This is a genomic window from Streptomyces sp. NPDC003456 (assembly GCF_042878735.1).
In the GTDB taxonomy this organism is placed as follows: domain Bacteria; phylum Actinomycetota; class Actinomycetes; order Streptomycetales; family Streptomycetaceae; genus Streptomyces.
This window is the reverse complement of the sequence record NZ_JBIAOK010000002.1, coordinates 553540-609058: the sequence shown is the minus strand read 5'-3', so window position 1 is coordinate 609058 and position 55519 is coordinate 553540. Positions and strand designations below refer to the sequence as shown.

Below are 55519 nucleotides of genomic sequence, written 5' to 3'. Positions count from 1 at the left end.
GGTGGGCGTGCTGGTCGTGCTGCGGTCGGCGGCCGGCGCGTCCCTGGACCCGGCGGGGGTGGCCGCGGCGCTGGAGCCCGCCCGCCGGGCCGTGGAGGACGGCCTCGAGCGCCTGGCGGCCGCGCGCGGCGCCCCCGCCGCGTCCCCCGTCGAGTACGACGACGAGCCGGTCGGGGTCCGGATGCCGACCTCCTCCGTCCATCCCGTGCGCGTCGGGCTGCTGGACTGGTACCTGGACACCGGCCGGTGCACGGCGGACGACGAGGCGCTGGCCCTGCTCGGCATCTCCCGGGCGGGCTTCGGCGAGACCATCGCCGAGGTCGCGGCCCGGGTCAACCCGGACGACCTGCACGAGCTGCGGGCGAGCCGGAACGACGCCCTGACGTCGGGACGGGTCAGGAACCGGCGCTTCCGGGTGCGGGACGCCTCGCTCGGCGGGGCGGAGACCGGCTACCGGCCCGTCGAGCTGTGGGGTCACGCGGTCGAGGGCGGTTCCGGCGGGATGCTGGTGGGGGCCCTGGTCGACGCGGTGGGCGGACTGACCGCCGCCGAGGCCGCCGAGCGGCTGCCCGACGGGCTGTTCTCCCTGGACCAGGAGGGCCGGCTCACCTACGCCAACCGCCGCTGCGAGGAACTGCTCGGCTGCGGCCGGGAGGAGCTGCTGGGCCGCCACCCGTGGGAGGTCATCACCTGGCTGCGGGACCCGGCCTACGAGGACCGCTACCGGGCGGCCATGTTCTCCCAGGAGCAGGTGTCGTTCCTGGTGCGCCCGCCCGACGGCGGGTGGCTGAGTTTCGTGCTGTACCCGGACGTGCACGGCCTCACCGGCCGGATCCATCCCACGGACGCGCCCACGGGCGGCGGGCCGGCCGGGGCGCCGGCCGGGGCGGACCGCGAGGCGGGCGCGGCGCCGCCGCCGGAGCCCGCGGCCGGGGCCCGTGCCGGAGCGCTGTACCACGTGGTGCAGATGGCCAGCGTCCTCACCGAGGCGGTGACCGTGCGGGACGTGTGCCGGGCCGTGGCCGAGCAGCTGCTGCCCGCCTTCGGGGTGCGCGAGCTGGCCCTGTACGCGGTGCACGAGGGCCGCATGTACCTGCTGTGGGAGTCCGGCTACCCGGAGGGCTTCCTCACCCCGTTCGAGGGCGTCACCCTCGACACGCACCTGCCCGGTGTGCACGCCCTGACCACACGCCTGCCCCTCTTCTTCGAGTCGCCGCAGGACCTGTCCCTGGCCTACCCGGGCATCGCCCTGGACCGGATGCACGCCTGGTCGTTCCTGCCGCTGATCGCCTCCGGGCACCCGGTGGGCTCCTGCATCCTCGGCTGGGACGCCCCGCACCGCTTCACTCCGGACGAACGGTCCGCGCTCACCGCCCTCGGCGGCCTCACCGCCCAGGCGATGGAGCGGGCGCGGCTCTACGACGCCGAGTCGGCCGTCGCCCGCGGCCTCCAGGAGGGGCTGCTGCCGCACCGGCTGCCCGCCGTGGAGGGGCTGCGCACCGCGGGCCGGTACCTGCCGGGCACCCAGGGCATGGCCATCGGCGGCGACTGGTACGACGTGATCACCACCGAGCGCGGGGTGGCCCTGGTCATCGGGGACGTCGAGGGGCACAGCGTCGGGGCCGCCGCGGTGATGGGGCAGCTGCGCAGCGCGGTGCACGCCTTCGCGGCGAGCGGGCGGCCCCCGCAGGAGGTCATCACCCACACCAACCGGCTGCTGGCCGAGCTGGAGGCGGACGCGTTCGCCACCTGCTGCTACATCGAGCTCGACCCCCGTACCGGACGCGCCCTGGCCGTACGGGCCGGCCACCCGCCGCCGTTGCTGCGCCACCCCGGCGGCCGGAGCGAGATGCTGCACCTGGAGGGCGGTGTCATGCTCGGCGTCCAGCCCGACGCGGTGTACCCGGTCACCGAGGTGGTCCTCACCCCGGGCAGTGTGCTGGCGCTGTACACCGACGGGCTGGTGGAGCGCCCCGGCAGCGACATCGAGACGGGCATCGACACGGTCCGCCGCTGCCTGTCCGAGACCCCGGCGGACTCGGTGGAGCACCTGGCCGACCGGCTCATGAGCACGGCGCGCCGCGCCCGCGAGCGGCCCGACGACGTGGCACTGCTGCTGACGGCGTACCGCTGAGAAGCCGCGGCGCATTTCGTACGGCCGTACGCAGAGGGGCGGAGTAGCGTGGGGCTCCAGGGCGGGCACACCGTGGGCGGCGGGGCGGACGAGGCGGCAATGACGGTGGACTGGCAGCGGTACGCGGAACAGATGGCGCAGCTGGCGCGGGACCTGCTGGCGCAGGACTCGGTGCAGGCGACCCTGGACCGGATCGCCGCCTCGGCGGTGAAGCTGATCGAGGGCTGCGACGCGGCCGGCATCCTCGCGGTGTCCGGGGGCAGGGCCGTGACGCTCGCCGTGACCGGCGACCTGGTCGCGGAGTCGGACCGGTTGCAGGGCGAGTTGCGCGAAGGGCCCTGCTTCGACGCGGCGCGGCGGATGGACGGGCAGCGGCTGTTCCGCATCGCCGACATGACCCGGCCGCAGCCGGCCTGGCCGGCGTTCTCCGAGGCGGCCCGCGGCCTCGGCATCGGCAGCATGACCGGCGTCCTGCTGTACACGGACGAGGAGGATTTCGGCGCGCTGAACCTCTACTCCCGCCGCCCGGGCGCCTTCGGCGAGGACATCGAGGGCGCGGGCTGGCTGCTGGCCTCCCACGCCGCGGTGGCGCTGTCCGCCGCACGAACCGTCGACCGGCTGGAGAACGCGCTGGAGACCCGGCACGCCGTCGGGGAGGCCATCGGCATCCTCATGGAACGCCACGGTCTCGGCCGGGAGCAGGCGTTCGACGCGCTGCGGCGCCTGTCCCGGCAGCACGACATCGAGCTGCACCAGGTGGCCGGACGGGTGCGCGGGGGTCCGGCGGGCCCGCGCTGAGGGGCGGGTGCGCGACGGCCTGCCCGGTCATGGCGAGGTGGTGCCGGTGTCGGGGTGCGTGGCGCGCAGCAGGAGCACGGTGACGTCGTCGGTGTGCTGCCCGGCGGAAGCGCTGCGGCCGACGAGCCGGTCCGCCGTGTCCTCCAGGTCGTGACCGCCGCCGGCGTCCAGGCGGCCGGCCAGGTCGGCGGTGGCCCGGGTGGTGTCGGTGCCGGGCAGTTCCACGAGGCCGTCGGTGTACAGGACGAGGGTCGTGCCGGGGTGCAGGGGCGCCTGGGTGACCGGGTAGCGGACACCGGTGTCGATGCCGAGCAGCGGTCCCGGTTCGACGTGGAGGACGGCGGCGGGTCCGGCGGCGTGGCGCAGCAGCGGGGGTACGTGGCCCGCGCTGGCGAAGGACACCTGGTGGCGGGCCAGGTCGAGATGGGCGTAGAGGCAGGAGACGAGCAGTTCGGAGTCGAGGTCGGCCAGGAGCCGGTTGGTGCGGGCGAGGACCTCGTCGGGGCTGGCGCCGGCCGTGGCGTGGGCGTGGACGGCGGTGCGGACCTGGCCCATCAGGGCCGCGGCGGCCATGCTGTGGCCCTCCACGTCGCCGATGACGGCGGCCGCGGTCGTCTCGTTCAGGCGCAGCACGTCGAAGAAGTCGCCGCCGACCTCGAGGCCGTGCCCGGCGGGCAGGTAGCGGGCGGCGACGTCGAGGTACCGCAGCCGGGGCAGCGCGCGGGGCAGCAGGGCGCGTTGGAGTTCGCCGACGAGCCGGTGTTTGGCGTCGTAGAGGCGGGCCCGGTCGAGGGCCTGGGCGATGAGACCGGACAGGGAGGTCAGGACGGCCCGTTCCTCGGCGGTGAAGGCGTGCGGGTGGTCGTAGGACAGGATGCAGCAGCCGACCGGGCGCCCGGAGACGACCAGCGGGAGGAAGGCCCAGGCCTGTTTGCCGCTGATGCGGGGCGCGCCGGGGAAGCGGGCCGCCATCTCGGACGGGTGGGCGAAGAAGGCGGGGGTGCCGCTGGCGAGGACCTGGCCGGCGGGGGTGAGGTCGGTGTCCAGCGCCAGGGCGTCCAGTCGTTCCACGACCTCGGCCGGGTAGCCGTGGTAGCCGGTGATCTTCAGCCGGCCGGCGTCGGCGGCGGACAGCACCAGGCCCTGGGCTCCGAAGGCGGGCAGGATCTGGTGCGCGATCAGCGCGACGAGGTCGCGCACGGTGACGGCCTCGGTGAGCGCGGCGGCGAGGTGCACGAGTTGGTGCAGGCGTCCCGGCGGGCTCGGGGTGGTGGGCCGGGCGGCGGGCTGCCGGGCGGTGGAGGGCGAGGCGGCGTCGGCCGGTTCGCCGCCCGGGACGAGACGGACGCTGATGCCGCTGTTGTCCGGGTAGAGCTGGAAGGTCAGCGGCTGGTCGGGTGGGCGCAGCGCGGTGAAGGTGACGGGCATGCGGCTGACGACCGCCGTGCGGTAGTGGTCCTCGTGGACGGGTTCGTCCAGCCAGGGCAGCGAGTGCCAGGGCCGGGTGCCCAGGAGCCGGTCCACGGAGCGGCCGAGCAGGCGGGCGGCGGTCTCGGTGGCGAAGGTGATGCGGCCCTCCAGGTCCAGGGAGAGGGCGCCCTCGGGGAGGCGTTCGAGGTAGTCGGCCGCGGCCAGGCCGGTCTGCACCGGGTGGTGGGCGGCGTCGACGGGGACGATGCGCGGCAGGTCGGGGAGGCCGGGCTGCTCGGTGGCGTCGTCGAGCAGGCGGGCCGTGCGGCGGGCGCTGGAGACGATGTGGCCGTGCTCGCGGGGGGTGACCCGGCGCGGGCGCCCGGCGGGCCACATGAGCACGATGCCGCCCCAGCGTCGCCTGACGCCGGACAGCGGGGCCGCGGCCAGGGCGAACGGGTAGGGCAGCGCGGCGGCGGCCCTGGGGTAGCGGCGGGCCATCTCGGCCTGGCTCTCGATCCACACGAGGCGGTCGTCGTGGATCGCGTCGGCGACCGGAACGGGCGCGGACAGCGGCAGCCGCTGCCAGGGTGCGCTGAACTCCAGCGGGAGGCCGCACAGCGCCACCAGGCGCAGAACGGGTTCACCGTCCTCGATCAGGTACAGGCCGCCCATCGACGCGCCGGTGCCGCGCACGGTGTCGGCCAGGGCCGCCCCGAGGGCCTCGTCCAGCGACCCGGCACCTCTGGGCGGCTCGTTGCTCCCGGGCATGGTGTCCTCCCGCTCCTACCCGGACGCTACGCCTCACAGGGCTCATGAGCACGTCCTCGGCGAAGAGGCGGAAGCGGCCCTGCCCGGGCGGTTCGTCCCCGGGCGGGCCGGGCGGACGGAGCCGCCGTCCGCCCGGCCGAACCCGGCGTCCGCCCGGTCCCCTCACAGGCAGTAGCGCACGAGCCATTCGTCCTGGTTGTAGGCGGTGCGGTCCGGGTCCGGCGCGACGGCCGCGCGCTCCTCGACCATGTCCTCCACGCGCACCGGGTCCGGCAGGGCCCCGAACCGGGCCTTCCGGGCGGCGGCCTCCGCCTCGCTCCCCTGCTGCGACGTCGCCTCGTCCACGGCGATTCCCCTCTCCCGCGATCGGCCCGCTCCGGGCACAGAGTTGACGCACGGGAGGGGCGGATGGTTCCCACTCCCGGCCGGGCGCCCACCGGGGCGCGGGTGGTCCGCGGGCCACGCCCTTGTTGGACCGTACGAACTTTCGCCCCGGCCGTTCCGTCGGCGGGCGGAAGAGTGATAGGAAACCTTCCTGTCAGTCGCACGTCGCACGGCCCCGCTCCTCCCACCCCCCACCCTGGAGGCCCCGTGACCCACGCCTCGACCCCGGCGACGCGCCGGACCGTGCTGGCCCTGTTCGGGGCGGCTCTCGCCGCCGCCCCGTTCCTGCGGCCGGACCACGCCTCGGCATCGGTGAGCGCCACCGGACTCGACGACCCGGCGAAGAAGGAGATCGCCATGCAGCTCGTGTCGAGCGCGGAGAACTCCTCGCTCGACTGGCGGGCGCAGTACCGCTACATCGAGGACATCGGAGACGGCCGCGGGTACACGGCCGGCATCATCGGCTTCTGCTCCGGCACCGGCGACATGCTCGACCTCGTCGAGCTCTACACCGCCCGCAAGCCCGGCAACGTCCTCGCCCGCTACCTCCCGGCGCTGCGCGAGGTCGACGGCTCCGACTCGCACGACGGCCTCGACCCCGGATTCCCCGGCGACTGGCGCCGCGCGGCCGGGGACACCGCCTTCCAGCGGGCGCAGGACGACGAGCGCGACCGGGTCTACTTCGGCCCGGCGGTCCGCCAGGGCAAGGCCGACGGACTGCGCGTGCTGGGCCAGTTCGCGTACTACGACGCCCTCGTGATGCACGGCGAGGGGGGTCCCCTCGGCTTCCGCAGCATCCGCAACCGTGCGCTGCGCACCGCCGGGCCCCCGGCGCGGGGCGGCGACGAGGTGACGTACCTCCACGCGTTCCTCGACGCCCGGGTGTGGGCGATGAGGCAGGAGGAGGCCCACAGCGACACCAGCCGCGTCGACACCGCCCAGCGCGTGTTCCTGCGCCGGGGCAACCTCGACCTGAACACCCCGCTGGACTGGAAGGTATACGGCGACAGCTACCACATCGGCTGAGGCCCCCCAGCCTCCGGCCACGGCGGCCCGGGAACGGATTGGTCCACGGAACGAGCACCGAAGTGGACCTCCTCCCGGGCCGCGCCGCTGCCTAGCGTCGCCCCCATGAACGCCATCGTCCCCAGGAACACCACCAGCACCCGGGGGGCTCTCCTCGCCGCGCTGGCCTGCGTCCTCGTCGGAGGGTCCTTCACCGCCAACAGCCTTCTGGGCGACTACCCCTACGCGGGCGGCCAGTTCCTGCGGTACGCACTGGCCTGCGCACTGCTCCTCCCTCTGGCCGGGCGGGGCGCGGCCGGCCGGCTGGCGGCGCTGACGCCGCGTCAGTGGCTGCGTCTCGCCCTGCTCGCGGCGGTCGGCATGGTGGGCTTCAACCTGGCGGTCCTCGCAGCGGAACGCACCGCCGAACCGGCCGTGCCCGGGGTCTTCGTGGGCTGCGCGCCGGTGATCGTCGCCGTGCTCGTGCCGCTCCTGGACGGACGCCGGCCCCGACGGGGCGTGCTGTGCGGGGCGTTGCTGGTGGCCGCCGGCGCCTCCGCCGTCCAGGGCTGGGGACGGTCGGACGGCACCGGCATCGCCTTCTCCGTGTGCGCCCTGGCCGGGGAGGTCGGGTTCGCGGTGCTCGCCGTGCCCGTGCTCCGGCCCCTCGGCCCGCGGCTGCTGTCCGCCGCTGTGTGCGGTGTCGCGGCGCTGCAGTCGGCGGTGCTCGGTCTGCTGCTCGACGGCGGCGCGTGGCTGCGGCGCCCGGACGGCACGGAGACGGCCGCGCTGCTGTGGCAGGCGGTGGTGGTGACCGTCGTCGGCTTCGTGTGCTGGTACATGGGCCTGCAGCGGATCGGCGCGGAACGGGCCACCCTCTTCTCCGGGCTCATCCCCGTCGCCGCGGCCTGCACGGCCCCGCTCGCCGGCACGGGCACCTACGGTGCCGCGCAAGCGGCGGGCAGCGCCCTGGTGGGGCTCGGTGTCGCTCTCGGCTCGGGGGCCGCGCGGCGGACGGCACGCCCCCGGACGGGCCCCGGACCGGGCCTTTCGGGGGAACCACGGCCCCCGGTCCCCCACCGTCCGCGTGCCTGAGACGGGGGACCGATCTCCCGCCCCTCTAATGGACGGCATTCAGGTCCGGCCGACACGGGAGATGACGTCCATGCCGCACACGCGCACGGCTGACGACGACGAAAAGACTGCGCGCGGCGGTGTGCTGCGGCGGCTCGGCGAGTGGTGCGCACGGCACTTCGGGATCGTCATCGGGCTCTGGCTGGTGGCGCTGGTCGGCCTCCAGGTCGCCAATCACCTCGCCGGGGGCACGTACTCGGACAACTTCTCGCTGCCCCAGGCCCAGTCCCAGAAGGGCCTTGACGTGCTCAAGGAGCACGACCCGCAGGCCGGCGGCTACAGCAGCCAGATCGTGCTGCACGACGACCAGGAGCCGCTGACCTCGCTGGGCTCCCAGATGTCCGGCACGATCACCGCTCTGGAGAAGCTGCCACACGTGCTGTCGGCGCAGAATCCGCTGACCGCGCAGGGCCAGCCCTCGGGACAGTCGCAGCAGAACGTCGGGCCGCTGTCCGACGACCGCAAGACCGCGTACATCACCGTCCGCTTCGACCAGCAGCCCTCGACCCTCGGCGACGGCTATCTCGACGGGGTCGACAGCGCCGTCCAGCCCCTGCGGTCGGCCGGGGCGGAGGTCGAGTACGGCGGGCCACTCGGTGAGCTCGCCCGGCCGAACCCCGACGACCGGGTGAGCGAACTCATCGGCTTCGGTGTGGCGATCGTCGTGCTGCTGATCGGGTTCGGCAGCGTCATCGCCGCCGGCATCCCGCTGCTCACCGCGCTGATCAGCGTGGTGGGCGGTCTCGCCGTCCTCGGGCTGCTCGCGGTCGCCTTCACCTTCGCGACGGTCTCACCGACGCTCGCCACCATGATCGGGCTCGGCGTCGGCATCGACTACGCCCTGTTCCTGATCACGCGTCACCGGCAGAACCTCATCGACGGCATGGACCCCGTGCGGGCCGCCGGGCAGGCCGCGAGCACCAGCGGGCACGCCGTGCTCGTCTCGGGCTGCACGGTGATCATCGCGCTCGCGGGCCTGTCGGCGTCCGGGGTCTCCTTCATCTCGCTGCTGGGCCTGGCGGCCGCCGTCACCGTCGTCTCCGCCGTGATCGGTGCGCTCACCCTCGTCCCGGCGCTGCTGGGCCTGCTCGGGCGGCACATCGACCGCTGGACCGTGCGCCGCCCGGTGGCCGAGACCGACGCCGAGGCGGGTGGGACACCGCACGGGACCTGGCACCGGTACGCCCAGCGGGTGGAGCGCAGGCCGCTGTGGTTCCTCACGGCCGGCGTCGCGGTGATCGTCGTGCTCGCCATCCCGGTGCTGTCGATCCAGCTCGGGCACATCGGGGACGGGGCCGACCCGAAGTCCTTCACCGACCGGCGGGCCTACGACCTGATGACCGACGCCTTCGGGCCCGGGTCGAACGGCCCGCTCACCGTCGTCGTCGACCAGACGGACGTGCCGCAGTCGCAGCGCTCCGCCCTGGCCTCCACGGCGCAGCAGACGCTGTCGTCGGTGCAGGGCGCGGCGGTCGTCACCCCGCTGACGGCCACCCAGGACGGGGACGTCCTGATCGGCACCGTGTACTCGCAGCAGTCCCCGCAGAGCAGCACGACCACCGACCTCGCCAACCGGCTGGTCGACGACACCCTGCCCGCGGCGGTCCAGGGGACCGACGCCAAGGGCTACGTCACCGGGACGACGGCGGCCCAGGTCGACTTCCGGGACATCGTCGCCTCCCGGCTGCCCGTGATCATCGCGGTCGTCGTCGCCCTGGCGTTCCTGATCATCCTGGCCGTGTTCCGGGGCCTGCTCGTCGCCGTCAAGGCGGCCGTCCTGAACGTCCTGTCCATCACGGCCTCCTACGGCGTGGTCGTCGCGGTCTTCCAGTGGGGCTGGGGCGGTCCGGCGCTCGGGGTCAACGGCACGGTGCCGATCGAGAGTTACGTGCCGATGATGATGTTCGCGATCATCTTCGGCCTCAGCATGGACTACGAGATCTTCCTGCTGTCCCGCGTGCACGAGGCGTGGGTGCGCACCGGTGACGCCAAGGCGTCGGTGGCGCACGCCCTGGAGATCACGGCCCGCGTCATCACGTGCGCCGCGCTGATCATGGTGAGTGTGTTCGCCGCGTTCATCGTCAGCGACAACATCGTGGTGAAGATGCTCGGGCTGGGTCTGGCCGTCAGCGTCCTCATCGACGCGACGGTCGTGCGCCTGCTGATGGTGCCGGCCGTCATGACCCTGCTGGGCCGCCACGCCTGGTGGACCCCGCGCTGGCTGGACCGGATCCTGCCGCACATCGACGCCGAGGGCGGCGGGTCCGAGGCCCGTACGGCGCGGTGAGCGTCAGCGCAGCCCAGCGCCGAGCCGGCCGCCCAGGGCCGGGCCGGGTGAGGTTCACGGGGTCACGCTGGACGGCGGGCGTTGCGGCGGCTGCCGAAGGGTGCCCGCCGCACCCGGTCCGCGTGCACGCCAACGGCGGTGGGATCCGGCCTTGCCGGAATCCCACCGCCGTTCGCCTCACCGGCGCGCGACTGCCGTCCGGCCGCTAGGTGCGCCGCACCCGGCGCAGGACGACGAAGCCCGCGATCACCAGGACGGCACCCGCCGCCGCCGGCCACAACTGGGCGCCGGTGTCGGCCAGGCCGCCACCGCCGACCGCCTGCGGCTCGGTCTGCGACGGAGCCGTCGGGGTCGCCGGGGCGCTGGTGGCCGTGCCGACGGCCTGGGCGTCACCGAGGCCGTCCGCGTCCTCGTCGCTGCCGTTGCCGTTGCCGTTGCCCTTGCCGTCGGCCTTGCCGCCCTGCTCGCCGGCGTCGGTCGCCTTCACCTCGGGCTTGGCCTTGCCGGGGGCCGTGGAGGCGTCACCGGGCTCCTGACCGGCAGCCGGCTCGTCCGCCGGGGCTCCGGTGGCGTCGCCCTTGCCGCCGTCGTCACCCTTGCCGCCGTCGCCCTTGTCGCCGGGCTCGTCGGCGGGCTTGCCGCCGCCGTCGCCGCCCTGCGGAGCGTCGGGGGTCTTCGTGGGCTGCTCCTGCGGCGCCTCGGGCGCCTTCGTCGGCTCCTGCGGGGCCTGCGGCGACTCGCTCGGCTCCTGCGGCTCGCCGGGCTCGTCCGTCGGCTCCTCGCCCGGGGCCGGTTCCTGGCCGCCGCCCGCGCCGGCGCCGCACGTGCGGCCCTCGTTGATGCAGTCGACCATCTCCCCCATCAGCTTCTCGTCGAAGACGTTGATGAAGTCGCCGTGGTCGGTGACCGGCTTGTGCAGCTGCTCCGGGAAGGAGTCCACCGCGAACAGCGGGGTCGTGCGGCCGCCGTCCTGCAGGCTGGGCGCGTCGACGTCGTAGACGATGCGCTGGACCAGCTGCGGGATCGGGCGGAAGCCGGACGGGCAGTTGCCCGCGGCGTCCGCGAACGCCACGTGGGTGCGGTGGTTGGCGCTGTCGATGTTGCGGCCGTCCCAGCAGCTCTGGAACTTGAACGTGCGCACCACGTCACTGCCCTGCGGGCACAGCGGGTACTTGTCCTTCAGCTGCCGGTCCTCGAAGCCCGTGCAGCTCCAGGACGCGTTGGCGTTCGCGGGGCCGTTGACGAACGACTTGGCGTCGCCGGTGATGATGCGCAGCAGCCGCGGCATGGCCGTGACCTTCTCGCGCGGGTTGCCGACGAAGTTCAGCGTGACCTGCTTCGGCGTCACGATCTCGCCGGTGTTGCCCTCGATGCCACCGCCCGGCTTCTGCGCGTCCTGCTCCTGGGTGCCGTTCTGCAGGCGCAGCACGGGCCAGTAGTAGGAGGACTTGTCGCCCTGGTCGTCGCAGCTGGTCTCGGCGTTCGCCAGGTCCTGGTCGCTGGCGAAGGCGTCGTTGGCCTGGTTGCCCACGTAGTCGTGGAAGTGGTGGGCACCGTTGGTGACCCCCGGCGCGACGATGACGTTGTCCGAGTTGAACAGGCCGTTCTCGTTCACGCCGCAGCTGGTCGCGAAGGAGCCGCGGGAGGCGTCGCCCTCCGGGCGAGGGTCGCTGACGTTGGGCTGGACGTTCTTGATGTCCGCGAAGTCGGCCGCGACGGGTCCGTTGCCGCCCTGACCGCCGTTGGCGCCCTGCCCGTTGCCCTGCTGCTGGCCGTCCTGGTTCTGGTCCTGGCCGTCCTGCTGCTCGCCGCCGTCCTGGCCCTCGCCCTGTGCCGGGGCCTGGTTGCCGGACGCGCGCACGGTGCAGGCGGCCAGGTCCGCGAGGCCTTCGGGGCGGTCCCCGACACGGTCGATCGCGATGGCGATGCGCTCCAGGGTGGCGCTTCGCTTCTCCTTGAGCGGGTTCATGATCGCGTTGTCGGCGAAGCCGGCGTCCTGCTGGACCTGCTGGGCCGATTCGCTCAACTGCTGGTAGGCCTTGGCGATCTGCTGGTCCAGCGCCGCCAGTTCCTTGTCCACCTCCTCGCGGGCCTGCTCGGGCACCGAGGTCAGCTTGGTGCCGACGTCCGGGCAGTCGATGGTGGCGCCCCCGGTGATCCCTGCGGCGGACCGCGTCCGGGCGGGGTCATCGCCCGAGAAGCCGTCCGTGGCGGAGGCGTAGACGTTCGCGGCCATCAGGCCGCCTCCGCCCAGGATCAGTGCGAATGCGGCGAAGGTCGCGCGTCGTGGGCCGGTAGGGCGTCTTCGCGTGTTGCGTGCCAAGGGTGCTCTCCTGCGCTCGTGGCTGCCGGACATGAAATTCCCCTCGCCCCATACGTACGGGAGCACGGGTGCGTTCACCCGTCTCGCGGATTTTCGGGGAACTCTCAGGAAGCGCGGGGCACTCGGGCCCCGCCCGGCACCTCGCGCGGCAGGAGAAGCGCAGGCCGGCGGGCTCGGGCCGGTGCTCGCCTGGGTCCGTCAGAGCCGGTCGAGTTCCCCGGTGGAGCGGCCGAGGAACGTGGCCGCTCCGGGGTCGGCCACGTCGAGTTCGTGGAAGCCCATGCGGTCGTAGAACGCCCGGGCCCGGACGTTGGCGGTCGCCATGGCCAGGTGGACGGCGGGCACCGCCCTGTCGGCCAGGGCGGACAGGAAGGTGCGCATCAGGCGGCGGCCGTGACCGCGGCCCTGCCACTCGGGCAGCAGGTCGATGTGCAAGTGGGCAGGGTAGGCGGCGAGTTCGGGCAGGACCATCCGCTCGGGGTGGTGCAGCAGCCCCGCGACGACCTCGTCCGCGGTGCGGGGCGGCTGCGGCGGTTCCGGGTGGCGGCCGGCGACCAGGGGCAGCCACTCGGTGCGGAACGCCTGCGCGAAGCGCGGGGTGTCGGCGGTGCCGACGATGTAGCCGACGGCCTCGCCGCGGCCGTCGTCCAGCACGAAGGCGAGGTCGGGCTCCAGATGGACGTAGGGGGCGGCGAAGGTCGCCGGGAAGATCGCCGGGTCCGTGTAGTGCGGGCGGCTGTCTCCGCCGTTGTGGGCGGTGCGGACGCAGATCTCGTCGAGGGCCGCCCGGTCCTCGCGGCGACAGGGGCGGATGGCGGGGGACGTGGTCATGACGGCATCGTGCCTGCCGTGGGAGCGCTCCCTCAACCCGGTTCCGCGACTCCCCGGCTGTGCGGGACTGCGCGGACGACCACCGTGGACCGGCTGCGCGGGGCCGCGCTCGCCCTGCCGGGGACCGAGGAGGCGGCGCGGGCGGGCGGCCTGGCCCGGCCGCGCCCCGGAGCGGCTCGCAGCCGATCGGGCCGCGAGCGGGGTGGCCGACGCGGCTGACACGGCCGTCGCGGCCGGGGTGGCCGGGGTGGCCGACACGACCTCGGTGACTGGCGCGACTGAGGTGGCCGGCGAGACCGGCGCGACCGGCGGCATCTCCCCGCCGGGATCGGCCGGCCCGCCGCCCGGGCGCTCGCCGCCGGCCTCACGGCCCTGGACCGGGTGGCCGGGCACTCCGCGGCCGACCTGCCGGCGCTCCACGGCGTGGGCCCCGAGGCCGTACAGGTGCTCGCGGAGGCGCTGCGGGAGCGGGGGCTCGCGTTCCGGGAGTAAGCCGTCCGGGGGGCGCGGTGGCGGGCCCGGCTTAAGCAGGCGGCCCGGGGTTACCCGGGTCACATGGTGAAGCTGCACATACCGGGCCGGAAAGAGCATCCGACCAGTCAGGCCCCGCCGCCCGAGGACCCGCGCCCGGGGTCCGCGGCGGAGCAGGACGGGTCACCCGCACACACCGGTGCGGAGCCGCGTCCGGAGCCCGGGTCCGAGCACGCGGACGCCCGTGCCGCGTCCCGGGAGGACGCACGTCAGGCCTTCGGGACCCGGCAGGGCGACGGCGCCGCGGCGGAGCCAGGCGCCGAGCCGCGGGACGACTCCGCCGAGCCGCGCCACGAGCCCGGCCCCTCTCCCGAGGTGGAGCGCGCCGCGCCGGACTCGCCGACCGAGCTGCCCCGCAAGTCGTGGGCCGCGGTGCTGAAGGGCAGCCTGCGCGAGTTCAAAGACGACGAGCTGACGGACCGCGCGGCGGCGCTGACCTACTACGGCGTGCTGGCGTTGTTCCCGGCGCTGCTGGTGCTGGTGTCGATCCTGGGCCTCACCGGGAAGTCGACGACCGACAAGGTCATGGACAACGTCCAGCAGCTGGCCCCGGGCTCGGCCCGCGACATCATCACCCGAGCCGTCGAGCAGTTGCAGGGCAACGCCGGGATCGGCTCCGTGATGGCCGTCGTCGGCATCGTGCTGGCCGTGTGGTCGGCGTCCGGCTACGTGGCCGCGTTCACCCGCTCGGCCAACGCCGTCTACGACATGCCCGAGGGCCGGCCGGTGTGGAAGCTGCTGCCGGTGCGGGTGGGCGTCACGGTCGTGCTGATGGTGATGGCGGTGATCAGCGCGCTGATCGTGGTGTTCACGGGCGGGGTGGCCCGGCAGGCCGGTACGGCGCTGGGCATCGGCGACACCGCGCTGACGGTGTGGTCGATCGCCAAGTGGCCCGTGCTCGTGCTGCTGGTCACCGTCATGATCGCGATCCTGTACTGGGCGACTCCGAACGCCAAGGTCAAGGGGTTCCGCTGGATCACGCCGGGCAGTCTGATCGCCCTGTTCATCTGGCTGGTCGCGTCGGCCGGTTTCGCCGTCTACGTCGCCAACTTCGCCTCGTACAACAAGACCTACGGCACGATGGCCGGTGTCATCGTCTTCCTGGTCTGGCTGTGGATCACCAACCTGGCGATCCTGCTGGGGCTGGAGTTCGACGCGGAGACGATGCGGCAGCGGGCCATCGCCGGCGGGCATCCGCCGGAGGCCGAGCCGTACACGCAGCCGCGCGACACCCGGACGTGGGACGAGCAGGACCGGCGGCGGCTCGGCGAGACCTGACCCGCTCGACTCCGAGACCTGACCGGGCTCACTCCATGAGCCCGGCGGCCACGGTCGCGCCCAGTTCCCAGCACGCGTGCAGGTCCGCCTTGTCCGGTTCCCCGGTCACGGTCACGGCCTCGGCGGCACGGCGCCAGCCGAGGCCGGCCGTGATCGCCTCGATCCCGCGGACCGCGCCGGTGACGTCGTTGCCGCCGTGGACCCAGTAGCCGAAGGGGCGGCCGCGGGTCGCGTCCAGGCACGGGTAGTACACCTGGTCGAAGAAGTGCTTGAGGGCGCCGGACATGTATCCCAGGTTCGCCGGGGTGCCCAGCAGCAGCCCGTCGGCGGCGAGGACGTCGGAGGCGGTCGCGGACAGCGCGGGCACCCGCACCACCCGGACGTTCTCGATCTCGGGGTCCGTCGCCCCGGAGACGACGGCCTCGAACAGCGCCTGGCAGTTGGGGGACGGCGTGTGATGGACGATCAGCAGGGTGGCCACGGAAGGTGACCCTGCCGCGCGGGACCCCGCCACCGCAAGCGGTGGCGGGGTCCCGTGTCGTGCGCGTCCGGCGGGCCGCCGGTCAGTGGCTGCGGCGGCGCAGCAGCAGGCAGGCGACGAGCACCGCGCCGGCACCGGCCAGCAGGGCGGCCTTGCGGTCGCGCAGCTGCTGCGGGGCCTTCTCCTGCCAGATCTGCTCGGCCTGGGCGGCCTTCTCCTTGGCTCCCTGGGCCGCCGCGGCGCCCTTCTGCTTCACCGGTTCGGGGAGCTTCTCCTCGACCGTGTGGGCGACCTGCTGCGCCTTGGCCATCGCCTGCCCGCGCCATTCCTGCGCCTTGGTCCCGGCCTGCTCCTTGACCGCCACGGCCTTCTCGCGGGCGCGGGCTTTCACGTCGGTCCGGTCCGCCAGCGCTTGGACGGTGTCCCCCAGTTCGTGCCGGGTGCGCTCCACCTGCTCGCGCAGTTCCTCCGGGCTCTCGGCGGTGGGCTCGTCGTGCGGGGGCTGGGTCATCGCTGTGCACTCTCCTTGATCTCGGCCACGTCGGCCTTGACGCTGTCGATGGTCTGCTGCGGGGTGGCCGAACCGGCCTTCTGCACCTGCTTGCGCCCGGCCAGGGCCGTCAGGCCCGTGGCGACGGCCAGGACTACGGTGACGATGAGGGCGGCCGCCCACACCGGCAGCGGTACCGCCAGGGCGGCGATCACCGTGGCGACCAGGGCCTGCAGCGTGACGAAGCCGAGCACGCCGGCTCCGCCGAACAGGCCGCCGCCCTTGCCGAAGCGCTTGCCCTTCTCGGTCATCTCCGCCTGGGCCAGGCGCATCTCCCCGCGCACCAGTTCCGTCAGCTGCTGCGTGGCGCGCTGCACGAGCTCGCCGACGGGCTCGTCGGCGGCCGCGGGTGCGCTCGTCGCGCGGGGAGCGGCAGCGGCCCCGCGGTCCGTGTCCGCCATGGGTTTCACCTCCCGGTCTGTGGTCTAGGACTCGGGTACCCCGGTTGAGGCGGAACGGACACCCCGGGCACAAAGTCGTCATGTGCATGAGTGACCCGCGCGATGTTCGGTACCCGGTCGTGGCCCGGCTGTACGAGAAAGGGAGGTTTTCGTCTTGTCGCAGGTAGAGGAATCCATCGAGGTCCGCGTTCCGGTGCGCACCGCGTACGACCAGTGGACCCAGTTCGAGTCGTTCCCCCAGTTCATGGACGGGGTCGAGCGCATCGAGCAGCGCACCGACACGCTGACGCACTGGGTGACGAGGATCGGCGGGCAGGAGCGGGTCTTCGACGCGGAGATCACGGAGCAGATCCCCGACGAGCGCATCGCCTGGACCACCGTCGACGGTCAGGCCAAGCAGGCCGGTGTGGTGACCTTCCACCGGATCCAGGACGACACGACCAAGGTCATGCTGCAGATGGACTTCGACCCCGACGGCCTGGCCGAGACGGTCGGGGACAAACTCGGCTTCGTGAAGCGGCAGGTCTCCGGCGACCTGCGCCGCTTCAAGGAGTTCATGGAGGCCCGCGGCACGGAGACCGGCGCCTGGCGCGGCGAGGTCTGAGCCTCGAGGCCGAAGACGCCGAAGCGGCCACCGCCCCGCCAGGGGCCGGTGGCCGCTTCGGCGTTGTCAGGCGGGCACGGGGGCGGCGACGCCGCTCTGCATCATGTGCCGGGTCCGGCGGAACAGGGCATCGAGCCGCAGGGCGAGCTGCGCGGCGGCGCCGTAGAGGGCGTGGACGGCCGGCAGGCGCTCCAGGCGCGGGGCCAGGGCGGAGAGGGCGATCGCGGCGGCCACACCGGCCCACGCGACGGGGCCGAGCGGTGTGCAGCCGAAGAAGTGGCTGACGCCGGGGGTCTGGACGAGGGCGCCGAGCACGGCGGCCGACCCCAGGGCGGTGGCCCACACCAGCGGACTGTGCCGTCGCCCCGACAGGGTCTGCACCAGCTGCGCGCCGACCACTCCGCACAGGGCCATCGTGGTGGACCGGCGTTCCGTGCCCGGGGTGAGACGGCCGATCAGATACGCCGTGACCGCGCCGAGGCAGGTGGTGATGCCCCGGCGGCGGATCGAGCGCAGCAGCGGCGCGCCGAGCACGTCCAGCCCCATCGGGCCGGCCGCAGCGTGCTCGGCGGTCGAGGGGTCGTCGCTGGGGGTGACCGCGACGGCCATGGCCGGGAACATGTCGGTGAGCAGGTTCACCAGCAGCAACTGACGGGTCGACAGGGGTGAGGCGCCGGCCAGCAGGGTGCCGAGGACGCTGAAGCCGACCTCGCCCGCGTTGCCCCCGATGAGGATGCTGACCGCGTCGGCGACGCTGCGCCACAGGGCCCGGCCCTCGACGACCGCGTCGACCAGGACGGACAGGTCGCCGGTGGTCAGGACGAGGTCGGCGGCGTTGCGGGCGGCGGCCGAACCGCGGGACTCGACCCCGACCCCGACGTCGGCGGCGCGGATGGCCGCGGCGTCGTTGGCTCCGTCGCCGGCCATGGCCACGACCCGGCCGGCCTGTTGCAGCGCCTCGACGACGTGCAGCTTCTGCTCGGGAGCGACCCGGGCGACGACCCCCGCGCCGTGCAGGGCCCGTACCCGCTCGCGGCGTTCCATGGCGACCAGTTCGTCGCCGGTGACGACCTCGGTCTCCTCCGGCCAGCCCAGTTGCAGGGCGATGGCGCGGGCGGTCTCCGGGTGGTCGCCGGTGAGCATGACGGGCAGGATGCCGGAGCGGCGCAGCTCGGCCAGCAGGGCGTGCGAGGTGTCGCGGGGCACGTCCGCCAGCGCGACGAAGCCGCTGAACTCCAGGTCGGCCAGGGGCGCGTCGAGTTCGGCCTGGGCGTCGTCCCCCCGGCAGGGGCGCCGGGCGACGGCGAGCAGGCGCAGGCCCTGACCGGCCAGGTCGTGGGCGGTGTCGGTGGCGTGGGCGGGCAGGTCCCGGCAGGCGGGCAGGATCGTCTCGGGGGCGCCCTTGACGACCAGGACGTCGCCGAAGTCGGGCTCGCCGTTGCGCCCGACCGCCGCCGCGTAGCCCCGGCGGGTCTCGAAGGGCAGTTCACCGGCGGGGGTCCAGCCGGGGTCGGGCGGGGCGACGTCGAGGACGGCCTCGTCGGTGGCGTGCGCGACGCGGCGGCCCTGCCCGGTCTCCTCCTGCGGGCAGGCGCGGGCGGCCAGGCGCAAGACGGGGGCGGCCTGTTCACTGCCCGCGTCCAGGACGGTGCCGTCGGCGGTGGCCACCTTGACCAGGCGCAGCTTGTTCTCGGTGAGGGTGCCGGTCTTGTCGAAGCAGACGGTGTCGACCCGGCCGAGCGCCTCCAGGGTGCGCGGGGTGCGGACCAGGACGCCCCGCCGGGACAGCCGCCGGGCGGCGGCCATCTGGGCGACCGTCGCGACCAGCGGCAGGCCCTCCGGCACGGCCGCGACGGCGACGGCGACGCCGCCGCTGACGGCCCGCCGGACGGGGCTGCCGCGCAGCAGGGACAGTCCGGTCACGGCGGCGCCACCGGTGAAGGTCACCGGCAGGGCCTTGCGGGTCAGTTCCTGCAGCCGTGCCTGGACCCCGGCGGGCGGCGGGGTCCGGGCGGCCAGGGTGACGGCCCGGCCGGCCTCGGTGCCCTCGCCGGTGTCGACGACGAGGGCGGTGGCGCGTCCGGCCACGACGGTCGTGCCCTCGAACACCATGCAGGTGCGCTGGCCCACGGGCTGCCCGGGGGTGGCCTCGACGGACTTGGTCACCGGCAGGGACTCGCCGGTGAGGGCGGACTCGTCGACCTCCAGGCCGTCGACGTCCAGCAGTCGCGCGTCGGCGGGGACGACGTCGCCGGCGCCGAGGCTGATCTCGTCGCCGGGCCGCAGCCGGGTGGCGTCGACGGTGACGGTGCGCCGGCGGCCCTCGTGCCTGCGGGCCTTGGGCTGCTGACGGGCCGCGAGCCGGGCGAGGGCCTGCTCGGCGCGCATCCGCTGGAGTCCGCCCGTGACGGCGTTGAGGTCCATGGCGCCCACGACGAGCAGCGCGTCGACGACCGAGCCGAGCAGCGCGGAGGCGACGGCACCGGTGGCCAGGACGGGGGTGAGCGGGTCGTCGAGTTCGCGGCGGACCGCTCCGGCGGCCTGCCACGTCCAGCGGGCCGGGGCCAGGGCGGGGTGGCGGCCCACGCGCGCCGCCTGCCGCCGTGAGCGGTCGGTGAGCAGGGCGATCCCCTGGGGTTCGCCGTCGCGGCGGGTGCGGCCGATCCGGTCCCGGGCCTCGTCGGGCTCCAGGGCGTGCCAGGGGATGTGCAGCCGCGGTGGCGGCGGGGTGGCCCTGGCGACCCGTGACGCCTCCAGCCAGCCGGTCAGCAGGGCGTTGGCCGCGGCGATGTTGACGGGGGCGTGCCGGGTGAGGGGCCACAGGAACCGCCCGCCCGGGGGCCGTCCGCCGCGGGCCACCAGGAGCCCGGACAGGGCGGCCCCGGCGCGGGCGAGGGTCTGCGAGCGGCGTCCGACGCGGCGGGCCGCGGGGATGGCGGTGAGCAGCCGCCACACGTCGGCGAGGCCGCCGGGCGCGAGGGCGTCGGCGCCCCAGGGGACGGCGGCGCGGCCGTCGGTGAGGGCGATGGCCACGTCGGCGGCCGGCAGCCCGGACGCGAGGTCCCCGCCCCCGCCGGACCCGTCCAGGCGGGCGACGGCGACCACGACGTGCCCGTCGTCCTGCAGGGCCCGTACGACGTCGCCGAAGGGCTTGGTGCCCGGGGCGACCTCGTCGGCGAGCCGGGTGATGTCCTTCAGGTCGGAGCCGCCGGCGATCACGACGTGCAGTCCGGCGCGGCGGGCGGCGTCGAGGACGGCCTCGGCGAAGGGGTGGACGGGGTCGTCGGGGAAGCCGTCGGCGTCGTCGCCGGTGTCCGTGCGGCGGCTGCGCAGAGCACCGGCGTCCAGGACCAGGGCGTCGGCGATCTCCAGTTGCCGCAGCCGCTCGCCGCTGCGGATGAGGATGCCGTCCCGGGCGAGGTGGGTGCCGAGGAGCGAGCCGAAGGCGACCGGGCCGTAGCGGGCGGCCTTGGGCGATCCGGCGAGGACCGCCTCGGCCGCTTCGCCCGCGTCGTGCATGACGAGGAGGGTGGCGGCGGCGCCGACGAGGCTGCCGGTGCTGGCGTGGGAGGCGTACTCCTGAGCCGGTGTCACCTTCAGCGGCGGACGGGTGTCCGGCGGGGCGGGCAGGCTGGTGCGGTGCGCGTGGCAGATGTCGTCGTGCAGCGCCTCGAAGGCGGCGGCCCGGGCGACGGCCTCGGTGAGCTGGCCGGTGCGCAGGACTCCGTCGAGGACGAGGGCCAGCGGGGTCTGGCCGACGCCGTGGGCGGCCGCGTTGGCGGCGGCGAGGACGAGTTCCATGCCGGAGGTGCCGAAGCGCTCCCGCAGCACGGCCCGGAAGCGCGGGTTCTCCCGGAGCAGCGTGACGGCGGCCGTGACGACGCGCGAGGTGGGCGGCAGGCGCAGGGAGCGGCCGGCCATGGCCCCGGCGGCTCCGGCGGCGTCCATCAGGATCGCGGCGGCCGTCACCCGCACCTCGCGGGGGTCGCCCGGGTGGGTGGTCTCCCGGGCGACCGGGTCGGCGCCCTCGCCGAGGCCGAGCCGGGCGGCGAGCGCCGTGGCGTGCTCGGTGACGCGGTCGGTGGCGGCGTCCTCGGCGACGGTGATCACCAGGCGGGCCAGGCCCTCGTCCCAGTAGGCCACGAGCACGTCGGGGTGGTCGAGGAGTTCGTTCGCCGCCCGGTGGGCGAGCGCGGCGGTGTCGCCCTCGGGGTGGCGCAGGGCGAGGTGGACGCGCCGCCCCGCCGTCCAGTGCTGCCCGCCGCCCAGGGCGTTGCGGGCGACGTTGCGCACGCGGCGCGTGGTGCCGTAGGCGGACGCGGCCGTCCGGGCGGTGCCGCGTGCGGCGCCGGCGGCAGCGCTGGCCAGGGCCCCGACGAGCGGGGCGGGGTCGAAGCGCATGAGCATCTGCTGCCGTTCCTCGGGTCAGCCGGTGGGGCGGCCGGTGTCGGGATCCTGCCGCTGGCCCCGGTCCTCGCCGTGGGCGGCGGCTTCGTGCACCTGCTTCAGGGCGGTGGCGGTGGCGGTGTCGCCGACTTTGGCGGGCTGCTCGTGGACGTGCTGCTCGGGTCGCTCCCGCCGGTAGTGGGAGGCGGCGAGCCGGTCGCCGGGGCCGTAGGAGGAGATGTCGGGCTCCTCGCGGCCGCCGGAGGTGGTGTCACCGGTGGCGCCGGCCGGGCCGGAGCCGTCGGGGGCCGCTCCGTCGGGCCGCGGTCCGGGCCGGGGCTGGGTCAGCCAGGCGACGGCGGCGCCGGTCAGCGCGACCGGCCACTCCACGATGCCGGCGACGCCGAGCACACCGGCACCGGCGTAGACGGCAATCCGGCGGCCACGGGGCGACACGGCGCCGATCCGGTCCAGGGCCTCCGTGGCGACCCTGCCGACCTGGTCCGCGCCCGGCAGGTGCTTCAGGCCGGAGGCGACGGCTCGCAGGGGCTGCGGGAGAGCGGCCGCTGGTGCTTGGTGGTTCATGTCGACCTCCACAGACGCGTGCCCGGTGGCTTACATCCGGTTTCCCTACACTTTGCACCTCATCCTCCGCTTTCGGGGGTGGGTGCGCTTGTCTTGTTCGGCCGAGGGCCTCAGGTCACCGTCTGACCGTCGTGGATGCCGCCCTCGCAGCGCTTGGTGTACCCGTCGCTCCCCTGGCCCACGGCGGAAATGATGATCATGCCGCCACCGGCGACGCACTGACTGGCGGTGACGTCCGCGGGCAGGGCGGCGGCGCGGGCGGGCAGGACGAGCGCGGACAGGGCCAGGGCGGCGATCACGGCGTGCGGCAGCGTACGCATGGGTGCTCCTCGTCGGCTGAACGGAGGCGGCTGTACGGAGTCGGCTGTACGGAGTCGGCTCTACGGGTGTGCCGAGTCGACCGCGCGGAGTCGGCTGTACAGGTGCGCCGAGCAGGCGGTACGGACCCGGGCGCTCCGGGCCGCTACCAGCCTCACCAGGAGCGGGGCGGCCCGCCACCGGAGCGCGGGCGCCGCAGGGCCACCTGCCGCACGCCGGATCGCACGGGCCGGCGGACCCCCGGGGGCCGGCGGCGGCCGGAAGCCTGCCGTGTCGGGCCGGGCGCGCCGGGTACTTGATGCAGACACACGCAGGCCGTCTCGGGTCCGGGCGCCGCACGGGAGCGGTGTCCGGTTTCGGCGCGAAGGAGTGGTCATGACGCACAACGGGGACGACGCGACGCTCGTCCGGGGACCGGAGGTCCCGGATCTCCGGACGGCACCGGGCGGACCGGACGCCCCTCCGCCACCCGGCCCGGTCGCGGACGAACCTCCCCACGAACTTCCCCTGGACCGCAACCAGGCGATCCTGGAGGCGGCCAAGCAGGTCGGCGCCCTGCTCAAGCGCAAGGGCCACCTGTTCGCACTGGCGGGCAGCGTGGCCGCGTACGCCCACGGCGGCGAGAAGAACATGCAGCACGACGTCGACTTCGCGATCCGCCCCGAGGACGCGGAGGCGGTCGCGGCGACCCTGCGCGAGGCCGGCCTGACGGTGTACACCCCGCCGGAGGACTGGCTGATCAAGGCCACGTGTTTCGGCCAGCCGGTCGACGTCATCTTCGAGCTGGCGCACCGCCCGGTCGGCACCGACATGCTGGAGCGGGCCGAGGAACTGTCGGTCGACTCGGTGCGCATGCCCGTCCTGGCCCCGACCGACCTGCTGTGGAGCCTGCTCGCCGCGTTCTCCGAGCACCACTGCGACTTCGGCGCGGTGCTGCCCATCGCGCGGGCGCTGCGCGAGAAGGTCGACTGGGAGCGGGTGCGCGGCGAGTGCGGGGACGAACCCATGCCCGCGGCCTTCTTCTTCCTCCTGGAGCGCCTGAACGTCATCTGAAGGAGCACCCCATGAGCACCCACGGTTCCCAGGACGCCGGCGGCACCGCGCCGCCCGACAACCTGGACTACCGCATCGCCCACCTCCAGGACCACCTCGCCTCGGGCGAGCTCGGTGAACTGGGTGTCCGGGTCGAGGCCCGCGGCCACACGGTGCTGCTGACCGGCACCGTGCCCTCGGCGCCCTGCCGCGACGAGATCCTGCGCACCGTCCGGGAGGAGCTGGCCGGCTTCGCGGTCCACAGCGACCTCGTGGTCACCGAGGCGTCCTCCCCCGACCACGCGGAGGAGCTCTCATGATCCGCGTCGCAGCCGTCGGAGACATCCACATGGGGCCGGACAGCCAGGGCGTCCTGCGCCCGGCGTTCGAGACCCTGCCCGAGTGCGCCGACGTCCTCCTGCTCGCCGGGGACCTCACCCGGCACGGCACGCCGGAGGAGATGCGGGTGGTGGCCCGGGAGATCCACGGTCTCGGTGTCCCGGTGGTCGCCGTGCTGGGCAACCACGACCATCACGACGACCGCCCCGAGGAGGTCTCGCAGATCCTGCGGGACGCCGGCGCCCACGTCCTGGAGGGCCAGGGGACGGTCGTGGAGAGCGGCGGGGCCCGGATCGGCGTGGCCGGTACCAAGGGCTTCGGCGGCGGCTTCGTGGGCCGCTGCGCCGGGGAGTTCGGCGAGCCGGAGATGAAGGAGTTCGTGCGGTACTCGCGCCGGAGCGCGGACGGCCTGCGGACCGCCCTGGAGCACCTGGGCGAGCAGGGCTGCGACGCGCGGATCGCCCTGACCCACTACTCCCCCGTCGCCGACACGCTGGCGGGCGAGCCGCTGGAGATCTACCCCTTCCTGGGCAGTTACCTGCTGGCCGAGGCGATCGACACCGCGGGCGCGGACCTCGCCGTGCACGGCCACGCGCACGCGGGCACCGAGCACGGCATGACCACCGGCGGCGTCCGGGTGCGCAACGTCGCCCAGCCGGTCATCGGGCGCGCCTTCCACGTCTACCACCTGCCGGTCAAGGAGCGCGCCGCGTCCGGCGCAGCCGCCCAACACGCCCACTGATCCCGCGCGTTCCCCAACCGCCGCCGGCGTCCTGCCGGCGGCGGTTCGCGTTGCCCGCCGTCCGGCCCACCCGTGCCGCCTCCGTACCGCCTGTGGTGTGAACGCCCCGCACGTCGCCCCTGTTTCAGGCATTTTGTCTGCTTAGCATGCGAGCTCCGCGCTCCGCACGCCGGCGATGTCCCCACGCGTTCGCTCGCCCGGGGCGCCCCTGCCCCGTACGAGAGGACCCCAGGATGGCGCTGACGGGCCGTCAAAGACCACCGTCCGAGCATGCCTTCTCCCCGCACGACGCCGTACTGCGCACGGCAGCGCCGCACCTCGCCCGCCGCCGCTTCCTGACCGTCACCGCGGCCGCCGCGCTGCTCGCCTTCTCCACCAACCGGCCCGCCCGCGGCGCCACCGCCGCCCCGGAACGCGACGCGGCCCGGATCACCGACGACCCGTTCACCCTCGGCGTGGCCTCCGGGGACCCGCTGCCCGACTCGGTGCTGTTGTGGACCCGGCTGGCGCCCGAGCCCTTCGCAGAGGACGGGGGCCTGGGCCAGGAACGGGTGGTCGTCTACTGGGAGGTGGCCATCGACGAGTGGTTCGCCCTCGTGGAGCAGCAGGGAGCCGCCACGGCCCACCCGGAGTACGCCCACAGCGTGCACGTCGACGTCAAGGGCCTGACACCGGACAGCACCTACTACTACCGGTTCCGGGTGGGCGCCTGGATCAGTCCCGTCGGCCGCACCCGCACGGCGCCCGCCCCGGGCGGCGACGCCGACAGCCTGCGACTGGCGGCGGTGGCCTGCCAGGCCTACCAGGACGGCTACTACACGGCCCACCGGCACCTGGCGCAGGAGGACGTCGACGTGGTGTTCCACCTCGGCGACTACCTCTACGAGTACGGCGTGAACTCCGCGGGCGGCGCCCGCCGCTACACCGACCGCAAGCTCCCCGACGTCTTCAACCACGAGGCCACCACGCTCGCGGACTACCGGCTGCGCTACGCGCTGTACAAGAACGACCCGGACCTGCAGGCCGCGCACGCCCAGCACCCGTTCGTGGTGACCTGGGACGACCACGAGACCGAGAACAACTACGCGGGGCCCTACGACGAGAAGGGCAGCCCGCAGGACCAGTTCCTGGTGCGCCGGGCCGCCGCCTACCGGGCGTACTGGGAGAACCAGCCGCTGCGCGCCGATCAGCTGCCGCAGGGGCCCGACGCCCGGCTGTACCGCCGGCTCACCTGGGGGTCGCTCGCCCAGTTCGACATCCTCGACACCCGCCAGTACCGCTCCGACCAGGCCTACGAGGACCGGCCGCACCCGCCGGGCCCCGAGTCGGACGACCCGGCCCGCACCCTCACCGGTGACGCGCAGGAGCGCTGGCTGCTGGACGGCTGGCGCACCTCCGACGCGCTGTGGAACGTGATGCCCCAGCAGGTCTGCTTCTCGCAGCGCAAGTTCGACCTCACCGCGCCCGCCCGGGTCTCCATGGACGCCTGGGACGGCTACCGCGCCTCGCGCGACCGCGTGATGGCGGGCGCCAAGGCCGCGGGGATCGAGAACTGGATGGTCCTCACCGGCGACGTCCACGTCGGGTACGCCTTCGACATCAAGGAGGACTTCGACGACCCGGCCTCCAAGGCGGTCGGCACGGAGTTCACCTGCACCTCCATCGCCAGCGGCGGTGACGGCACCGAGAGGCCCGCCGACTGGGACACGTACATGAAGGCCAACCCGCACATGAAGTACTACGACGGCCGGCGCGGCTACGTCCGGGTGGAGCTGGGCCGGGACGAGGCGCAGGTCGACTTCCGGATCGTCCCGGCGATCACGACGCCCGGTGCGTCGATCTCGACGACGGCGTCCTTCGTCACCGAGGTGGGCTCGCCCGGGCTGAAGTCCGCCTGACGTGCTCGTGCGGTCCGCCGGGCCGCGCACCCCTCCCCGTACTGCACATGGCGCCCTTCGCGGCACCAGAGCGCGAACCGGAGCGGCGCCGCACATCAGGCCGCCCCCTCCCGGCAAGGCCTGTGCGGCAGGCCGCGCCGCGACCGATCCCCGCAGCGAGAGTCTGCGGCGCAATCCGCAGCGCACACCGTGACCGAAGGAGACAATCCGCATGGCCCACAGACATGCCGTGACCGGCCGCCGGGCCGCACTGGCCGCGCTCGGCGCACTCGTCGCCACCGGTATCCCCGCCGCGGCGGCGGAGCCGACCCCGGCGCCCGGTCCCCCGCCCTCGGCCGCCCAGACCCTCGGCGCCGACCGGCCGTCACCCGGACTGCTGCGCGCCATGGAGCGCGACCTCGGGCTGACCCCGGCCCAGGCGTCCCGGCGGCTGGTCAACGAGGCGGAGGCCGGCACCCGGGCCGGCCTGCTGCGCAACGCCCTGGGCGAGCGTTTCGCCGGGGCGTGGCTGCGGGGCGCCACCTCGCAGGAGCTCGTGGTGGCCACCACGGACGCGGCGGACGTGTCCGCCATCGAGGCGCAGGGCGCCAAGGCGCAGGTCGTGAAGCAGCCGCTGCGCGACCTGCGGGCCGCGAAGGAGAAGCTGGACGCGGCGGCGGCCCGGGTGGGCACGGAGAAGACACCCCTGTGGTACATCGACGTGCCGGCCAACCGCCTCGTGGTGCAGGCGGAGAGCGAGAGCGCCGCCGCCGCGTTCCTGAAGGCCGCAGGGGTGGACGCGCAGAACGTGGGCGTCAAGGTCACCGCGGACCGGCCGCGGCTGCTGGAGGACATCACCGGCGGCGACGCGTACTACATCGACGGCACGGCCCGGTGCTCGGTGGGCTTCTCCGTCACCAAGGGCGAGCAGCAGGGCTTCGCCTCGGCGGGCCACTGCGGCAAGCCGGGTTCGAAGACCACCGGGCACAACCAGGCGGAGCAGGGCACCTTCCAGGCGTCCACCTTCCCCGGCAAGGACATGTCGTGGGTGGCCGTCAACGACCAGTGGACGGTCACGCCGAACGTCAAGGGCGAGGGCGGGCAGGACGTGCAGGTCACCGGCTCGGTGCAGGCGCTGGTGGGCGCGGCGGTCTGCCGCTCGGGCTCCACCACCGGCTGGCACTGCGGCAAGGTCGAGCAGCACGACACGAGCGTCAGCTACGCCGAGGGCCGGGTCGACGGGCTCACCCAGACGACCGTGTGCGCCGAGCCGGGCGACTCCGGCGGGCCGTACGTCTCCGGCGTGCAGGCGCAGGGCGTCACCTCGGGCGGCTCCGGCGACTGCACCTCCGGCGGCACGACGTTCTACCAGCCGGTCAACGCCCTGCTCGAGGCGTTCGGCCTCACCCTGACGACCGCCGAGGCCGAGGAGGAGCCGGCGCCCCAGGGCGAGACGGTGCAGACCTGGGCCGCGGGGCGGGTGTACGAGGCGGGCGCGACGGTGACGCACGCGGGTGTGCGCTACCGGTGCCTGCAGACCCACCAGGCGCGGACGCCCTGGTCCCCGGTGGGCACCCCGGCGCTGTGGCAGCGGGTGTGACGCAGGCTCAGGGCTGCCCGGCGCCGGTGCGGCAGGCACCGGCGCCGGGCGCGTTCCGCTACGCCTCGGCCAGCAGCCGGTACGCGCCGGCCACGAACGGGTCGTGGGCCCGGAAGCGCCGGGTGCAGACGGCGGCCAGCGCCGTGCCGGTGTCGGGGCGGAAGCCCAGGAACGCCTGCTGGCCGAGGGTGGCACCGCTGTGGAAGTACATCGGTCCGCCGTCGGTGGGGTGACGGAACCAGGCGATGGTGTGCACGTGCCGGTGGGTCAGGCCGCGGCGGAGCACCGGGCGGCGCACCGCGCGCAGCGCGGCCGCGAGGGTGGGGGAGGTCGCCGCGGCGGCCGGGTCCAGGTGCGCTTCGAGGAAGGCGAGCAGGTCTCCCGGGGTGGCCCGGACCGCTCCGGCCGCCTGGAATCCGCCCGCGTCGAAGGCGGGGACGGGGGTCCGGCCGTCCTTGGTGTGCCCGGGGGCGTCGGCTCCGGGGCCGTCCGCGTGCAGGGTGGTGCCGGTCAGGCCGAGCGGGTCCAGGACCTGGTCGGTGAGCAGCCTCTCCCACGGGGTGCCGGTGGCGGCGGCCAGGGCGTGTCCCAGCACGGCGACGCCGTAATTGGAGTAGCACCACCGGGTGCCGGGGCGGTGGCGGGGCCGGTGGCTCAGGAAGGCGCGGACGACCTGCTCGGCCGGGAAGCGGGCGTAGGGGTTGGTGCGCCAGGCGGGCAGGGCGCGCCGCAGGAAGCCGGGCGGCAGGGCGGGCAGCCCGGAGGTGTGGGTGATCAGGTGGGCGAGGGTGACCGCGTGGGCGCCGGGGGGACGGGGGGCGCCGAGGAGGACGGCGGCCGGTTCGCCTCCGGTCAGGACGCCGCGGTGGATGAGCCGGGCCAGGAGCAGACCGGTGAAGGTCTTGCCGGCCGAGCCGACCTCGTAGCGCAGCGCCTCGCGGGGCAGCGGGCGGCGGGCCGCGGTGCCGCCGCTCATGACGGTGCGCCGGCCGTGGCGGGAGACGGCGAGGACGACGTCGGGGGCGTCCGCCGCCTCCACGGCCTCGGCGAGCCGCCGGGCCAGGGACCGCTCCGCCGGTCCGCGCGCGCCGGGATCGCCCTTCGCGGGGTCCGGAGCCGTGGCCGTGGCCTCTTCGCCGGGGGAGGGTTCACCCGGCCACAGCGGGCGGGCGGACCCGGGCACGAGGGGGGACCGGGGGCCGGTCATGAGGCGCGGGACAGCTCGGACAGGGACCGGGACGTGGCCAGGAACGAGGCGAACGCCGCGACCAGCGTGGGGTGGTAGACGACGTCGAACACCTCGTCCGGCTCGCCCTCGGGCATCGCGCGGATCGCGGGCATCGCGCCGTCGGGCTGCTGGGCGGCCGCGAACGCCTCCCAGGCCGGGGGGTCCAGCGTGGGCCGGGGCAGGCAGGCGTCGACCACCAGCAGCTCGCCGAGCAGGTCCCAGCGCCGCAGGTCCAGCCAGTCGTCGATCCACACCGGCAGCCAGGTGGCGAGGTAGTCGGCAATGGCGGGCGGCAGCCCGTCCGGGTTCTCGCCCCAGTCGGTGAGGTGGAACACCGTGTGCGTGACGTCGTAGGCGGTGTGGCCCTCGACCGTCCAGGGTTCGGGGGTGCGGGCCAGCCAGGTCGCGCCGACCAGGTCGGCCTCCGGCGGACGGGGTGCGAGCCCGAAGCGGCGCTGGAAGGCGGAAAGGCCCAGCCGGCGGGTGGGTGTGGTCTCGAAGGACACCCAGCTCTCCAGCCGGTGGTTCAGTTCGGTGGCCCGCTCGACCTCGGGCTGGCTGTAGCCCAGTTCCTTGAACGGCAGGTACACCTCGAAGGGGATGGGCGAGGCGGGTTCGGTGCGCTGTCCGCGCACCAGCATCCGGCCGCCGTCGAGGGTGTCGCGCCAGGTGTGGTCGAGGAGTTGGCGGGCGAGCTGGGCCTGGCGTGAGCCGGCGACGCCCTCGCGGAAGAGCACGCGGCAGATGAGGGCGAGTTCGCCGATGGGCTTGAACCGCTCCAGGAAGCCCGTCTCGGGGTCGGCGTCGGGCTCCAGCCGGAATCCGTCGCGGTGGGCCCACAGCCATTCCAGGGCGCGGACCCCGACGTTGTGGATCAGGCGGGTGTCGGTCATCCCAGCACTCCTTGTGCGCCGGGCCGGTCGGGCGGGCCGGCGGGGGCCGCGTCGACCAGCCGCCCGGTGGTCAGGGCCGCCGCGAAGACGGTCATGAGGGTCGAGTGGTAGTGGACGGCGAAGTCCGGTTCGCCGTCGCTGTGCCCGGCCTCGCGCAGGGCGCCCGAGGGGTGCTGCGCGGCCGCGATCCGCTCCCAGGCGTCCGCGAGCACCGCGGGCGCGGGGAGTTCGGGCAGGCTCGCCGCGACGGCCAGCAGTTCGCAGCCGAGGTCCCACATCTGCGCGTCCAGGCAGGTGTCGAGCCAGGGCGGCAGCCAGTCGGCCAGGTAGGCGGCCAGGTCCGGGGGCAGTCCCGCGGGCCCGAGGCGTCCCCAGTCGGTGAGGTGGAACACCACGTGCGTCAGGGCGTATCCGGAGTCGCGCTCGAACGTCCACGGTTCCGGCAGTCCGCCCAGCCAGGTGGTGCGCAGAGTCAGCGGCATGCCGCCCGAGCGGCGGACGCCGGTGGTCTCCTCGGCATTGAGGACGCCGAGCCGGCGGGTGGCGGGCTGCTCGGTGAGCTGCCAGCCGCGGGTGCGGGCGACCAGGGCGGCGGCCCGCTCGTAGCCGGGGTGGCGCAGCCCCGCGGCGGCGAAGGCGGCGTACACCTCCAGCGGGTAGGTGGCGAAGGGCTCCAGGCGCTGCAGGCGCAGCAGGAGTTCGCCCCGGCCGGTCTCCTGCCAGGCGTACTCCAGCAGGCCGGCGGCGCGCGCGTGCAGCGGGTCGGTCGGTGCCGTGTTCCGGGACACGGCGGCGCACACCAGGGCGAGTTCGCCGATCGGTTTCCAGCTGCGGTCGACCTCGCCGTCGGCGGCCAGCGCGTCCTCGCCGAGGGCGAAGCCGGCGCGCCGGTCGCTGATCCAGGCCAGCGCGGCCTCGGCCGGCCGGCGGACCAGGCCCGGATCGAGCGGCGCCGCCACGCGCGTCACGCGGGGGCTCCCGCCCGTGCCGACAGCCGTGCCGCCTCGATCTGCAGAGCCACGAGCGGGTCCTCACCGCCCATCAGCTCCGTGAAGTCGAGGCCGGTGTCGAGCCCCAGGGTGTCCGGGACGCCGTCGAGCAGGGTCAGCCAGCGTCCGGCGCCGGCCGCCTGCCGCCAGTCCCGGCGGCGCACGGCGCGGACGAACCCGCGCGCCACGTCGAGGGACCGGCGCCGGGCCACACGGGTGACCGCGCAGTCCTCGCCGGGCAGGGCGAGCGGGGCCAGGACGGCGAGTTGGTGGGTGAGGGACTGCCAGCTCGCGTCGGCGAGGGCGGCCGCGTCGGGTTCCGTCCCGGGAGCGTGGGTGGTGGTGTCGACGAAGGAGGGGTCGAGCCGGCGCATCGTGCGCCGCATCGCCCAGTGGCTCCAGACGACGGTGGGTGCGGCGTCGGCGCGGGGCGGGTAGGCCTCCACCGCCTTGCGGAAGACGGCCAGTTCGTCGGGCAGGGGCGGGGTGTGCAGGAGGACGCTCGGCAGCAGCGCGTCGGATCCCAGCACGCGCACGGCCGCGACGGCCAGGCCCTCGGCTTCCCCGTCGGCCGCCGCGGGGGCGGCCGACGGGGTGTGGCCCCCGCCCCGAAGGGCGGAGACCACACCGGAAGCGAGGTCCCGCACCGCGCCCTGCAGGAGGGTCGAGGTGCCAGACTGCTCCATTGACTACTCCTGTTCTCCGTCAGCCCTTCTTCGGGCGCGGGGTGGGCGGCGACAGAAGGAGCTTCGTCGCGCCCGACTGCAGCGCGAGCGCTGCGCACTGACGGCTGTCGCGGTAGACGCCGTCGAGTTCTGCCGGGTCGAGTGCCGCCTCGATGTCGACGCTCGGGACACCGGTCAGTTCCTTGGTGACCTTTTCCGTGGAAGGCATAGCACCATCTCCTTGAGCTGAAGCGAGTACCTTCACCTTTCGGATCTCCGGATTCGGACAAAGCATGCCAAATTTCTCAGAATTCACTTCAGTAACATCTTCAACATCTCACCCGTGAGGAGCCGCCTCGCGCGCCACGACCCGCAGCGTCCGCACGGCGGGGTCGGCCGCATCCGGGATGAGCACGCCGTGCTCGACCCCGCTGCGCAGGTAGTCCACCACCTCGTCGGTGATGACCTCGCCCGGCGCGATGGCGGGCACACCCGGCGGGTAGGGGCTCAGCATCTCCGCGGAGACGCGTCCCGCGGCCCGCTCGGCGGGCACGTGCTCGACCGGGGCGAAGAACGCCGCGCGAGGCAGCATCGCCTGCTCCAGCTCCAGAGTGGCCGGCGCGGGCAGCCGGGCCGGCGGGCGCCGTTCGATCGAGTCGGCGTGCTCCACCAGCGCGCCCAGGGCGTCCAGGAGGACCTGCTCGGTCTCGTCGTCGTCGGCGTACGTGATCGAGGCGCTGATCCGGCAGCTGTCCGAGCCGCCGACGTCGACGTGCCGGTGGGTGCGCAGCCACTCGGCGGCCTGCATCCCGCTCACGCCGAGCTCCCGCACGTCGATCACGAGCTTGAGCGGATCGAAGGAGGCGGCGAGCCCCTCCTCCACGATCTCCCCGCCCATCGGCCGCAGCCCCGGGAGCTCGGCGGCCGCCGCCCGGATCCGCCCGACCCGGCGCAGCGCCGTGTCCAGCAGCCCGTGCCCCTGCTCCACCATCTGGCGCCGCCAGCCGTCGAGCGTGGCGAACACCAGGGACGAGGCGCTGGTGGTCCCCAGCAGGTCCTCCCGCTGCTTGAGCACCTCGGGCGCGACCCGGTCGTACTGGAGGTGGAAGACGGAGCTCTGCTCCACCGCCCCGCCCATCTTGTGCACGCTGGTCACCACCAGGTCGGCCTCGGCGTCCATGCCCCACGCGGGCAGCTCCGGGTGGAAGGGCAGATGGGCGCCCCACGCCTCGTCCACGATGAGGGGCACGTCGAACTCGTGGCAGACCCGGGCCACGCCCCGGACGTCCGCGCAGGAGCCCCAGTCGGTGGGCGTGATGAGCAGCATGCCCTTGGCGTCGGGGTGCTCCCGCAACCGCCGGCGCACGTCGTCGGGCTCGGGCGGATGGGCCACGTGCCGTTCGGTGTCGAACTTCGGGTGGACCCAGATCGGTTCGACGCCGTTGACGACGACGGCCGCGATCACCGCCTTGTGGGCGTTGCGCGACAGCAGCAGCTTCTCCCCCGGCCCGGCCACCGACAGCATGGCCGTCTTCACGGACAGGGAGCTGCCGCACGTGGAGAAGAACGCGTGCTCGGCACCGACCGCGTCGGCCATCAGCTCCTGCGCCTGGCTGATGACGCCCTGCGACTGGCGCCGGTCGTCCAGGCCGTTGAGGGAGAGGACGTCGGAGCGGAACACGTCCAGCCCGACGATCTCGGCGACCCGGGGGTCCACTCCCCTGCCCTGCTTGTGGCCGGGCGGCCCGTAGGCGATGTCGCCCCGGCGGCGGAACTCCTGCAGCGCCTCCAGCACGGGCACGCGCGAGTGGTCCATGGTCGTACCTCCCGAATCCGGCCCGCCGGCCGCCGCACGCCGGCCGCGCGGTCGGGACCCGGCGGGTGCACCGACCGTGTTGCACTGCGGCACCGGACGAAACACGGACGGTGTCGACGCGCCCGGCCGTGAAACCCGGGCCCGGCGTGCCGGGGCCGGGCGGGAGCACGGCCGGGAGACCCGGTCCGGCACGCCGAGGCCGAGGAGGAGTACGTGACCGACATCCGTGACGACGTGCACGAGTGTGTCCGCGCGCAGGTGGCGGCCCGGGCCGACGCCCTGTGGGACGTGGCGCTGCGGCTGCACGCGGATCCCGAGTACGCGTTCGCCGAGCACCGCGCGGCGGCCCTGCTCTGCGGTGAGCTGGAACGCGCCGGTTTCGCCGTGGAGCGGGGCGTCGCGGGGATGCCGACCGCGTTCACCGCACGCTCGGGCCGGGGCCGGCCCGCCGTGGCGCTGCTGCTGGAGTACGACGCCCTGCCGGGTCTGGGCCACGCCTGCGGCCACAACCTCATCGCGGCGGCGGGCCTGGGCGCGGCGCTGGCGGCCGCCTCGGCCGTTCCGGCCGCCGCGGGCACGGTGCTGGCCGTGGGGACGCCGGCGGAGGAGGGCGGGGGCGGCAAGGCCCTTCACGTGGAGGCCGGGGTCTTCGACGACGTCGACGCGGCACTGATGTTCCACCCCGGCGTGCACAGCTGGGTCCGCGCACCGCTGACCGCGCAGGTGCAGTACCGGGTGGCCTTCCACGGCCGCGCCGCCCACCCCACCGGCAACCCCACGGAGGGCATCGACGCGCTGGCGGCCCTCGTGGAGCTGTTCAACGTGCTGGCGGTGCTGGGACGGCGCCTGCCGGAGGGCTCGCACGTGCAGGGCATCGTCACCCACGGCGGCACCGCCACCAACATCGTCCCGGAGTTCGCGGAGGGGCTGTTCGGGCTGCGGGCGGCCACCACCGAGGCGCTGGACGAGCTGACGGAGCGGCTGCGCGTGTGCGCCGACGGTGTCGCCCGGGCCACGGGCACCACCTGCGAGGTCGAACGGGCCACCGTGCGCTACGAGCACTTCCGGGACAGTGCCGCCCTGTCGGAGCGGTTCGCCGCGCACCTGGCCGGGGCCGGGATCCCGCTGTCGCCGCCGGTGCCCGGCGTGTACCTGGGGTCCTCCGACATCGGCAATGTCAGCGCCCGTGTGCCCGCCGTCCACCCGTTCGTCGCGATCATGGGCGAGGACGGCTCCGACCACACCCCGGAGTTCGCCGAGGCCGCCGCCTCCCCGCGCGCCCGTGAGGTGCTCCTCGCCGTGACGCGGGCGCTCGCCTGCACGGCCGTCGACGTGCTGCTGTCCGGTGAGCTGCGCGCGCGGGCGTGGGCCGGGCACCGCACGGCGTGAGTGGTCCACCCCGCCCGGGGAACCCGGCGTGCAGTGAGTCCACCGACACCCTGGAGAGGGTCATGAGTCTGTTGCGCGTGCTCGGCCGCCCCATGCTGGCCTCGATGTTCCTGGCGGGCGGGGTGAACTCCGTCCGCGATCCGAAGCAGGTCGCCGACGCCGCCGAGCCGGTCGTCAAACCCGTCACCGACCGGGTGTCCGTGCTGCCGGACCGGACCGAGCAGGCCGTCCGGCTGAACGGCGCGGTGCAGGTGGTGGCCGGGCTGATGCTGGCCACCGGGCGCATGCCCCGGCCCGCCGCGCTGGCCATCGCGGCCACGCTGGTGCCCACGACACTGGCCGGGCACCGGTTCTGGGAGACGAAGGACCCGGAGGAACGAGCCCAGCAGCGCATCCACTTCCTCAAGAACATGTCCATGCTGGGCGGCCTGCTCATCGCGGCCGACGACACCGGCTCCCGCCCCTCGCTGCTGTGGCGCGGCACCCACGCCGCCCGCGGGGTGCGGCGCGACGCGGGCCTGGTGCGGCGTTCGGTGCGCGCCACCGCCCGCCCGGCCGCGACCGCGAGCCGGGTCCGGGCCAAGCTCCCCGTCTGAGCGGCCCCGGCGGGGCGGCGAGCACGCGTTAGCCGCCGGGGGCCGAGGGGACCCGAGGGCAGGAGGTGAAGGACATGGGACACGGAGGAAACGTCATCGACGAGCTGGTGACCGACCACCGCGAGGTCGAGGAGATGTTCGGCAGGATCGAGGCCCTGCCGCCCGGCCACGAGGACCGCAAGGTCTACGCGGACAAGGTCACCATGGAGCTCGTACGGCACTCGGTGGCCGAGGAGGCCTACCTCTACCCGGCCGTGCGCGAGCACGTGACCGGCGGGGACGCCCTCGCCGACCGGGAACTGCAGGACCACGCCACGGCCGAGCAGATCATGAAGGACCTGGAGGGCTGCGACGCGGGCGACGCCGAGTTCGACCGGCTCGTCACCCGGCTGATGAGCGAGATCCGCGCGCACATCGCCGACGAGGAGGGCAACCTCTTCCCGGCGCTGCGCGCGGTCTGCCCGCCGGAGGCGCTGGACGAGCTGGGTGAGAAGGTCCGCAAGGCCAAGAAGACCGCCCCGACCAGGCCCCACCCGGCCGCCCCCGACAGGCCTCCGGCGAACAAGCTGCTCAACCCGGGCGCCGGCATGGTCGACCGGCTCCGGGACGCCCTGTCCGGCCGGGGCAAGTCCGACTAGCGCATCCGCATCCGAGAAGGGCCCGTCGCCGCGGCGACGGGCCCTTCTCCGTGCCTGTGGCCGCCATCACGTGGAGTGACTTCTCCGAGGGGCATGATCGTCGACTGTGATCAACCCCACGCGGGTCCCCAAAGGGTCGCGGGGCGCGGGTGGTTGGGACCCGCGCGGGCAGCCGGCGGCGTCAGGGCGGACGGACCGGGGGTCGCCCTCTGTCACGATGGTCCGCGCCGTGACCCGGCCAGGGGAGCCACCGCGCAGCGCGGCCGGTGCTCCCGCTCCCCGCCCTCCTCCCGCCGGGCCCCCGACATCTCCTGCGAGTTCCGTCCTGTGTCTTCGTCGCTCTCCCCTGCCCAGTCCGCGTCCCGTTCGCCCTGGCGTTCGCTGAGGTACCGCAGCATGCGCTGGTGGTCCGCCGCGAACTTCGTGTCGAACGCCGGCACCTGGATGCAGCTCACCGTGCAGAACCTGCTCGTCCTGCAGATCACCGGCTCCGCGGCCGCGACCGGGCTGTCCATGTCGGTGCAGGCCGCGCCCGCGCTGCTGATCAGCGTGTTCGGCGGCGCCGCCGTCGACCGGTGGCCCCGCAGGCTGACGGCCGCCGTGAGCCAGGCGCTGCTCGGGACGATCGCGTTCACCACGGCCGTCCTCGTGGCGCTGGACCGGATCGACATGACCTCGCTGATGGTGCTGGCCGCGCTGACGGGTGTCGTCGCCACCGTCGACAGCCCCGCGTGCGCGCTCCTCGGCAACGACCTCGTCCCGCCGGAGGACGTCCCCTCGGCCATCGGGGTCGGGGCGCTGGTGCACCAGGCGGGCCGGCTCGTCGGCGCGGCGCTGGCCGGAGTGGCGGTCGGGTTCCTCGGCACGTCCGCCGCGTACTTCGCCAACGGCCTGTCCTTCCTGTTCGTGGCCTCGGTGATCCCGTTCCTGCGCCCGGCGCCCGGTGCGGTGCGGCAGGCCGCCCAGGGCCCGGCCGCCGGGGACGAGCCCTCCGCCGGCCTCACCGTGCGGGAGGGCCTGGCCTTCTTCGCCCGCCGGCCGCGGCTGGTCGCGCTCGCCGGGGTGACCGGGATCAGCGCGGTGTTCGGCCGCAACTACGGCCTCACCCTGGCCGTGCTGGTGACCGGGCCGCTCGCGGGGGGCGCCGGCTCGTTCGGCACGGTGTCGACCGTGCTCGCCCTCGGCGGCATCCTCGGCGCGGTGCTCGGCGCCCGGCTGCGGCGTCCGTCGGTCCGGCTGGTGGGGGCCCTGGCCGCGACGGGTGCGCTGCTGCAGGTGGTGGCGGGTCTGTCGCCGTCGCTGGCGGTGCTGATCGTGCTGGTGCTGCCGATGGCGGTCGTGGAGTCCGTCTCCGACACCGCCGGCACCTCCGTGCTGCAGACCGACCCGCCCGCCCATCTGCGCGGCCGCGTGCTGGGCGTGTGGGGCAGCATCGGCACGGTGTGGGGCCTGGGCGGCCCGCCCGCGCTGGGTCTGCTGATGGAGCTGGCCGGGGCGCGCGGCGCCCTCGTCGTCGGCGGGCTGATCATCGCCGGTTCGATCGGCGCCGGGTACCTGCTGCGGCAGCGCCGGGCCCTGGCGCCGGTGGTCCTGCGCAAGGAACAGGACGACCTGCCGGGCCGCCCGGCCCTGAGCACGGCGGCCTGAGGGAGCGGCCGGGCCCGCCCGGCAGCGGCGGGACCGTCCGTGGACGGGTCCGGCCGGTGCCGGGGGCCGGCTCGGTGCTCTCGTACGGATCCGCCGTGCCGGGGTTCAGGACCCGGACGGACGGAGCGCGGTCGAGGCGGCCTTCGCCGCCCTGCGGGCCAGCAGGGTCGTGGAGCGGCCGTCCAGGTACGGCAGGACCACCGCCTGGCCGCCCCAGGTGCGCAGCACCTCCGCCTCGGGCAGGTCCTGCACCGAGTAGTCGCCGCCCTTGACCCAGACGTCGGGCCGCAGCCGGGCCAGGACCTCCTTAGGGGTGTCCTCCTCGAACACCGCGACGGCGTCCACGCTGCCGAGCGCGGCCAGCACCCGGGCCCGGTCGGCCGCCGGGTTGAACGGACGGCCCGGGCCCTTGCGGCGGGCGACGGAGGCATCGGAGTTCAGGCACACGATCAGGCAGTCGCCGATGCGCCGGGCGCTCTCCAGCAGCCCGACGTGACCGGCGTGCACCAGGTCGAAGCAGCCGCCGGTGGCGACGACGGTGCCGCCGCGGGCGCGGACGCTCTCCGCGAGGGCGAACGGGTCCGAGGCGGGGTCGCCGGCGGGAGCCGGCACCGGCTCGGTGCGCCACAGGGCGGGGTTGCCCGCCCCGCCCGCAGCGACGAACGCCGCCGCCTCGGCGACGGCCCGTTGCAGGGCCTCCTCGGGGAGCAGCCCGTCGGCGAGGGCCGCCGCCGTCGTCGCCGCGAAGCAGTCGCCCGCCCCGCACGGGTCGCCGTCGGCCCGGTAGGGCACGGGGACGAGCATCGGCGTGGTGGACCCGGGCCGGGTGAGCAGGACACCGCGTTCGCCGAGGGTGACGGCGACACCGGCGGCGCGCCACAGCTCGGCCAGGTGCGCGCCCCGCTCGGCGTAGGCGCCCAGGGACGTGTCGCCGGAGCCGGGGTGCAGGGCCCGGGCCTCCGCCGCGTTGGGGGTGACCAGACGCGCCCCGGGCACGGGCGGGTCGCCCTTGGGGTGCGGGTCCCACACCAGGGGCGTGCGGCGCGCGACCTCCTCCAGGAGCGGGCGCAGCGCGCCCGCGGTGCGGCGGCCGTAGTCGGCGACGAGGACGGCCCGGGCGTGGGAGAGCGCCTCGCGCACCGCGTCGCCCGGCTCGCCCGGGGTGCCGCCGCCGCGGTCGATGCGGACGACGGGGCGGCCGTCCGCCAGGACGCGGGTCTTGACCGGAAGGGTACCGTTCAGCGGGATCTCCAGCAGCCGGACCCGGTCGCGCAGGTCGCGGCGTACGGCCTCGCTGGCCTCGTCGTCGCCGAGGGCGGTCACCAGGACCACGTCCCGGCCGCCGCGCGCGGCCAGCGCCGCGGCCAGGCCCGCGCCGCCGGGGTGGCGCCGGTCGCCGGTGACGTCGACGACGGGGGCGGGGGCGTCCGGCGCGAGGCGCGTCGCGACGCCCTCGATGTCCTCGTCGAGGAGGACGTCGCCGACGACGGCGAGGGGTTTCGGGCCGGTCATGAGGTGCTCCCGCGGGTGAGGACGGTGCGCCGGGCCAGGGGCGTGGAGACGGCCGTGTCGAAGCACTCGCACAGCAGGTGGACGGCGACGAGGTGGGTCTCCTGGACGTTGGCGCTGCTGTCGGCGTCGACGCACAGCGCCTCGTCGGCGGCCTCCGCCAGCGGGTTGGGGCCAGGGCCCGTGAGGGCCCAGACGCGCAGACCGGCCTGGCGGGCGGTCACGGCGGCGGCGAGGAGGTTGGCGCTGCGGCCCGAGGTGGACAGCAGCATCAGGACGTCGCCGGGGCGGCCGTGCGCGGCGACCTGGCGGGCGTACACCTGGTCGAAGCCGTAGTCGTTGCCGATGGCGGTCACGCTGGAGGTCTCGGCGTGCAGGGAGATCGCCGAGTAGGCGCGGCGTTCGCGGCGGTAGCGGCCGACGAGCTCGGCGGTGAGGTGCTGGGCCTGGGCGGCGCTGCCGCCGTTGCCCGCGGCGAGCAGCCGGCCGCCGCCGCCGAGGACGTCGGCGAGCCGGCCGCCCCACTCGGCGACGCGGTCCAGGCCGTCCCGGCGGAACCGGCCGAGGGCCTCCTCCAGTGACCGGCAGTGCAGACGGGCGGCGTCGAGACCGGACTGTGCGGGGGATTCGCTCATGCGGATCGGGCGCACCGCCGTGCGGTGACGGCGGAGGACCCACACCTCCTTCGGGCGGTAGGCGGGTCGGGCGGGGTTCAGCCGGCGCCGGTGGCCGCGGACTCGGTGTCGAGGACCGCGCAGTAGGCGGCCTCGGTCGCCGCGGCGACCTGGCTCCAGCCGAAGCGGCTGAGGACCCGGCGGCGGCCGGCCGCCCCGCAGGCGGCACGGCCCGCCGGGTCGGCGAGCAGCCCGGCGACGGCGCGGGCCAGGGCCTCGGGGTCGCGCGGCGGCACCAGCCGGCCCGTGGCGGGGTCGGCGACGGTGTCCAGCTGGCCGCCGACCGCGCTCGCCACGACGGGCACGCCGCAGGCCATGGCCTCCAGCGGGACGATGCCGAACGGCTCGTAGTCGGCGGGGCACACCACCACGTCGGCCGAGCGCAGCAGCGCCGGAACGTCCCGGCTGGAGACGGCGCCGGCGAAGCGGACCCGGTCGGCGACGCCGGCGTCCCGGGCGATGCCGCGCAGCCGCCGCACCTCCGGGTCGTCGTCGAGCCGGTCCGCGGGCGGGCCGCCGACGACGACCAGCTCGGTCTCGGGGAGCCGGGCGAGCGCGGCGACGGTCACCGCGGCGCCCTTGCGGGGCACGAGCCGGCCCAGTTGCAGCAGCCGGTACGGGTACGGCCCGCGGGGCACCGCCGGGCCCCTGGGCGTGAAGCGTTCGGTGTCGACGCCGCACGGCACGACGGTGACCTTGTGCGGCGGGACGCCCATGCGGGCCAGTTCATGCACCTCGTCGCGGCAGGTGGCGACAACCCGGTCGCAGCCCCGTCCGATCTCGATCTCGCCCGGGATGCGCTCGGGCGGGCTGGTGTCGGCCAGCCGCTGGTGCCGTCGCTTCACGGTGCCGAGGGCGTGGTAGGTGTGCAGCAGCGGCAGCCCGTGCTCGCGGGCGGCGTGCATCGAGGCGAGGCCGGACATCCAGTAGTGGGAGTGCACCAGGTCGGGGGCGCGGGTGCGCCAGCTGCGGGCGAGGTGGCGGCCGAACGCGTCCATGTGCGGCAGCAGTTCGTCCTTCGGCAGGGCCTCGGCCGGCCCGGCGGGCACGTGGTGCACCTCCACGCCGTCGCGCAGCCGCACCCGGGCGGGCAGGTCGGGCGAGTCGCGGCGGGTGTAGACGGTGACGAGGTGGCCGCGGTCGGCGAGGGCGCCCGCGAGGCTGGCCACGTGGACGTTCTGGCCTCCGGCGTCGACCCCGCCGAGCGCGGCGAGGGGGCTGGCGTGCTCGGAGACCAGGGCGATCGCGAGGGCGCCCGGGTCGAGACCGTCCCCGCCGAGGGGTCCGGTGGGGAAAGGGCTGAGGGACGGGGTCATGAGCACACCTCCGTGATCAGTCGCTCCCAGTCGGCCAGGAAGCGCTTGAGCCCGTAGCGTTCGAGGGCCGCCTGCCGGGCGCGGGCCCCGTCGGCCGCCGCCGCCTCGGGTTCGTGCAGGTAGTGGCGTGCGGTCCGGGCCAGGACCTCGGGGCGGGTGGACAGGGCGCCCGCGCCGGGCGGGACGGCCTCGACCGCCTCGGTGGTGGCGAGCGCCAGGACGGGCATGCCGAGGTGCATGGCCTCCAGCAGCGACAGCCCGAGCGAGGTCCAGCGCACCGGGTGCAGGTACATGCGGCGTTCGGCCATGGCCGCGTGCAGTTCGCTCTGGGGCAGGTCGGCGGCGGTGCACCGCTCGGGCGGCAGGCCGAGGTGGGCGGCCAGGCCGGCGGTGCCCATGCCGAAGACGTCGACCGGCACCGCCTCGGTCAGTCCCGGCAGCAGGTCGGTCCCGGTGTACCGGCCGCGCCGCACGGGTTCGTTGACGACGACGGCCGCGCGGGCGAGCCGGCCGGTGTAGCGGTGGCCGGGGTCGACGATGCCGTGCTCGATCACCTCGGTGCGGGTGGTGCCGCACTCCCAGAACAGCCGGTTGAAGTGGGTGACGTGCACGAGTGTCAGATCGGCGCGGTCGGCGCACGGGTGGCGGGTGTCCGGCACGTCGCCGTCGGGCGCGTTGTGCTCCAGGTACACGGCGGGCACGTCCCGGCCGGGGCGACGGCCGCCCAGCCAGCGTTCGGCCAGCTCGCTCTCGTGCGGGCGCTGCAGCAGCACCAGGTCGACCGGTGCGTCCCGGAGCTGCTGCGGGGTGACCTCGCGGACGGACGCGGGCCAGGAGAAGGTCCGGGCCCGTCCGAGGCCGTCCGGGTCGCGGCCCGGGGTGACGGGGACGAGGTAGGTGTGCGGTCCCTGGACGAAGGCGGTCGTCCAGGAACCGTGCACGTGCCACAGCAGGATGTTCATACGGTCGCTCCTCGCTCCGTCTGTTCTCCCTGGCCGGCGGGGTGGTCCGTGAGGGTCGCGACGGCCGCGAGCACCTCGGCGTCGCCGATCGCGTCCAGGCAGGGGTGTCCGGGCACGGGGCAGTGCCGCGCCCTGGTGTCCGCGCACGGGGCCCGCCGGTCGCCGAGCAGGACGTGCGGCACGCCGTGGGGGGCCCACCGTTCGGCGGGCACGACGGGCGCGAAGAGGCTGACCACGGGCGTACCCACGGCCGCGGCGAGGTGGGCCGGGCCGGTGTTGCCGGCCACGACGACGTTCGCGCCGGCCAGCACCCCGGCGAGTTCCGGGAGGTCGGTGGCGCCGCCCAGGTCCTGGGCGTGCCGTCCCGCGACCCGTGCGGTCAGCTCGCGTTCGGCGCGCCCACCGGTGACGACGACCCGGTGCCCGGCGGCGGACAGTGCGGCCACGGCCTGCGCGGCCCGTCCGGGCGTCCAGGCGCGGGCCGGCACGGCGGCGCCCGGGTGGACGACGACGTACGGATCGGTCCCGGTGAGGTGGTCCGTGGGCGGTGGCGGCGTCACCGCGAGGGCGCCGTCGTCGCCGTCGGGCAGGGCGAAGCCGGCGGCGTGCGCCAGGTCCAGCGCGGCCAGCACCTCGTGGCGGTGCGGCAGCCTGCGGTGCCTGAGGTCGAGCAGGGCCCCCGGGTAGTCCTCGCTGTCCGCGCCGGTCCAGCCGACTCCGGCCAGCTTCAGCAGCAGGGCGATCGGCAGAGGACTCTGGTGGTAGGACACCAGCACCAGGGCCCGGTCGAAGCGGCCGGCGGTGAGCGCGCGCATCAGCTCGCGGGTCGCCGCCCGGCTGACCGCCGGCGGTTCCAGCCCGACCCAGGGGGCGTCGTGCACCAGCACGTCGTCCACGCCGGGCAGCATCCGCCCGGCCGCCGCGCCCTGGGGCCCGCACAGCAGCGCCGTGTGCGAGGACCCGGCGGCGACGGCCCGCACGGCGGGACCCGCCAGCAGGACGTCCCCGGCACTGTCCAGGCGCACGACGAGGGTGCGGGGCCTGCGGTCGCGCGGGAACAGGGGGGTCATCGCGCCTCCTCGGCCGGCAGGCCCGCGAGGTGGCCGGCCGCTCGGCGCAGGGGGCCGTCCGGGTCGAGCACGAGGCGTACCGCCGTCAGCAGGTCCGGGGCCGTGTGGTCGGCCTCCTCGGTCTCCTCGGCCAGGGTGACCGGGGTGGGGACCAGGACCCCGTGGGCGCCCGCCGCCCGGGCGGCCCGTACGTCGGCGCCGATGTCGCCGACGACGACCGTGTGCCGCGGGGGGACGCCGAGGTGGCGGCACGCGGCCAGGACCAGGCCCGGAGCCGGTTTGCGGCAGCCGCAGCCCTCCCCCGGCCCGTGCGGGCACACGGCCCAGACGGCGAACGGCCCCAGCAGCTGCTCCACGCGCACGCGGACGTCCTCCACCTGGCGCCGGGTCAGCAGCCCCCGGGCCACGCCCGACTGGTTGGTGACGACTCCGACGGGCACCCCGGCGGCGCGCACGGCGTCCACGGCCTCGCGCGCCCCCGGCAGCGGCGCGACGCGCGCCGGGTCGCCGTTGTAGGGGACGTCGGCGACGAGCGTGCCGTCCCGGTCGAAGAGGACGGCCGCCGGGAGCAGGCCCGGGCCGCGCGGGGGCCGCCGCGCGGCGGGGGCCTGCGGGGAGGTGAGCAGCCAGGGGCCGGCGGTGCGGGTCACGACCGCTGCCGTTCCCTGGCCGTGGGACGGGACGGGGTCGCGGGCTCGCCCGCGCCGGGCGGGACGAGCGGACCGGCGTTGCGGTGCTCGATCCGGCCGCGCAGCCAGTGCCAGGTGGCGGCGGGCGGCACGAGCGCGCTGGTCGCGGCCATGGTGAGGACCTCCTCGCGGGTGCCCGGGCCGGGCAGGATGCGGGCGAGGGTGAACTCCGCGGTGCCGGCCAGCCATGCCCCGGCGCACACCGCGGCCGCCCGGTGCCGGCCCAGCAGGGTGCAGCCGAGCGCGGTGACGGCGGCCCCCGTCACCGCCAAGTGCAGCGGCAGCCGTCCGCGGGCGGCTCCGGCCCGGCGCCACCAGTGGCGGCCGTGCAGCCGGGTCATCAGCACGTCGTCGGCGTTGCCGGCCTGGAGGCGGACCGAGATCCAGCGCCCGGCGGGGCGCACCGGGTGGGTGGTGGTGCGCCGGCCCGTGGTGAGGGTCCAGCCCGCGTCCAGCACGCGCAGGGCCAGGTCGGCGTCCTCGCGGAAGGCGCGCCGGAAGCGTTCGTCGAACCCGCCGACGGCCATCAGGGCCGCCCGGCGGTAGGCCATGTCGGCGGTGATCCAGCGGGCCCCGGCGAGTCCGGCGGTGTTGCGCTCCCAGTCGGTGGGGCGGCGGTCGCGGGGCAGGGGCACCTCGATGTGGGCGGTGATCGCGGCGGTCCGCCCGGTGGCGGTCGCCAGGTCGAGGGTGAGGTCGTCGCCCCAGGTGGGGCCGGGGACGACGTCGTCGTCGAGGAACACGATCCAGGGCACCTCGCCCGCCGCGCGCCAGCCGAGGTTGCGCGCGGCGGCGGGTCCGCGCGCCCCGCCGGGCACGACGATCGTGCGCGCGCGCAGGGCCGGCGGGACGTCGGCGGTGAGGGGCACCCGGGAGGCGTCGGGCCGGTCGTCGACGAGGACGACCCGGACCGGCCCGGGCCCGGTCGCCTCGGCGAGGGCGTGCAGGCACGTGCCGAGGCTGGGCCGGCCGAGGGTCGGGATGACGACGGCGTAGGCGGCGTCGTGGGCCGGCCGGCCGGAGTCGGTCATCGCGGGCCTCCGGCGTCGTCGCTGCGGGAGTCGGTGCGGAACAGGTCGCCGCGCCGGATCGCGTACGGGCCGATGGCCAGCAGGTCGACGGGTGAGGAGCCGAAGCACTCCAGGGCGTCGCGCGGGTCGTCGACCATGGGCCGGCCGGCCGTGTTGAGGCTTGTGTTGACGACGACCGGCAGCCCGGTGAGGCGCTCGAACTCCTCGAGCATGCGGGCGACGAGCGGCTCGCGCTCCCGGTCCACGGTCTGGATCCGGGCCGTTCCGTCGACGTGGACGACGGCGGGGATGCGGTCCCGCCAGGCCGGGTCGACGTCGTGCACGAACAGCATGTAGGGGCTGGGCAGCGGGCCGTCGAAGATGCCGGCGGCCCGTTCGGCCAGCACCATCGGCGCGACGGGCCGGAACTGCTCGCGTCCCTTGACGTCGTTGAGCCGTTCCAGGTTCCCGGCGTGGCCCGGGTGGGCCAGCAGGGAGCGGTGGCCGAGGGCGCGCGGGCCGTACTCGGAGCGGCCCTGGAACCAGGCGACGATCCCGTTGTCGGCGAGGGCCCGGGCGACGGTGGCGGCGATGTCCGCCGGGCGGTCGAAGGGCACGGCCGCGGTCTTGAGCCAGGCGCCGAGTTCCGCGTCGGACCAGTCGCGGCCGAGGTCGGCGCCGGTCATGGCCTGCGGCATGTCCCCTTCGCGCGCGGACAGCAGCAGGGCGCCGCCGAGGGCGGTGCCCGCGTCGCCGGCGGCCGGCTGCACCCACACGCGGGAGAACGGTCCCTCGCGGGCGATGCGGGAGTTGGCGACGCAGTTCAGGGCGACTCCGCCGGCCAGGGTGAGCACCCGGTCGTGGGTGCGGCCGTGCAGCCAGCGCACCAGGTCGAGCAGGGTCTCCTCCAGGACGGCCTGGGCGCCGGCGGCGACGTCGGCGTGGTCCTGCGTCCACGGCTCGTCGGCTCCCCGGGGCGCGCACAGCTCGTGCCAGGGCACGCCGGAGGCGTGGAAGCCGCCGTCGCCGGTCGGATACACGTGGCGGCGCAGTTCGGCGAGCATGCGCGGTCTGCCGTGCGAGGCGAGGGCCATCACCTTGAACTCGTCGGAGGAGCGCAGGAAGCCGAGGTGTTCGGTCAGTTCCTCGTAGACGAGGCCCAGCGAGTGCGGCAGGTCCTGCGCGTACAGGGCTTCGAGCCGGTCGCCCACGCGGCGTGCGGCCAGGTGGGAGGCGCGCTCGCCGCGGCCGTCGAGGACCAGCACGGAGGAGTCGCCGGCGTCGGGGGCGGCGAAGGCGCCGGAGGCGGCGTGGGCCATGTGGTGCGGCACGAAGCGGACCCGGCCGGCGTCGAGGCCGGGCAGGGCGGTGCTCAGGAAGCCGGGAGCCTCACGGGCGTAGGTCAGCCGCAGGTGGTCCCAGGGGTCGTCCAGGCCCATGTCACCGGCGGGCCGGGCGAGTTCCGGGTCGAAGGAGTAGGCGACCGCGTCGAGGTCCTGCGGACGCAGCCCGGCCCGTTTCAGACACCAGGCGGCGGCCTTCTCGGGCAGTTCCCACGCGGAGAACGGCAGCGGTCGCTTGCCGTGCTTGCGCCGGGAGAACCGCTCCTCCTCCGCGGCGGCGACGGTCCGCCCGTCGATGACGAGGGCGGCGGCGGGGTCGTGGAAGAGGGCGTTGATTCCGAGGATGCGCATGACAGGCGGGCCTTTCGGCGGTGGGGGCGGGTCCGGAGGCGGCGGGGGGCTGCCCGGGCGGGCTCAGGCGTCCGCTTCGTGCTCGCGGAACCAGGCGATGGTGCGCCGCAGCCCTTCCTCGGCGCGCACCCGCGGCTCCCAGCCGAGCTTGTCGCGGGCCAGGGTGATGTCCGGGCAGCGCACGGCCGGGTCGTCCACCGGGCGTTCGATGTAGCGGATCTCGGAGGGGGACCCGGCGAGTTCGACGACGAGCCGTGCCAGGTCGAGCATGGTGATCTCGCCGGGGTTGCCGATGTTGACCGGCCCGCGCATGCCGTGGGCGGCCGCGGCGAGGATGCCGCGCACGGTGTCGTCGACGAAGCACAGCGACCGGGTCTGCCGGCCGTCGCCGGTCACGGTGAGGGGCTCGCCGGCCAGGGCCTGCCGCACGAAGGTCGGCACGGCGCGTCCGTCGTGGCCGCGCATCCGCGGGCCGTAGGTGTTGAACAGCCGCACGATGCAGGTGTCGGTGCCGTGCGTCTCGGCGTGGGCGGTGGTCAGCGCCTCACCGAAGCGCTTGGCCTCGTCGTAGACGCTGCGCGGGCCCACGGGGTTGACGTTGCCCCAGTAGCGCTCGTCCTGCGGGTTCTGCTGCGGGTCGCCGTACACCTCCGAGGTCGAGGCCAGGACGAAGCGGGCTTCGGCGGTGTGGGCGAGCTCCAGGGCGTTGCGGGTGCCGAGGCTGCCGGTCTCCATGGTGTGCAGCGGCAGCCGCAGGTAGTCCGCCGGGGACGCCGGGGAGGCGAAGTGCAGTACGAGGTCCGGCGGGCGCTTGACGCGCAGGCCCTCGGCGACGTTCGCCTGCACCAGCGTGAAGCCGGGCCGTTCGAGCAGCGGCGTGATGTTCTCGGGGCGGCCGGTGCTGAAGTCGTCGACGCAGGTGACGTCCGCGCCCGCGTCCAGCAGGGCGGCGCACAGGTGGGAGCCGACGAACCCGGCGCCGCCGGTCACGACGGCGTGCTTCCAGTTCCGTGAGAAGGCGGTGGTCATGCGTCGGTTCCCTCCGTCGACGGCGGCACTGCCCGGCGCGACGCCCGCCGGGGACCGCGGGGTCCCGGGCCGTCGAGCCTGCGACCAGCGTCCGCCCGCGGCCCGGGTCCGGCACGGTCGCTTACGGCGAACCGGTGAATCACGCTGCGTGATCGAAGGGGCGCACCTCTTGTCGGCGCAGGTGGCGCGGGGTGGCCAGGTGCGCGGGGCGGTCCAGCCGGCAGCACGGGTTCCGACCGTGGAGCGGCCACGCCGGCAGGCGGCCGCCACCGGCGGACGCGGTGCGCCGCGAGCCCGGCGGGGGACGGCTCAGCCGATGAGTGTGCGGCCCGGGGCGAGGCGATCGGCCAGCTGCGCCCGGTGCAACTCGGCGACCGGAGCGACCAGGTCGGGGTGGCGCAGCAGCGCGGCGGCGCCGCGGTCGGTGTCGTCGGGGGCGACGAGGCGCCGGAACTCGGCCGGTGAGCCGTCGGTGTGGACCCCGTCGGCGAGCGCGGCCACCGCCCGGCCCGCCAGCTCCGGGTCGGCGAGGAGGCAGGCGGCCCAGCTGGCGACGACCTCGTCCACCCAGGTGCGCCAGGCGTGCGCGTCCTCGTCGGCGTCCGGGGACACGGGCGCACCGGTGATCCCGTCCAGCCGCCCGGAGCCGCCGGGGCCGGCGATGCCGACCAGGGCGACGTCCATCTCGGTGGGGTACCTCAGCCACGCCGCGACCGTGACGGCCTGGCGGGCCTGCACCTCGCACAGGGCGGAGGCCAGCGCTCCGCCGGAGGCGGGAAAGGCGCGGTTCAGCCACTGCGCGGTCGCCGCTATGACAGGGGAGAGATCTGCGTGCACTGCCGGGCCGTCCGAACGAAGGGGGCGGGAACTGGTCGTAGACCGTAGCCGCCGCCTCGCCCGCCGGGACGTGACGCGGGCCTCCTGCGGACTGTGGCCTCGGCCACATCGAGGCAGCCGTGCGGGGCCCGCGCCGGTGACGGGGCGAGGGGGTACCGCCGACCGGCTGCACGTCCCGTTTCGGCGCGGCAGCGCGCGGGCACCCGGCCGCCGTGCACGGCCACCGAGTCGCGGGCCCCGCCCGGCCGTCGACGCGCATGCTGCGCTTCGACGGCTGGATCGCGGGCGTCGGCACGGCGTCGGGGGCACGTGCGGTGCTCGGCCACTGGGCGCGATCGCCGTTCGGGCCGTTCAGCGACGTGATGTTCGAGGGGGCCGACGGCAGGCGGCTGCTGCTGGCGCCCACGCGGGAGACGGCGGACTTCATCGCCGGGCTGTACGTCTTCGACGAGGTGCGGGTGGTGCCGGTGGACGTGCGGATCACCGGTCACCGGCACTGGTCCGTGACCGCCGCGCCGCTCGATCTGCGGTTCGGCACCGGCCGCCGGGGCCTGCCCGGCCTCGCGCTGCGTGCGGTGCCGGCCGGGCTCGCCACGCGCCCGGGGTGGATCGCCCTGTGGGACCGGCCGGCCCGGCTGCTCCTGGGGGCGGGCACCCACGGCAGCGTCCGGGCCGGGCGGCACCAGTGGTACGGCGCCCGGGACCTGCACCGGGTCACCTCGGCGACCGCCGCGTTCGACGGGGCGGACCTCGGCGGGCTCGCCCCCGTGGACCCGCCGGTACGGTTCGGCCCGGGGTCGACGCCCCGGAGTCCCTGCCTCGTGCGGGTCACCACGCAGGTGGCCGTGGCCCAGGACGGGTCGGCGGACGGCGGGAAGCCCGCGGCAGCGGATCCGTGAAGCACTGCGGGCCACCGGCCCGGCTCACCCGGGGCGGCGCCCGGGCGGCGCCGGGATCACCAGTAGCGGCTGCTCAGCGCGGGCTGATGGGCCAGTTCGACGGCGTCGCGCAACCGCAGGGCGACGCTGATGGTGGCGCGCAGCGCGGACGACGGGACGCTCTGGGCGGTCTCGGTGGCCAGGACCAGCAGGCAGGCGGCCGCCTGCTCGACCACCGACAGCGGCAGGACGAAGTCGCTGTCGGCCGCCGAGCGGAACGCCTTCAGCGGGACGGCGGCCCCGTCGATGGTCCGCTGCGCGGCCTGCTCCAGGTACTGGGCGGCCTGTTCGCAGACGGGGGCCGGCAGGGCGATGGTGCGCTGGAACGGTGAACTCGTCATGACGCCACTGCTCCCCCGGCGACGGCCGGCTCTGTCGGCGCCGGGCGGCTTTTCACCGTCCCGTATGACGGGGCGTGGCGAATGTCCCCCGCTGCGCGACGGGCGGCCGTGCCCGATGCCCCGGCGGGCGAAGGGGCTCGCCCCGCGCCGTGCCCGGCCCGCCGCGGCAGCCGTCTGCGGGGCGCACCGGCGGACCGTACGCTGAGGCGCGATCTTGTGCGCGACGAAGAAGCAGGGACGAAGAAGCAGAAGCGGAGAGCCAGAGGCGAAGAAGCGGAAGCGAAGAAGCGGAAGCGGGAAGAACCACGGGAGGAGCGCGGATGACCGCCCCGGCGGATGTCGCGGCCCGGCTCACCGGCCGGGCTGTCAGCACGCTGCGGCCGCTCTCGGGCGATCTCACCGAGGCGACCCTCGACGACGGGCGCGTGGTGGTCGTGAAGCGTGCGCGGCGACCCGGCGCGGCCCGGGCCGAGGAGGCGGGACTGCGCTGGCTCGCCCGCGCGGGCGGCGTGCGCGTGCCGGTGGTGCACGGGCACGAGGAAGGGTGGCTGGTCCTCGACCGGGTCGCGCCGGGGCAGCCGAGCCGGGCGGCGGCCCTGCGCTTCGGACGCGAGCTGGCCGCCCTGCACGCCGCCGGGGCGCCGGCGTTCGGCGCGCCGCCCCCGGGCGGTCCCGCGGAGGCGTTCATCGGGCTCGCCCCGATGCGCAACGAGCCCGCCGCCGACTGGCCGCGCTGGTACGCCGAGCAGCGTGTGCTGCCCTACCTGCGCCGGGCCGTCGACGCGGGCACGCTGCGGAGCGGGGAGGCGGCCGTCGTGGAGCGGGTGTGCGAGCGGCTGCCCGCGCTGGCGGGCCCCGCCGAGCCGCCCGCGCGGCTGCACGGCGACCTGTGGAACGGCAACGTGCTGTGGGGGGCCGACGGGCGCGTCCGGCTGATCGACCCGGCCGCGCACGGCGGGCACCGTGAGACCGATCTGGCGATGCTGCGCCTGTTCGGCTGCCCGCATCTGGAAGCGGTCCTGGCCGGCTACGGGGAGGCGGCGCCGCTCGCCGCCGGCTGGGCCGGACGCGTCGGCGTGCACCAGTTGTTCCCGCTGCTGGTGCACGCCGTGCTGTTCGGCCGGGGCTACGCGGAGCAGGCCCTGTCCGCCGCCCGTGCGGCCCTGTCGGGCTGAGCGGTCACCGCGTCACGACGTGCCGCTCGTCGGGCACGCAGTGGGTCATCGTGAGCCCCTCGACGTCACGCGGCCTGTTCTTGCCGAGGTTGGACAGGCGCTCGCGGTCCTCGTCGGTGAGGTCCTGGCTCGCCAGCGGCTCCAGGTTCGCCACGTCCTCCGGGCCGATGCCCAGGCCCTCGCCGACGCGCAGGCCGAGGTCGTTCTCGACCAGCAGGAAGTGCCAGACCATGCGCTCCTGCACCGCGCGGTCGCACTGGGACAGCAGGTCGACGAAGTTCTTCACCAGGTCGTCGCGCTCCCAGTCCTCCATGAGCAGGTAGCGCTGGCCGGCCTGCATGTAGTCGTTGGTGCGCGGGATGCGCTTGCGCGTCAGCCGGCCGACGATCTCGGGGCCCTGCTCGTCGTGGGTCGGGTACTGCGCCTCGCGCAGGCCGCCGGTGATCGACGGCTCGTAGTTGACGTGCGGGTTCTCGCCGCCGCCGTCCTGGCGGTACGCCATCTGCCCGTCGCGCTGGTTGGTGCGCACCTCGGCGTTCTTGGCCTGGTTGACAGGCAGCTGCAGGTAGTTCGGGCCGACCCGGTAGCGCTGGGTGTCGCTGTACGAGAAGGTCCGGCCGACGAGCATCTTGTCGTCGGAGAAGTCCAGCCCGTCGACCAGGACGCCGGTGCCGAAGGAGATCTGCTCGTTCTCGGCGAAGAAGTCCTTCGGCATGCGGTCGAGCACCATGCGGCCCACCGGCTTCGGCGGGAACTCCTGCTCGGGCCAGGTCTTGGTGTCGTCCAGCGGGTCGAAGTCGAGCTCGGGGTGGTCGTGGTCGTCCATCATCTGGACGAGCAGTTCCCACTCGGGGTACTCACCGCGTTCGACCGCCTCGTAGAGGTCCTTGGTGGCGTGGCCGAGGGAGTCGGCCTGGACGTTGGCCGCGTCCTCCTCGGTCATGCTGCGCACGCCCTGCTTGGGCATCCAGTGGTACTTGACGAGCTTGGTCTCGCCCTCCGCGTTGACCCACTTGTAGGTGTTGACGCCGAAGCCCTGCATGTGCCGGTAGTCGGCCGGGATGCCGCGCGGGCTGAACAGGTTGACCAGCATGTGCATGGACTCGGGCGTCTGCGACATGAAGTCGAAGATGCGCCTCGGCTGCTGCTCGAAGGTCACCGGGTCGGGCTTGAGGGAGTGGATGACGTCCGGGAACTTGATGGCGTCGCGGATGAAGAAGACGCCGAGGTTGTTGCCGACCAGGTCCCAGTTGCCGTCCTCGGTGTAGAACTTCACTGCGAAGCCGCGCGGGTCGCGGGCGGCCTCGGAGGAGTCGCGTCCGCCGATGACGGTGGAGAAGCGGACGGCGAGGTCGGTGCGCTTGCCCGGCTCCTGGAAGAGCTTGGCGCGGGTGTAGCGGGAGACGGGCTCGTCGCCCCACTTGCCGTACGCCTCGAAGTACCCGTAGGCGGTGACGCCGCGCGCGTGGACGACCCGCTCGGGGATGCGCTCGCGGTCGAAGTGGCTGATCTTCTCGAGGAACTGGTAGTTCTCCAGCGTGGCCGGGCCGCGGGCGCCGACGGTGCGCTGGTTCTGGTTGTCGTAGACCGGATGGCCCTGCCGGTTGGTCAGAACCTTGCGGTCGTCGCCCGGTGCGGGGCCGGTCCCGGATACGTCCGTCATGTGCGTGGGCTCCTTCGGCTGGTGACCGGGGGCGGCCGGGTCGCGCCCGGGGGCGGCCGCCCGCACCGGTCATGGCGGGACGGGCCGGGTACCCGCACCCCACAGGTCACTCACGTCCTCTTTTCGGGTGAATCGAGCAGGCCGCGGGTGTCCGTCGGCGGGGCGGGCGGGTGAGCCGGGTGTTCGGACTCTGAGCCGTACAACCGTCGGCGGGTGAGCGGTGTCTTCCTCACCGCACGACCCATCCGTCCAGAATCGTTCCAACGGGGGAACACATGAGCGCGGACCGTACTCGTCTCCGCCGGGGCACTGCCGCCGGCCTCACCGTCCTGATGGCCGCCGCCCTCGGCGCGGCCGGAGCCGGCGCCTCCACCGCCGGGACCACCGCCCCGCAGGCACAGGCTCAGGCGCAGCAGAAGCAGATCGCCTCGTCGGTCATCGGGTCCGACTACAAGATCACACTCACCGCGCTGCGTTCGGCGCAGGACGAGTACGCCGCTTCCGTGCGGCTGCAGGTGTACCGGCAGTCCGGGGGCGCCTGGAAGGAGTCCGACCGCGTGACGGTGGGCGAGGTCGACGGCTGGTTCTGGTACCCGCTCACGGGCAGGGGCGCGGTGTGCGCGTTCTCGACCGCGGGCACCGAGCCCGCGCCGCTGACGGTGAGCCTGCTGCTCACTCCGTCCCTCGGCTGCTCCGAGCCCGCGCACTACGTGGTGAGGGACGGCCGGGTGTACGCGGAGTAGGCCCCCCGCCCATGGAGAGGCCCGGACCCCCTGGCGGGTCCGGGCCTCGACTCGTGCGCCGCGGCTCAGCCTTCGGCCAGTCGGCTGCGCAGCAGCTGCTTGCCCAGTTCGGCACCCTTGCGGCTGTCCGCCTGCGCCTTGCGGAACAGATCCGCGACCTCGGTGTCCTTGGCGCGCTCCGCGTCCTGGATGTAGCTCTCCAGCCGCAGCGCGTTGCTCAGGCACGCCTCGACGTACCAGATCAGGTTGTAGTCCTTGTCCTGCGTACCGGTCGCACCGCCGGTCTCCGACTCGCTGGTCATGCGGACCTCCTTCTCCTGGAGCGGACTCTTCGGGGCCGGACGGGTACCCGGCGGCCGGGGGTGCACACAGCCCGCGGCCATGGCTTCGCGCGGTGTTCCGGCCATCTCCGCCCTCCGGTCGGCCGCGGCCGCGGGCAGACCGGTACGGAACACCAAATCACGTATGCAGCGCGGCAGTTCCGACGTTGGCCGCAGAAGCGCCCACCTGTCGATCACTTTCGGAACGAACTGGGACTCCACCGTGCGAGAGCGGTCGATGACGGTGTGTACTGTGCTGCGGACGGTTCGCCCGAGCACCGCCGACTCCGCCCTGCCCGACTTCCCCTGGACTCGACTTCATGATCGACATACCGGACCTGGCCGTGGGCGGTCTCGCCCTCGGCACGCTGTCCGCGTTCGCCCTGGGCGGCGGGCTGCTGCGCTCTCGGCGGCAACTGACCGCCCTGCGCGCGAAGACGGCCGCACTGCGCGCCCAACTGGACGGCACCTCACGGACGTTCACCGCCGAGGTGGAGCACCTCGCGGAGCGGCGGGTGCCGGCGGCCGCCCGGCGCACGGCGCATCCGCACGTCGTCGTCCCCGGCCCGCTGAACGCACAACTGGCCGGCTCGCCCCTCGAAGGAGCCGCGCAGCAGGTCCTGGAGGCGCTGCACGCCGAGCTGGCGGCGCAGCGCACCAGGATCGACGCCGCCGCACAGGCCGGCATGCGCGGGGCCACCCGGGAGATCCAGGCGGCGCTGTACCGGCTGCAGGACGCCCTGCGCTCGCTCCAGCAGCGCTACGACGATCCCGAGCTGGCGCAGACCCTGTTCGAGCTGGACCACGAGAACGAGCAGTCCCTGCGGCGCGCCCAGGTCGCCGCGGTGGTGTGCGGGGCGTGGGTGGGGCTGGCCCGCGAGGAATCGCACCTCGTGGACGCCGTGACCGGCGGCCAGGCCCGCCTGGCGGGGTTCGAGCGCGTCCGGGTGCACAACCACCTGGCGGCCGGTACCGCCCTGGTGTCCCACGCCGTGGAACCGGTCGCCATCATCGTCGCCGAGCTCCTCGACAACGCGTTGCGGCACTCCGCGCCCGACACCGACGTGGTGGTCAACCTGGAGGCCGTCCACCACGGCGTCTGCGTCACCGTGGACGACTCCGGGCTGGGCATGACCCAGGACGAGCGGGCCCGCGCCCAGCGGCTGGTCGCCGGTTCCGACCCGATCCTGCTCACCGACCTCGGCGACCCGCCCCGGATGGGGCTCGCGGCCGTCGGACAGCTCACCCGGCAGTTCGACCTGGACGTCGACCTGACCTCGCCGTCGCCGTACGGCGGGGTGCGCGCGGTGCTGCGGGTCGGCAGCCACCTGCTGACGCGGATCGACCCCGAGGAGCGGCCCCCGGCGGCCAGTGCCCCGCGACCGACCCGCAAGGCGGCGCCCGCGACCGCGCGCAGCGGCTCCGGCGCGCTGGCCGCCGAGGCGGGCGGCGCCGGGCCGGATCCGGCGGCCGCGGACCACGGGCCGGCGGCCACCGGCCCCGGACCCGCGGCCCCCGGCCCCACCGCCGCGCTCCCCGGCCGGCCCGCGTCCCGCGGCCACGGACCCGCGGCGTCCTCGCCCACCGACCACGCGTACGACACGGCGCAGGGAGACGACGCCGCCGCTCCCGGTCACCACGGCCCGTCGGACAGCGGCGGCCTGCCCCGGCGCCGCCGCCGCAACCGGGCGACGGCCCCGGCCCCGGCGTCCGCCCCGGACACGCCCGCGCGGCGCGGCCCCGAGGAGTCCGCGGCGGCCCTGGCCGCCCTCCAGTCCGGAACGGCCGCGGCACGTTCCGCCACCGGATCGAACGCCGGCACCGCCGGAGCCGTACCTGGGGTGGCCGGCGCCGCACCCGCGTCCGGCGCCGCGGCGGCCACGGCCG

The 55519-nt window shown here is 75.1% G+C and carries 49 protein-coding genes (2 of these 49 running past the window's edge); 20 read left to right on the top strand and 29 right to left on the bottom strand.

Going from position 1 to position 55519, the window contains the following annotated elements; translation table 11 throughout:
• Both ACFYWG_RS08405 and ACFYWG_RS08400 read left to right on the top strand, forming a co-directional pair.
• A protein-coding gene (locus ACFYWG_RS08405; protein ID WP_389200062.1) for a SpoIIE family protein phosphatase crosses the window boundary here: on the top strand, window positions 1–2134 show its 3' portion. It extends 413 nt beyond the left edge of the window; only the last 2134 of its 2547 coding nucleotides appear in the window; its start codon lies beyond the left edge, outside the window; its stop codon occupies window positions 2132–2134.
• A gap of 99 nt (window positions 2135–2233) precedes the next feature.
• Window positions 2234–2932, top strand: coding sequence for a GAF and ANTAR domain-containing protein (locus ACFYWG_RS08400; RefSeq protein ID WP_385420277.1), 699 nt, complete (start codon window positions 2234–2236; stop codon window positions 2930–2932).
• A gap of 27 nt (window positions 2933–2959) precedes the next feature.
• Here ACFYWG_RS08400 and ACFYWG_RS08395 read toward each other — a convergent pair whose 3' ends face one another.
• Together ACFYWG_RS08395 and ACFYWG_RS08390 are read right to left on the bottom strand one after the other, a co-directional pair.
• Window positions 2960–5113, bottom strand: a complete 2154-nt coding sequence (locus tag ACFYWG_RS08395) for a SpoIIE family protein phosphatase (RefSeq protein WP_389200060.1) — start codon at window positions 5111–5113, stop codon at window positions 2960–2962.
• Between the two features lie 162 nt (window positions 5114–5275).
• Window positions 5276–5458: a hypothetical protein gene (locus ACFYWG_RS08390; protein WP_376333541.1), complete on the bottom strand. Its 183-nt coding sequence runs from the start codon at window positions 5456–5458 to the stop codon at window positions 5276–5278.
• Window positions 5459–5704: 246 nt separating this feature from the next.
• On the opposite strand from ACFYWG_RS08390, the gene ACFYWG_RS08385 reads away from it, so the two are divergent.
• The 3 genes from ACFYWG_RS08385 to ACFYWG_RS08375 all read left to right on the top strand — a co-directional run bounded on the left by ACFYWG_RS08385 (window position 5705) and on the right by ACFYWG_RS08375 (window position 9923).
• On the top strand, window positions 5705–6523 hold the full coding sequence (locus ACFYWG_RS08385) for a chitosanase (RefSeq protein ID WP_383509699.1): 819 nt from the start codon (window positions 5705–5707) through the stop codon (window positions 6521–6523).
• 105 nt (window positions 6524–6628) lie between these two features.
• The gene (locus ACFYWG_RS08380; RefSeq protein ID WP_389200057.1) at window positions 6629–7597 is read left to right on the top strand and encodes a DMT family transporter; all 969 of its coding nucleotides are present in this window, start codon (window positions 6629–6631) and stop codon (window positions 7595–7597) included.
• 70 nt (window positions 7598–7667) lie between these two features.
• Window positions 7668–9923 carry an MMPL family transporter gene (locus ACFYWG_RS08375; RefSeq protein WP_383509693.1) on the top strand — a complete coding sequence of 752 codons (2256 nt, stop codon included), beginning with the start codon at window positions 7668–7670 and terminating at the stop codon, window positions 9921–9923.
• A gap of 205 nt (window positions 9924–10128) precedes the next feature.
• Here the strand turns inward: ACFYWG_RS08375 and ACFYWG_RS08370 are convergent, their stop codons facing one another.
• Both ACFYWG_RS08370 and ACFYWG_RS08365 read right to left on the bottom strand, forming a co-directional pair.
• Entirely contained in the window at window positions 10129–12159 is a 2031-nt protein-coding gene (locus ACFYWG_RS08370; RefSeq protein WP_389200055.1) for a DUF1996 domain-containing protein, read from the bottom strand.
• 285 nt (window positions 12160–12444) lie between these two features.
• Window positions 12445–13077 carry a GNAT family N-acetyltransferase gene (locus ACFYWG_RS08365; RefSeq protein WP_389200053.1) on the bottom strand — a complete coding sequence of 211 codons (633 nt, stop codon included), beginning with the start codon at window positions 13075–13077 and terminating at the stop codon, window positions 12445–12447.
• 555 nt (window positions 13078–13632) lie between these two features.
• On the opposite strand from ACFYWG_RS08365, the gene ACFYWG_RS08360 reads away from it, so the two are divergent.
• Window positions 13633–14886: a YhjD/YihY/BrkB family envelope integrity protein gene (locus ACFYWG_RS08360; protein ID WP_389200051.1), complete on the top strand. Its 1254-nt coding sequence runs from the start codon at window positions 13633–13635 to the stop codon at window positions 14884–14886.
• Window positions 14887–14914: 28 nt separating this feature from the next.
• Here ACFYWG_RS08360 and ACFYWG_RS08355 read toward each other — a convergent pair whose 3' ends face one another.
• The 3 genes from ACFYWG_RS08355 to ACFYWG_RS08345 all read right to left on the bottom strand — a co-directional run bounded on the left by ACFYWG_RS08355 (window position 14915) and on the right by ACFYWG_RS08345 (window position 16318).
• Window positions 14915–15367: a flavodoxin family protein gene (locus ACFYWG_RS08355; RefSeq protein ID WP_389200049.1), complete on the bottom strand. Its 453-nt coding sequence runs from the start codon at window positions 15365–15367 to the stop codon at window positions 14915–14917.
• A gap of 82 nt (window positions 15368–15449) precedes the next feature.
• Entirely contained in the window at window positions 15450–15878 is a 429-nt protein-coding gene (locus ACFYWG_RS08350; RefSeq protein ID WP_383511986.1) for a DUF3618 domain-containing protein, read from the bottom strand.
• Window positions 15875–16318 carry a phage holin family protein gene (locus tag ACFYWG_RS08345; RefSeq protein WP_383511984.1) on the bottom strand — a complete coding sequence of 148 codons (444 nt, stop codon included), beginning with the start codon at window positions 16316–16318 and terminating at the stop codon, window positions 15875–15877. The genes ACFYWG_RS08350 and ACFYWG_RS08345 overlap by 4 nt, the downstream gene beginning before the upstream one ends.
• Window positions 16319–16472: 154 nt before the next feature.
• On the opposite strand from ACFYWG_RS08345, the gene ACFYWG_RS08340 reads away from it, so the two are divergent.
• The gene (locus ACFYWG_RS08340) at window positions 16473–16922 is read left to right on the top strand and encodes an SRPBCC family protein (protein WP_383511982.1); all 450 of its coding nucleotides are present in this window, start codon (window positions 16473–16475) and stop codon (window positions 16920–16922) included.
• A gap of 66 nt (window positions 16923–16988) precedes the next feature.
• On the opposite strand, the gene ACFYWG_RS08335 is transcribed toward ACFYWG_RS08340, so the two are convergent.
• From ACFYWG_RS08335 to ACFYWG_RS08325, 3 genes are all read right to left on the bottom strand, one after another.
• On the bottom strand, window positions 16989–21329 hold the full coding sequence (locus ACFYWG_RS08335; RefSeq protein WP_389200046.1) for a cation-translocating P-type ATPase: 4341 nt from the start codon (window positions 21327–21329) through the stop codon (window positions 16989–16991).
• 18 nt (window positions 21330–21347) lie between these two features.
• Complete coding sequence (locus ACFYWG_RS08330; protein WP_389200044.1) at window positions 21348–21893, bottom strand: hypothetical protein; 546 nt, start codon at window positions 21891–21893, stop codon at window positions 21348–21350.
• A 110-nt stretch (window positions 21894–22003) separates the two neighbouring features.
• Window positions 22004–22213, bottom strand: a complete 210-nt coding sequence (locus ACFYWG_RS08325; protein WP_383511172.1) for a hypothetical protein — start codon at window positions 22211–22213, stop codon at window positions 22004–22006.
• 373 nt (window positions 22214–22586) lie between these two features.
• Here ACFYWG_RS08325 and ACFYWG_RS08320 point away from each other — a divergent pair, with 373 nt between their 5' ends.
• The 5 genes from ACFYWG_RS08320 (at window position 22587) to ACFYWG_RS08300 (ending at window position 27801) form a co-directional block, all read left to right on the top strand.
• Entirely contained in the window at window positions 22587–23264 is a 678-nt protein-coding gene (locus ACFYWG_RS08320) for a nucleotidyltransferase family protein (protein WP_376333516.1), read from the top strand.
• A gap of 11 nt (window positions 23265–23275) precedes the next feature.
• A complete protein-coding gene (locus tag ACFYWG_RS08315) occupies window positions 23276–23563 on the top strand; it encodes a BON domain-containing protein (protein ID WP_376333514.1) in 288 nt (95 codons plus the stop codon).
• On the top strand, window positions 23560–24324 hold the full coding sequence (locus ACFYWG_RS08310) for a metallophosphoesterase (protein WP_383511175.1): 765 nt from the start codon (window positions 23560–23562) through the stop codon (window positions 24322–24324). The genes ACFYWG_RS08315 and ACFYWG_RS08310 overlap by 4 nt, the downstream gene beginning before the upstream one ends.
• 233 nt (window positions 24325–24557) lie before the next feature.
• A complete protein-coding gene (locus ACFYWG_RS08305; protein ID WP_383686695.1) occupies window positions 24558–26222 on the top strand; it encodes an alkaline phosphatase D family protein in 1665 nt (554 codons plus the stop codon).
• A 211-nt stretch (window positions 26223–26433) separates the two neighbouring features.
• Window positions 26434–27801, top strand: a complete 1368-nt coding sequence (locus ACFYWG_RS08300; protein WP_383511179.1) for an alpha-lytic protease prodomain-containing protein — start codon at window positions 26434–26436, stop codon at window positions 27799–27801.
• Window positions 27802–27859: 58 nt separating this feature from the next.
• Here ACFYWG_RS08300 and ACFYWG_RS08295 read toward each other — a convergent pair whose 3' ends face one another.
• From ACFYWG_RS08295 to ACFYWG_RS08270, 6 genes are all read right to left on the bottom strand, one after another.
• Complete coding sequence (locus ACFYWG_RS08295) at window positions 27860–29008, bottom strand: serine hydrolase domain-containing protein (protein WP_389200039.1); 1149 nt, start codon at window positions 29006–29008, stop codon at window positions 27860–27862.
• The gene (locus ACFYWG_RS08290) at window positions 29005–29922 is read right to left on the bottom strand and encodes a DUF6895 family protein (RefSeq protein ID WP_383511452.1); all 918 of its coding nucleotides are present in this window, start codon (window positions 29920–29922) and stop codon (window positions 29005–29007) included. The genes ACFYWG_RS08295 and ACFYWG_RS08290 overlap by 4 nt, the downstream gene beginning before the upstream one ends.
• Entirely contained in the window at window positions 29919–30881 is a 963-nt protein-coding gene (locus ACFYWG_RS08285) for a DUF6895 family protein (RefSeq protein ID WP_389200744.1), read from the bottom strand. Before ACFYWG_RS08285 ends, ACFYWG_RS08290 begins: the two co-directional genes overlap by 4 nt.
• Window positions 30882–30886: 5 nt before the next feature.
• Window positions 30887–31597 carry a hypothetical protein gene (locus ACFYWG_RS08280; protein WP_389200037.1) on the bottom strand — a complete coding sequence of 237 codons (711 nt, stop codon included), beginning with the start codon at window positions 31595–31597 and terminating at the stop codon, window positions 30887–30889.
• A gap of 19 nt (window positions 31598–31616) precedes the next feature.
• On the bottom strand, window positions 31617–31805 hold the full coding sequence (locus ACFYWG_RS08275) for a hypothetical protein (protein WP_333930290.1): 189 nt from the start codon (window positions 31803–31805) through the stop codon (window positions 31617–31619).
• Between the two features lie 108 nt (window positions 31806–31913).
• On the bottom strand, window positions 31914–33392 hold the full coding sequence (locus tag ACFYWG_RS08270) for an aminotransferase class I/II-fold pyridoxal phosphate-dependent enzyme (protein WP_389200035.1): 1479 nt from the start codon (window positions 33390–33392) through the stop codon (window positions 31914–31916).
• 213 nt (window positions 33393–33605) lie between these two features.
• On the opposite strand from ACFYWG_RS08270, the gene ACFYWG_RS08265 reads away from it, so the two are divergent.
• The 4 genes from ACFYWG_RS08265 to ACFYWG_RS08250 all read left to right on the top strand — a co-directional run bounded on the left by ACFYWG_RS08265 (window position 33606) and on the right by ACFYWG_RS08250 (window position 37662).
• Window positions 33606–34781: an amidohydrolase gene (locus ACFYWG_RS08265; RefSeq protein ID WP_389200034.1), complete on the top strand. Its 1176-nt coding sequence runs from the start codon at window positions 33606–33608 to the stop codon at window positions 34779–34781.
• A 62-nt stretch (window positions 34782–34843) separates the two neighbouring features.
• A complete protein-coding gene (locus tag ACFYWG_RS08260) occupies window positions 34844–35377 on the top strand; it encodes a DoxX family protein (RefSeq protein WP_376333500.1) in 534 nt (177 codons plus the stop codon).
• 74 nt (window positions 35378–35451) lie between these two features.
• The gene (locus ACFYWG_RS08255) at window positions 35452–36015 is read left to right on the top strand and encodes a hemerythrin domain-containing protein (RefSeq protein WP_389200030.1); all 564 of its coding nucleotides are present in this window, start codon (window positions 35452–35454) and stop codon (window positions 36013–36015) included.
• Window positions 36016–36108: 93 nt separating this feature from the next.
• The gene (locus tag ACFYWG_RS08250; RefSeq protein ID WP_385420178.1) at window positions 36109–37662 is read left to right on the top strand and encodes an MFS transporter; all 1554 of its coding nucleotides are present in this window, start codon (window positions 36109–36111) and stop codon (window positions 37660–37662) included.
• Window positions 37663–37767: 105 nt separating this feature from the next.
• Here ACFYWG_RS08250 and rfaE2 read toward each other — a convergent pair whose 3' ends face one another.
• The 10 genes from rfaE2 to ACFYWG_RS08200 all read right to left on the bottom strand — a co-directional run bounded on the left by rfaE2 (window position 37768) and on the right by ACFYWG_RS08200 (window position 48452).
• Complete coding sequence (gene rfaE2 / locus ACFYWG_RS08245; RefSeq protein ID WP_389200028.1) at window positions 37768–39174, bottom strand: D-glycero-beta-D-manno-heptose 1-phosphate adenylyltransferase; 1407 nt, start codon at window positions 39172–39174, stop codon at window positions 37768–37770.
• Window positions 39171–39806, bottom strand: coding sequence for an SIS domain-containing protein (locus ACFYWG_RS08240; RefSeq protein WP_376333493.1), 636 nt, complete (start codon window positions 39804–39806; stop codon window positions 39171–39173). The genes rfaE2 and ACFYWG_RS08240 overlap by 4 nt, the downstream gene beginning before the upstream one ends.
• Window positions 39807–39883: 77 nt before the next feature.
• Entirely contained in the window at window positions 39884–41161 is a 1278-nt protein-coding gene (locus ACFYWG_RS08235) for a glycosyltransferase (RefSeq protein ID WP_389200026.1), read from the bottom strand.
• Window positions 41158–42123 (bottom strand): glycosyltransferase, encoded by a 966-nt coding sequence (locus ACFYWG_RS08230; protein WP_385420170.1) that lies wholly within the window; start codon window positions 42121–42123, stop codon window positions 41158–41160. Before ACFYWG_RS08230 ends, ACFYWG_RS08235 begins: the two co-directional genes overlap by 4 nt.
• Window positions 42120–43193: a glycosyltransferase family 9 protein gene (locus ACFYWG_RS08225; protein WP_383510628.1), complete on the bottom strand. Its 1074-nt coding sequence runs from the start codon at window positions 43191–43193 to the stop codon at window positions 42120–42122. The genes ACFYWG_RS08230 and ACFYWG_RS08225 overlap by 4 nt, the downstream gene beginning before the upstream one ends.
• The gene (locus ACFYWG_RS08220; protein ID WP_389200023.1) at window positions 43190–43843 is read right to left on the bottom strand and encodes a D-glycero-alpha-D-manno-heptose-1,7-bisphosphate 7-phosphatase; all 654 of its coding nucleotides are present in this window, start codon (window positions 43841–43843) and stop codon (window positions 43190–43192) included. Before ACFYWG_RS08220 ends, ACFYWG_RS08225 begins: the two co-directional genes overlap by 4 nt.
• Window positions 43840–44913, bottom strand: coding sequence for a glycosyltransferase family 2 protein (locus tag ACFYWG_RS08215; protein WP_389200021.1), 1074 nt, complete (start codon window positions 44911–44913; stop codon window positions 43840–43842). The genes ACFYWG_RS08220 and ACFYWG_RS08215 overlap by 4 nt, the downstream gene beginning before the upstream one ends.
• Window positions 44910–46586, bottom strand: coding sequence for a carbamoyltransferase (locus ACFYWG_RS08210; RefSeq protein WP_383510634.1), 1677 nt, complete (start codon window positions 46584–46586; stop codon window positions 44910–44912). The genes ACFYWG_RS08215 and ACFYWG_RS08210 overlap by 4 nt, the downstream gene beginning before the upstream one ends.
• Before the next feature lie 63 nt (window positions 46587–46649).
• On the bottom strand, window positions 46650–47615 hold the full coding sequence (locus ACFYWG_RS08205; RefSeq protein ID WP_385420163.1) for an NAD-dependent epimerase/dehydratase family protein: 966 nt from the start codon (window positions 47613–47615) through the stop codon (window positions 46650–46652).
• Between the two features lie 309 nt (window positions 47616–47924).
• Window positions 47925–48452 carry a hypothetical protein gene (locus tag ACFYWG_RS08200; RefSeq protein WP_376333478.1) on the bottom strand — a complete coding sequence of 176 codons (528 nt, stop codon included), beginning with the start codon at window positions 48450–48452 and terminating at the stop codon, window positions 47925–47927.
• 257 nt (window positions 48453–48709) lie between these two features.
• Between ACFYWG_RS08200 and ACFYWG_RS08195 the strand changes: the two genes are divergently transcribed.
• Window positions 48710–49351, top strand: coding sequence for a hypothetical protein (locus ACFYWG_RS08195; RefSeq protein ID WP_389200742.1), 642 nt, complete (start codon window positions 48710–48712; stop codon window positions 49349–49351).
• A 56-nt stretch (window positions 49352–49407) separates the two neighbouring features.
• Here the strand turns inward: ACFYWG_RS08195 and ACFYWG_RS08190 are convergent, their stop codons facing one another.
• The gene (locus ACFYWG_RS08190) at window positions 49408–49731 is read right to left on the bottom strand and encodes a hypothetical protein (RefSeq protein ID WP_376333476.1); all 324 of its coding nucleotides are present in this window, start codon (window positions 49729–49731) and stop codon (window positions 49408–49410) included.
• A 320-nt stretch (window positions 49732–50051) separates the two neighbouring features.
• Here ACFYWG_RS08190 and ACFYWG_RS08185 point away from each other — a divergent pair, with 320 nt between their 5' ends.
• Complete coding sequence (locus ACFYWG_RS08185) at window positions 50052–50906, top strand: fructosamine kinase family protein (RefSeq protein WP_389200018.1); 855 nt, start codon at window positions 50052–50054, stop codon at window positions 50904–50906.
• Between the two features lie 4 nt (window positions 50907–50910).
• Here the strand turns inward: ACFYWG_RS08185 and ACFYWG_RS08180 are convergent, their stop codons facing one another.
• Complete coding sequence (locus ACFYWG_RS08180) at window positions 50911–52569, bottom strand: catalase (RefSeq protein ID WP_376333472.1); 1659 nt, start codon at window positions 52567–52569, stop codon at window positions 50911–50913.
• Between the two features lie 275 nt (window positions 52570–52844).
• On the opposite strand from ACFYWG_RS08180, the gene ACFYWG_RS08175 reads away from it, so the two are divergent.
• Window positions 52845–53312: a hypothetical protein gene (locus tag ACFYWG_RS08175; protein ID WP_389200016.1), complete on the top strand. Its 468-nt coding sequence runs from the start codon at window positions 52845–52847 to the stop codon at window positions 53310–53312.
• 65 nt (window positions 53313–53377) lie between these two features.
• Here ACFYWG_RS08175 and ACFYWG_RS08170 read toward each other — a convergent pair whose 3' ends face one another.
• Complete coding sequence (locus ACFYWG_RS08170) at window positions 53378–53614, bottom strand: hypothetical protein (RefSeq protein WP_333930269.1); 237 nt, start codon at window positions 53612–53614, stop codon at window positions 53378–53380.
• A gap of 338 nt (window positions 53615–53952) precedes the next feature.
• Between ACFYWG_RS08170 and ACFYWG_RS08165 the strand changes: the two genes are divergently transcribed.
• Window positions 53953–55519 carry the 5' portion of an ATP-binding protein gene (locus ACFYWG_RS08165; protein WP_389200014.1) on the top strand. It continues 80 nt past the right edge of the window, so the window shows 1567 of its 1647 coding nt (coding positions 1–1567); its start codon is at window positions 53953–53955; the stop codon falls past the right edge of the window.

Excerpts from the sequence above, each read along its gene's own strand:
- ACFYWG_RS08295 (WP_389200039.1), bottom strand. The coding sequence starts at position 29,008 with ATGACCGGCCCCCGGTCCCCCCTCGTGCCCGGGTCCGCCCGCCCGCTG.
- ACFYWG_RS08255 (WP_389200030.1), top strand. The coding sequence starts at position 35,452 with ATGGGACACGGAGGAAACGTCATCGACGAGCTGGTGACCGACCACCGC.
- ACFYWG_RS08300 (WP_383511179.1), top strand. The coding sequence starts at position 26,434 with ATGGCCCACAGACATGCCGTGACCGGCCGCCGGGCCGCACTGGCCGCG.
- ACFYWG_RS08175 (WP_389200016.1), top strand. The coding sequence starts at position 52,845 with ATGAGCGCGGACCGTACTCGTCTCCGCCGGGGCACTGCCGCCGGCCTC.
- ACFYWG_RS08250 (WP_385420178.1), top strand. The coding sequence starts at position 36,109 with ATGATCGTCGACTGTGATCAACCCCACGCGGGTCCCCAAAGGGTCGCG.
- ACFYWG_RS08230 (WP_385420170.1), bottom strand. The coding sequence starts at position 42,123 with ATGAACATCCTGCTGTGGCACGTGCACGGTTCCTGGACGACCGCCTTC.
- ACFYWG_RS08365 (WP_389200053.1), bottom strand. The coding sequence starts at position 13,077 with ATGACCACGTCCCCCGCCATCCGCCCCTGTCGCCGCGAGGACCGGGCG.
- ACFYWG_RS08195 (WP_389200742.1), top strand. The coding sequence starts at position 48,710 with ATGCTGCGCTTCGACGGCTGGATCGCGGGCGTCGGCACGGCGTCGGGG.
- ACFYWG_RS08260 (WP_376333500.1), top strand. The coding sequence starts at position 34,844 with ATGAGTCTGTTGCGCGTGCTCGGCCGCCCCATGCTGGCCTCGATGTTC.
- ACFYWG_RS08310 (WP_383511175.1), top strand. The coding sequence starts at position 23,560 with ATGATCCGCGTCGCAGCCGTCGGAGACATCCACATGGGGCCGGACAGC.
- ACFYWG_RS08400 (WP_385420277.1), top strand. The coding sequence starts at position 2,234 with ATGACGGTGGACTGGCAGCGGTACGCGGAACAGATGGCGCAGCTGGCG.
- ACFYWG_RS08235 (WP_389200026.1), bottom strand. The coding sequence starts at position 41,161 with ATGACCCCGTCCCTCAGCCCTTTCCCCACCGGACCCCTCGGCGGGGAC.
- ACFYWG_RS08345 (WP_383511984.1), bottom strand. The coding sequence starts at position 16,318 with ATGGCGGACACGGACCGCGGGGCCGCTGCCGCTCCCCGCGCGACGAGC.
- rfaE2 (WP_389200028.1), bottom strand. The coding sequence starts at position 39,174 with ATGACCGGCCCGAAACCCCTCGCCGTCGTCGGCGACGTCCTCCTCGAC.
- ACFYWG_RS08180 (WP_376333472.1), bottom strand. The coding sequence starts at position 52,569 with ATGACGGACGTATCCGGGACCGGCCCCGCACCGGGCGACGACCGCAAG.
- ACFYWG_RS08315 (WP_376333514.1), top strand. The coding sequence starts at position 23,276 with ATGAGCACCCACGGTTCCCAGGACGCCGGCGGCACCGCGCCGCCCGAC.
- ACFYWG_RS08360 (WP_389200051.1), top strand. The coding sequence starts at position 13,633 with ATGGTGAAGCTGCACATACCGGGCCGGAAAGAGCATCCGACCAGTCAG.
- ACFYWG_RS08170 (WP_333930269.1), bottom strand. The coding sequence starts at position 53,614 with ATGACCAGCGAGTCGGAGACCGGCGGTGCGACCGGTACGCAGGACAAG.
- ACFYWG_RS08275 (WP_333930290.1), bottom strand. The coding sequence starts at position 31,805 with ATGCCTTCCACGGAAAAGGTCACCAAGGAACTGACCGGTGTCCCGAGC.
- ACFYWG_RS08190 (WP_376333476.1), bottom strand. The coding sequence starts at position 49,731 with ATGACGAGTTCACCGTTCCAGCGCACCATCGCCCTGCCGGCCCCCGTC.
- ACFYWG_RS08290 (WP_383511452.1), bottom strand. The coding sequence starts at position 29,922 with ATGACCGACACCCGCCTGATCCACAACGTCGGGGTCCGCGCCCTGGAA.
- ACFYWG_RS08325 (WP_383511172.1), bottom strand. The coding sequence starts at position 22,213 with ATGCGTACGCTGCCGCACGCCGTGATCGCCGCCCTGGCCCTGTCCGCG.
- ACFYWG_RS08215 (WP_389200021.1), bottom strand. The coding sequence starts at position 44,913 with ATGACCGACTCCGGCCGGCCGGCCCACGACGCCGCCTACGCCGTCGTC.
- ACFYWG_RS08225 (WP_383510628.1), bottom strand. The coding sequence starts at position 43,193 with ATGACCCCCCTGTTCCCGCGCGACCGCAGGCCCCGCACCCTCGTCGTG.
- ACFYWG_RS08375 (WP_383509693.1), top strand. The coding sequence starts at position 7,668 with ATGCCGCACACGCGCACGGCTGACGACGACGAAAAGACTGCGCGCGGC.
- ACFYWG_RS08280 (WP_389200037.1), bottom strand. The coding sequence starts at position 31,597 with ATGGAGCAGTCTGGCACCTCGACCCTCCTGCAGGGCGCGGTGCGGGAC.
- ACFYWG_RS08370 (WP_389200055.1), bottom strand. The coding sequence starts at position 12,159 with ATGGCCGCGAACGTCTACGCCTCCGCCACGGACGGCTTCTCGGGCGAT.
- ACFYWG_RS08320 (WP_376333516.1), top strand. The coding sequence starts at position 22,587 with ATGACGCACAACGGGGACGACGCGACGCTCGTCCGGGGACCGGAGGTC.
- ACFYWG_RS08380 (WP_389200057.1), top strand. The coding sequence starts at position 6,629 with ATGAACGCCATCGTCCCCAGGAACACCACCAGCACCCGGGGGGCTCTC.
- ACFYWG_RS08185 (WP_389200018.1), top strand. The coding sequence starts at position 50,052 with ATGACCGCCCCGGCGGATGTCGCGGCCCGGCTCACCGGCCGGGCTGTC.
- ACFYWG_RS08270 (WP_389200035.1), bottom strand. The coding sequence starts at position 33,392 with ATGGACCACTCGCGCGTGCCCGTGCTGGAGGCGCTGCAGGAGTTCCGC.
- ACFYWG_RS08305 (WP_383686695.1), top strand. The coding sequence starts at position 24,558 with ATGGCGCTGACGGGCCGTCAAAGACCACCGTCCGAGCATGCCTTCTCC.
- ACFYWG_RS08350 (WP_383511986.1), bottom strand. The coding sequence starts at position 15,878 with ATGACCCAGCCCCCGCACGACGAGCCCACCGCCGAGAGCCCGGAGGAA.
- ACFYWG_RS08395 (WP_389200060.1), bottom strand. The coding sequence starts at position 5,113 with ATGCCCGGGAGCAACGAGCCGCCCAGAGGTGCCGGGTCGCTGGACGAG.
- ACFYWG_RS08240 (WP_376333493.1), bottom strand. The coding sequence starts at position 39,806 with ATGAGCGAATCCCCCGCACAGTCCGGTCTCGACGCCGCCCGTCTGCAC.
- ACFYWG_RS08330 (WP_389200044.1), bottom strand. The coding sequence starts at position 21,893 with ATGAACCACCAAGCACCAGCGGCCGCTCTCCCGCAGCCCCTGCGAGCC.
- ACFYWG_RS08335 (WP_389200046.1), bottom strand. The coding sequence starts at position 21,329 with ATGCTCATGCGCTTCGACCCCGCCCCGCTCGTCGGGGCCCTGGCCAGC.
- ACFYWG_RS08210 (WP_383510634.1), bottom strand. The coding sequence starts at position 46,586 with ATGCGCATCCTCGGAATCAACGCCCTCTTCCACGACCCCGCCGCCGCC.
- ACFYWG_RS08205 (WP_385420163.1), bottom strand. The coding sequence starts at position 47,615 with ATGACCACCGCCTTCTCACGGAACTGGAAGCACGCCGTCGTGACCGGC.